Source organism: Mycobacterium sp. NPDC003323, assembly GCF_053589535.1.
Genome location: NZ_JBSFSB010000007.1, coordinates 1 through 56,445 on the forward strand (window position 1 = coordinate 1; position 56,445 = coordinate 56,445).

The 56,445-nt window shown below is 66.5% G+C and carries 55 protein-coding genes and 1 pseudogene (1 of these 56 only partly in view); 31 read left to right on the forward strand and 25 right to left on the reverse strand.

Annotation, left to right across the window (positions count from 1 at the left end; all coding sequences use genetic code 11):
- The 3 genes from ACWDUN_RS17205 to ACWDUN_RS17215 form a co-directional block, all read left to right on the forward strand.
- Positions 1 to 315 (forward strand): arsenic resistance protein (locus ACWDUN_RS17205; RefSeq protein WP_449930691.1); only part of this gene is annotated, 315 nt, incomplete at its 5' end.
- A 4-nt stretch (positions 316 to 319) separates the two neighbouring features.
- The gene (locus ACWDUN_RS17210) at positions 320 to 997 is read left to right on the forward strand and encodes an arsenate reductase/protein-tyrosine-phosphatase family protein (RefSeq protein WP_449930693.1); all 678 of its coding nucleotides are present in this window, start codon (positions 320 to 322) and stop codon (positions 995 to 997) included.
- A 3-nt stretch (positions 998 to 1,000) separates the two neighbouring features.
- Entirely contained in the window at positions 1,001 to 1,429 is a 429-nt protein-coding gene (locus tag ACWDUN_RS17215) for an arsenate-mycothiol transferase ArsC (protein ID WP_449930695.1), read from the forward strand.
- A 51-nt stretch (positions 1,430 to 1,480) separates the two neighbouring features.
- Here ACWDUN_RS17215 and ACWDUN_RS17220 read toward each other — a convergent pair whose 3' ends face one another.
- Genes ACWDUN_RS17220 through ACWDUN_RS17235 form a run of 4 tightly spaced genes read right to left on the reverse strand, consistent with a single transcriptional unit; the run spans position 1,481 to position 7,243 of the window.
- Positions 1,481 to 2,368, reverse strand: a complete 888-nt coding sequence (locus tag ACWDUN_RS17220; RefSeq protein WP_449930697.1) for a universal stress protein — start codon at positions 2,366 to 2,368, stop codon at positions 1,481 to 1,483.
- Between the two features lie 24 nt (positions 2,369 to 2,392).
- Positions 2,393 to 4,678: a phosphoenolpyruvate synthase gene (ppsA, locus tag ACWDUN_RS17225; RefSeq protein ID WP_449930699.1), complete on the reverse strand. Its 2,286-nt coding sequence runs from the start codon at positions 4,676 to 4,678 to the stop codon at positions 2,393 to 2,395.
- The gene (locus ACWDUN_RS17230) at positions 4,675 to 5,721 is read right to left on the reverse strand and encodes a zinc-dependent alcohol dehydrogenase family protein (RefSeq protein WP_449930701.1); all 1,047 of its coding nucleotides are present in this window, start codon (positions 5,719 to 5,721) and stop codon (positions 4,675 to 4,677) included. The genes ppsA and ACWDUN_RS17230 overlap by 4 nt, the downstream gene beginning before the upstream one ends.
- 34 nt (positions 5,722 to 5,755) lie before the next feature.
- Positions 5,756 to 7,243, reverse strand: a complete 1,488-nt coding sequence (locus tag ACWDUN_RS17235) for a bifunctional aminoglycoside phosphotransferase/ATP-binding protein (protein WP_449931137.1) — start codon at positions 7,241 to 7,243, stop codon at positions 5,756 to 5,758.
- Positions 7,244 to 7,454: 211 nt separating this feature from the next.
- On the opposite strand from ACWDUN_RS17235, the gene ACWDUN_RS17240 reads away from it, so the two are divergent.
- Complete coding sequence (locus ACWDUN_RS17240; RefSeq protein ID WP_449930703.1) at positions 7,455 to 8,432, forward strand: Acg family FMN-binding oxidoreductase; 978 nt, start codon at positions 7,455 to 7,457, stop codon at positions 8,430 to 8,432.
- A 114-nt stretch (positions 8,433 to 8,546) separates the two neighbouring features.
- Complete coding sequence (locus ACWDUN_RS17245) at positions 8,547 to 9,239, forward strand: SRPBCC family protein (RefSeq protein ID WP_449930704.1); 693 nt, start codon at positions 8,547 to 8,549, stop codon at positions 9,237 to 9,239.
- Between the two features lie 147 nt (positions 9,240 to 9,386).
- On the opposite strand, the gene ACWDUN_RS17250 is transcribed toward ACWDUN_RS17245, so the two are convergent.
- Positions 9,387 to 10,385: an Acg family FMN-binding oxidoreductase gene (locus tag ACWDUN_RS17250; protein WP_449930706.1), complete on the reverse strand. Its 999-nt coding sequence runs from the start codon at positions 10,383 to 10,385 to the stop codon at positions 9,387 to 9,389.
- Between the two features lie 68 nt (positions 10,386 to 10,453).
- Positions 10,454 to 11,047 carry a hypothetical protein gene (locus ACWDUN_RS17255; protein ID WP_449930708.1) on the reverse strand — a complete coding sequence of 198 codons (594 nt, stop codon included), beginning with the start codon at positions 11,045 to 11,047 and terminating at the stop codon, positions 10,454 to 10,456.
- 948 nt (positions 11,048 to 11,995) lie between these two features.
- Here ACWDUN_RS17255 and ACWDUN_RS17260 point away from each other — a divergent pair.
- On the forward strand, positions 11,996 to 12,859 hold the full coding sequence (locus ACWDUN_RS17260) for a universal stress protein (RefSeq protein ID WP_449930710.1): 864 nt from the start codon (positions 11,996 to 11,998) through the stop codon (positions 12,857 to 12,859).
- 7 nt (positions 12,860 to 12,866) lie between these two features.
- Here the strand turns inward: ACWDUN_RS17260 and ACWDUN_RS17265 are convergent, their stop codons facing one another.
- Together ACWDUN_RS17265 and ACWDUN_RS17270 are read right to left on the reverse strand one after the other, a co-directional pair.
- Positions 12,867 to 14,546, reverse strand: coding sequence for a GAF domain-containing protein (locus tag ACWDUN_RS17265; RefSeq protein ID WP_449931139.1), 1,680 nt, complete (start codon positions 14,544 to 14,546; stop codon positions 12,867 to 12,869).
- Positions 14,547 to 14,959: 413 nt separating this feature from the next.
- Complete coding sequence (locus ACWDUN_RS17270; RefSeq protein WP_449930712.1) at positions 14,960 to 15,409, reverse strand: pyridoxamine 5'-phosphate oxidase family protein; 450 nt, start codon at positions 15,407 to 15,409, stop codon at positions 14,960 to 14,962.
- A gap of 153 nt (positions 15,410 to 15,562) precedes the next feature.
- Between ACWDUN_RS17270 and arcD the strand changes: the two genes are divergently transcribed.
- Genes arcD through ACWDUN_RS17295 form a run of 5 tightly spaced genes read left to right on the forward strand, consistent with a single transcriptional unit; the run spans position 15,563 to position 21,126 of the window.
- The gene (arcD, locus tag ACWDUN_RS17275) at positions 15,563 to 17,041 is read left to right on the forward strand and encodes an arginine-ornithine antiporter (RefSeq protein ID WP_449930714.1); all 1,479 of its coding nucleotides are present in this window, start codon (positions 15,563 to 15,565) and stop codon (positions 17,039 to 17,041) included.
- Positions 17,038 to 18,294: an arginine deiminase gene (locus ACWDUN_RS17280; protein ID WP_449930716.1), complete on the forward strand. Its 1,257-nt coding sequence runs from the start codon at positions 17,038 to 17,040 to the stop codon at positions 18,292 to 18,294. The genes arcD and ACWDUN_RS17280 overlap by 4 nt, the downstream gene beginning before the upstream one ends.
- A gap of 17 nt (positions 18,295 to 18,311) precedes the next feature.
- The gene (locus ACWDUN_RS17285) at positions 18,312 to 19,316 is read left to right on the forward strand and encodes an ornithine carbamoyltransferase (protein ID WP_449930718.1); all 1,005 of its coding nucleotides are present in this window, start codon (positions 18,312 to 18,314) and stop codon (positions 19,314 to 19,316) included.
- Between the two features lie 5 nt (positions 19,317 to 19,321).
- Positions 19,322 to 20,248: a carbamate kinase gene (gene arcC / locus ACWDUN_RS17290; protein WP_449930720.1), complete on the forward strand. Its 927-nt coding sequence runs from the start codon at positions 19,322 to 19,324 to the stop codon at positions 20,246 to 20,248.
- Positions 20,245 to 21,126 (forward strand): GspH/FimT family pseudopilin, encoded by an 882-nt coding sequence (locus ACWDUN_RS17295; RefSeq protein ID WP_449930722.1) that lies wholly within the window; start codon positions 20,245 to 20,247, stop codon positions 21,124 to 21,126. Before arcC ends, ACWDUN_RS17295 begins: the two co-directional genes overlap by 4 nt.
- A gap of 10 nt (positions 21,127 to 21,136) precedes the next feature.
- Here ACWDUN_RS17295 and ACWDUN_RS17300 read toward each other — a convergent pair whose 3' ends face one another.
- The 6 genes and pseudogenes from ACWDUN_RS17300 to ACWDUN_RS17325 form a co-directional block, all read right to left on the reverse strand.
- A complete protein-coding gene (locus ACWDUN_RS17300; protein ID WP_449930724.1) occupies positions 21,137 to 21,721 on the reverse strand; it encodes an Rv1733c family protein in 585 nt (194 codons plus the stop codon).
- Between the two features lie 69 nt (positions 21,722 to 21,790).
- Positions 21,791 to 22,678 carry a universal stress protein gene (locus ACWDUN_RS17305; protein WP_449930726.1) on the reverse strand — a complete coding sequence of 296 codons (888 nt, stop codon included), beginning with the start codon at positions 22,676 to 22,678 and terminating at the stop codon, positions 21,791 to 21,793.
- A 112-nt stretch (positions 22,679 to 22,790) separates the two neighbouring features.
- Positions 22,791 to 23,582 (reverse strand): ribosome hibernation promotion factor, encoded by a 792-nt coding sequence (locus ACWDUN_RS17310; protein WP_449930728.1) that lies wholly within the window; start codon positions 23,580 to 23,582, stop codon positions 22,791 to 22,793.
- Positions 23,583 to 23,629: 47 nt separating this feature from the next.
- On the reverse strand, positions 23,630 to 25,186 hold the full coding sequence (locus ACWDUN_RS17315) for an HAD-IC family P-type ATPase (protein WP_449930730.1): 1,557 nt from the start codon (positions 25,184 to 25,186) through the stop codon (positions 23,630 to 23,632).
- Positions 25,187 to 25,204: 18 nt separating this feature from the next.
- On the reverse strand, positions 25,205 to 26,092 hold the full coding sequence (locus tag ACWDUN_RS17320) for an HAD-IC family P-type ATPase (protein ID WP_449930732.1): 888 nt from the start codon (positions 26,090 to 26,092) through the stop codon (positions 25,205 to 25,207).
- Positions 26,093 to 26,124: 32 nt separating this feature from the next.
- Positions 26,125 to 26,214 (reverse strand): annotated as a pseudogene (locus tag ACWDUN_RS17325) (hypothetical protein); the annotation flags it as partial.
- A gap of 114 nt (positions 26,215 to 26,328) precedes the next feature.
- Here ACWDUN_RS17325 and ACWDUN_RS17330 point away from each other — a divergent pair.
- Together ACWDUN_RS17330 and ACWDUN_RS17335 are read left to right on the forward strand one after the other, a co-directional pair.
- Positions 26,329 to 26,760 carry an Hsp20/alpha crystallin family protein gene (locus ACWDUN_RS17330; protein WP_449930734.1) on the forward strand — a complete coding sequence of 144 codons (432 nt, stop codon included), beginning with the start codon at positions 26,329 to 26,331 and terminating at the stop codon, positions 26,758 to 26,760.
- 75 nt (positions 26,761 to 26,835) lie between these two features.
- Entirely contained in the window at positions 26,836 to 27,552 is a 717-nt protein-coding gene (locus tag ACWDUN_RS17335; protein ID WP_449930736.1) for a hypothetical protein, read from the forward strand.
- Here ACWDUN_RS17335 and ACWDUN_RS17340 read toward each other — a convergent pair.
- Complete coding sequence (locus tag ACWDUN_RS17340) at positions 27,488 to 29,197, reverse strand: SulP family inorganic anion transporter (protein WP_449930738.1); 1,710 nt, start codon at positions 29,195 to 29,197, stop codon at positions 27,488 to 27,490. The two genes, ACWDUN_RS17335 and ACWDUN_RS17340, sit on opposite strands and share 65 nt — an antisense overlap.
- Before the next feature lie 178 nt (positions 29,198 to 29,375).
- Between ACWDUN_RS17340 and ACWDUN_RS17345 the strand changes: the two genes are divergently transcribed.
- Positions 29,376 to 30,257 carry a universal stress protein gene (locus ACWDUN_RS17345; RefSeq protein ID WP_449930740.1) on the forward strand — a complete coding sequence of 294 codons (882 nt, stop codon included), beginning with the start codon at positions 29,376 to 29,378 and terminating at the stop codon, positions 30,255 to 30,257.
- 6 nt (positions 30,258 to 30,263) lie between these two features.
- Here the strand turns inward: ACWDUN_RS17345 and ACWDUN_RS17350 are convergent, their stop codons facing one another.
- Positions 30,264 to 30,728 (reverse strand): SRPBCC family protein, encoded by a 465-nt coding sequence (locus tag ACWDUN_RS17350; protein WP_449930742.1) that lies wholly within the window; start codon positions 30,726 to 30,728, stop codon positions 30,264 to 30,266.
- Between the two features lie 90 nt (positions 30,729 to 30,818).
- Between ACWDUN_RS17350 and ACWDUN_RS17355 the strand changes: the two genes are divergently transcribed.
- The 9 genes from ACWDUN_RS17355 to mmsB all read left to right on the forward strand — a co-directional run bounded on the left by ACWDUN_RS17355 (position 30,819) and on the right by mmsB (position 41,264).
- Positions 30,819 to 32,510 (forward strand): FAD-dependent oxidoreductase, encoded by a 1,692-nt coding sequence (locus ACWDUN_RS17355; protein ID WP_449930744.1) that lies wholly within the window; start codon positions 30,819 to 30,821, stop codon positions 32,508 to 32,510.
- A gap of 12 nt (positions 32,511 to 32,522) precedes the next feature.
- Positions 32,523 to 34,007 (forward strand): ATP-binding protein, encoded by a 1,485-nt coding sequence (locus ACWDUN_RS17360; RefSeq protein ID WP_449931141.1) that lies wholly within the window; start codon positions 32,523 to 32,525, stop codon positions 34,005 to 34,007.
- Positions 34,008 to 34,052: 45 nt separating this feature from the next.
- Positions 34,053 to 34,898, forward strand: coding sequence for an LLM class F420-dependent oxidoreductase (locus tag ACWDUN_RS17365; protein ID WP_449930746.1), 846 nt, complete (start codon positions 34,053 to 34,055; stop codon positions 34,896 to 34,898).
- Positions 34,899 to 34,920: 22 nt separating this feature from the next.
- Entirely contained in the window at positions 34,921 to 35,769 is an 849-nt protein-coding gene (locus tag ACWDUN_RS17370) for an LLM class F420-dependent oxidoreductase (protein ID WP_449930747.1), read from the forward strand.
- Positions 35,770 to 35,989: 220 nt separating this feature from the next.
- Positions 35,990 to 36,985 carry a dTDP-glucose 4,6-dehydratase gene (rfbB, locus tag ACWDUN_RS17375; protein WP_449930749.1) on the forward strand — a complete coding sequence of 332 codons (996 nt, stop codon included), beginning with the start codon at positions 35,990 to 35,992 and terminating at the stop codon, positions 36,983 to 36,985.
- A complete protein-coding gene (locus tag ACWDUN_RS17380; protein WP_449930751.1) occupies positions 36,982 to 37,584 on the forward strand; it encodes a dTDP-4-dehydrorhamnose 3,5-epimerase family protein in 603 nt (200 codons plus the stop codon). The genes rfbB and ACWDUN_RS17380 overlap by 4 nt, the downstream gene beginning before the upstream one ends.
- A gap of 96 nt (positions 37,585 to 37,680) precedes the next feature.
- The gene (locus ACWDUN_RS17385; protein ID WP_449930753.1) at positions 37,681 to 39,201 is read left to right on the forward strand and encodes a CoA-acylating methylmalonate-semialdehyde dehydrogenase; all 1,521 of its coding nucleotides are present in this window, start codon (positions 37,681 to 37,683) and stop codon (positions 39,199 to 39,201) included.
- 7 nt (positions 39,202 to 39,208) lie between these two features.
- Complete coding sequence (locus ACWDUN_RS17390) at positions 39,209 to 40,369, forward strand: acyl-CoA dehydrogenase family protein (protein WP_449930755.1); 1,161 nt, start codon at positions 39,209 to 39,211, stop codon at positions 40,367 to 40,369.
- Positions 40,275 to 41,264 carry a 3-hydroxyisobutyrate dehydrogenase gene (mmsB, locus tag ACWDUN_RS17395; RefSeq protein WP_449931143.1) on the forward strand — a complete coding sequence of 330 codons (990 nt, stop codon included), beginning with the start codon at positions 40,275 to 40,277 and terminating at the stop codon, positions 41,262 to 41,264. Before ACWDUN_RS17390 ends, mmsB begins: the two co-directional genes overlap by 95 nt.
- Before the next feature lie 3 nt (positions 41,265 to 41,267).
- Here the strand turns inward: mmsB and ACWDUN_RS17400 are convergent, their stop codons facing one another.
- Positions 41,268 to 42,104, reverse strand: coding sequence for an HAD family hydrolase (locus ACWDUN_RS17400; protein ID WP_449930757.1), 837 nt, complete (start codon positions 42,102 to 42,104; stop codon positions 41,268 to 41,270).
- A gap of 105 nt (positions 42,105 to 42,209) precedes the next feature.
- Here ACWDUN_RS17400 and ACWDUN_RS17405 point away from each other — a divergent pair, with 105 nt between their 5' ends.
- Together ACWDUN_RS17405 and ACWDUN_RS17410 are read left to right on the forward strand one after the other, a co-directional pair.
- Positions 42,210 to 42,872 carry a response regulator gene (locus ACWDUN_RS17405; RefSeq protein WP_449930759.1) on the forward strand — a complete coding sequence of 221 codons (663 nt, stop codon included), beginning with the start codon at positions 42,210 to 42,212 and terminating at the stop codon, positions 42,870 to 42,872.
- Entirely contained in the window at positions 42,869 to 44,110 is a 1,242-nt protein-coding gene (locus ACWDUN_RS17410) for a GAF domain-containing sensor histidine kinase (protein ID WP_449930761.1), read from the forward strand. Before ACWDUN_RS17405 ends, ACWDUN_RS17410 begins: the two co-directional genes overlap by 4 nt.
- A 9-nt stretch (positions 44,111 to 44,119) precedes the next feature.
- On the opposite strand, the gene ACWDUN_RS17415 is transcribed toward ACWDUN_RS17410, so the two are convergent.
- The 3 genes from ACWDUN_RS17415 to ACWDUN_RS17425 form a co-directional block, all read right to left on the reverse strand.
- Entirely contained in the window at positions 44,120 to 44,623 is a 504-nt protein-coding gene (locus ACWDUN_RS17415) for a MarR family winged helix-turn-helix transcriptional regulator (protein WP_449930763.1), read from the reverse strand.
- An 85-nt stretch (positions 44,624 to 44,708) separates the two neighbouring features.
- Positions 44,709 to 45,419 carry an anti-sigma factor family protein gene (locus ACWDUN_RS17420; protein ID WP_449930765.1) on the reverse strand — a complete coding sequence of 237 codons (711 nt, stop codon included), beginning with the start codon at positions 45,417 to 45,419 and terminating at the stop codon, positions 44,709 to 44,711.
- Entirely contained in the window at positions 45,416 to 45,937 is a 522-nt protein-coding gene (locus ACWDUN_RS17425) for a sigma-70 family RNA polymerase sigma factor (RefSeq protein WP_449930767.1), read from the reverse strand. The genes ACWDUN_RS17420 and ACWDUN_RS17425 overlap by 4 nt, the downstream gene beginning before the upstream one ends.
- A gap of 167 nt (positions 45,938 to 46,104) precedes the next feature.
- Between ACWDUN_RS17425 and ACWDUN_RS17430 the strand changes: the two genes are divergently transcribed.
- Genes ACWDUN_RS17430 through ACWDUN_RS17440 form a run of 3 tightly spaced genes read left to right on the forward strand, consistent with a single transcriptional unit; the run spans position 46,105 to position 49,172 of the window.
- A complete protein-coding gene (locus ACWDUN_RS17430) occupies positions 46,105 to 46,920 on the forward strand; it encodes an alpha/beta fold hydrolase (protein WP_449930769.1) in 816 nt (271 codons plus the stop codon).
- Between the two features lie 28 nt (positions 46,921 to 46,948).
- Complete coding sequence (locus ACWDUN_RS17435) at positions 46,949 to 48,502, forward strand: GMC family oxidoreductase (protein ID WP_449930771.1); 1,554 nt, start codon at positions 46,949 to 46,951, stop codon at positions 48,500 to 48,502.
- A gap of 10 nt (positions 48,503 to 48,512) precedes the next feature.
- Positions 48,513 to 49,172 (forward strand): GntR family transcriptional regulator, encoded by a 660-nt coding sequence (locus tag ACWDUN_RS17440; RefSeq protein WP_449930773.1) that lies wholly within the window; start codon positions 48,513 to 48,515, stop codon positions 49,170 to 49,172.
- A gap of 3 nt (positions 49,173 to 49,175) precedes the next feature.
- Here ACWDUN_RS17440 and map read toward each other — a convergent pair whose 3' ends face one another.
- From map to secY, 3 genes are read right to left on the reverse strand one after another with little or no spacing between them, the layout of a single operon-like run.
- The gene (map, locus tag ACWDUN_RS17445) at positions 49,176 to 49,970 is read right to left on the reverse strand and encodes a type I methionyl aminopeptidase (RefSeq protein WP_449930775.1); all 795 of its coding nucleotides are present in this window, start codon (positions 49,968 to 49,970) and stop codon (positions 49,176 to 49,178) included.
- Positions 49,971 to 49,975: 5 nt separating this feature from the next.
- Positions 49,976 to 50,521, reverse strand: coding sequence for an adenylate kinase (locus ACWDUN_RS17450; RefSeq protein ID WP_449930777.1), 546 nt, complete (start codon positions 50,519 to 50,521; stop codon positions 49,976 to 49,978).
- A gap of 16 nt (positions 50,522 to 50,537) precedes the next feature.
- On the reverse strand, positions 50,538 to 51,866 hold the full coding sequence (gene secY, locus ACWDUN_RS17455) for a preprotein translocase subunit SecY (RefSeq protein WP_449930779.1): 1,329 nt from the start codon (positions 51,864 to 51,866) through the stop codon (positions 50,538 to 50,540).
- Positions 51,867 to 52,145: 279 nt separating this feature from the next.
- Between secY and ACWDUN_RS17460 the strand changes: the two genes are divergently transcribed.
- The 3 genes from ACWDUN_RS17460 to ACWDUN_RS17470 are packed head-to-tail and all read left to right on the forward strand — an operon-like array spanning position 52,146 to position 54,896.
- Entirely contained in the window at positions 52,146 to 53,069 is a 924-nt protein-coding gene (locus ACWDUN_RS17460) for a class I SAM-dependent methyltransferase (RefSeq protein WP_449930780.1), read from the forward strand.
- 2 nt (positions 53,070 to 53,071) lie between these two features.
- On the forward strand, positions 53,072 to 53,989 hold the full coding sequence (locus ACWDUN_RS17465; RefSeq protein WP_449930782.1) for a class I SAM-dependent methyltransferase: 918 nt from the start codon (positions 53,072 to 53,074) through the stop codon (positions 53,987 to 53,989).
- Positions 53,976 to 54,896: a class I SAM-dependent methyltransferase gene (locus ACWDUN_RS17470; protein WP_449930784.1), complete on the forward strand. Its 921-nt coding sequence runs from the start codon at positions 53,976 to 53,978 to the stop codon at positions 54,894 to 54,896. Before ACWDUN_RS17465 ends, ACWDUN_RS17470 begins: the two co-directional genes overlap by 14 nt.
- On the opposite strand, the gene ACWDUN_RS17475 is transcribed toward ACWDUN_RS17470, so the two are convergent.
- A complete protein-coding gene (locus tag ACWDUN_RS17475; protein WP_449930786.1) occupies positions 54,877 to 56,268 on the reverse strand; it encodes an MFS transporter in 1,392 nt (463 codons plus the stop codon). The two genes, ACWDUN_RS17470 and ACWDUN_RS17475, sit on opposite strands and share 20 nt — an antisense overlap.
- A gap of 92 nt (positions 56,269 to 56,360) precedes the next feature.
- A protein-coding gene (locus tag ACWDUN_RS17480) for an STAS domain-containing protein (protein ID WP_449930788.1) crosses the window boundary here: on the reverse strand, positions 56,361 to 56,445 show its end. 278 nt of this gene lie beyond the right edge of the window; 85 of the gene's 363 nt are visible here — the last part of the coding sequence; its start codon lies beyond the right edge, outside the window; the stop codon is at positions 56,361 to 56,363.

Here is a 56,445-nt window from a genome sequence, read left to right on the forward strand (position 1 = left end):
CTGGACGTCGTGCGCATCGCGCTGCCCCTGCTGGCCTACTTCGCCATCATGTGGGGCGGCGGATACCTGCTCGGCGCCGCGATCGGCCTGGGCTACCAGCGCACCACCACCCTGGCCTTCACCGCCGCGGGCAACAACTTCGAACTCGCCATCGCCGTGGCCATCGCCACCTACGGCGCCACCTCCGGACAAGCCCTGGCCGGCGTCGTCGGACCACTGATCGAAGTACCCGTCCTGGTGGCCCTGGTCTACGTCTCCCTGGCCCTGCGTAAACGATTCAACCCCCACCCCACCACGACGACACAGGAGTCGTAACGCCATGACCGACAGCCCTGCCACCCTGCGCCCGCATCGCGATCTGTCCATCGATCAACAGCACGCACTCAAAACCGCGGCCACCCGGTTGGAGCGGGACTTCGCCGACAGCTTCGGTGTCGAGACGATCGAACGATTTCTGCAGACCTCCTACGATCAGTTCGCCGGCCGCGCCACCATCCCGCATTTCCTACCGCTGCTCGCCGAGCGATTCGCCCGCCAGCGCCTGCATGCCCTGGCCCGTGTGGAAGGCAAGGTCAGCGATGGCAAACCCACCGTCCTGTTCCTGTGCACCCACAACGCCGGACGATCGCAGATGGCGCTCGGTTATTTCACCCACCTCGCCGGCGACGCCGCCGTGGCCTGGTCCGGCGGATCCGAGCCGGGAGACCGCATCAACCCATCCGCCGTCGCCGCCATGGCCGAAGTCGGCATAGACATCACCGGCGAATTCCCCAAGCCCTGGACCGATGAAATCGTTCAAGCCGCCGACGTGGTGATCACCATGGGCTGCGGCGATGCCTGCCCCATCTTCCCCGGCAAACGCTACGAGAACTGGGAACTGCCCGACCCCGCCGGCCAGGATGTCGATGCGGTACGGCCCATCCGCGACGATATCGAGAAGCGTGTCCGACACCTGCTCGGGGAACTCGATGTCGATGTCATCGGCCGGCAGAGCTGACCGGTGACCCGATCCGCAAGACCCTCGGTACTGTTCGTCTGCGTCAAGAACGGCGGCAAGTCACAGATGGCCGCCGGTCTCATGCGACAGATCGCCGGTGATGCCGTGGATGTCCATTCCGCCGGAACCATGCCAGGTGCGGCGGTCAACGATTCGTCGGCCCAAGCGCTGCAAGAGGTGGGCATCGACATCACCGGCGAGCAGCCCAAGGCGGTCGACTATCGACTCGCCCGCGCGGTCGACCTGGTAGTGACGTTGGGCCGAGAGGCGCACTTGGATCCGCTGCCCGACACCCCGGTACAGAACTGGGACACCGACGAACCGTCCGAACGCGGTATCGACGGCCTGGAACGCATGCGTCTGGTCCGCGACGATATCGCCGCCCGCGTGCGCCAGTTGCACAAGGCGCTCACGAGCCCCTCCGGTCACTGAGCGCAGACAGCGCCAGCGCAGCCGCGGCGTCGTCGCACCAGCCGCGTCGCGTCACTCGGCGTTCTGCTTGGGTGGGCACACCACCACCGGCACGGGTGAATGATGCAGCATGTTCAAGCTCGTCGAGCCCAGCACCGTCGCGGCAACCGGCCCGCGCCCGCGGCTTCCGACAATCACCATCTGAGCGTCCGAGAGCTGTTGGAGCAGGGCACGTCGCGGCCTGGCGGCATCGATCAGGACATCGACCGCGACGTCCGGATGCGACCGGCGGTACGGTTCAACGGCCCGATTCAAGGCATTCACCTGCTCCAACTCGATTGCTGCCCAATCGATCAAGAACGGAATCGACACTTCCCCGGCCGGTACGCGCATCGACCAGGCATGGACCGCCTGCACGGGGGCCTTGAGCGCAGTAGCCAATTCGAAGGCCAACGCGAGTGCGGTATCGCTGGATCCGTCCACCCCGACGACGATGGGTCGTGCGCTGGGTTTCAACGATTCGCCACGCCACGCGATCACCGGGCACGCCGTGTGGCCGCACAGATCGAGTGTCAGCGAACCGACCAGCAGCGCCACGCCGGGTGTCACCTCGTCACATCCGATGACCAGCAATCGCGCCTGTCGGCTCAGCGTCTTCAGCGCATCCTCGACGGGTTGATCGAGGGCGGTGGTGGTGATTTCCAGGCCCGGATGTGCATGGCGGACCGCCTCGGCCGCGGTCTTGAGGATGATCGGGGCAGCTTCGCGCTCGGCATCGGCGCTCGCCGCGGCCAACGCGCTCATCACGTCGCTGAACTGGTGACCGATATGGGGAGCGGCATGCACGATCTGCAGCGGCGATCCCAGCCTGTCGGCGAGAGCACCCGCCCAGCGGGCGGCATGTTGTGCGGCGATCGAGCCGTCCACACCGACGACGATCGGTGCTGTGCTGTCAGTCATTTCGGAAAGTTCCTCTCTCAGTGTTCACTGCTGGTTGATGGATTCGAGCAGCAGGCGCTGTTCGGCGGCGGCCACCGTGCGGCGGGTGGTCGATACCGCGTCGGGATTCACCGATATCGATGTGATACCGCTGCGCACAAGCTGTTCGGCGAAGACGGGGTTGACCGAAGGAGCCTGTCCGCACAGCGAGGAGGGCACTCCGAGGCTGCGTGCCGTGGTGATGATGCTGTCGATCGCATCCAGTACGGCGGCGTCGGACTCGTCGAAGACCTCCGCACAGATCTGTGAATCACGATCCACGCCGAGCATCAACTGCGTGAGATCGTTGCTGCCGATCGACACGCCGTCTACCCCCATCGCGATGTACTCGGGCAACCAGTGCACCACCGACGGCACCTCGGCCATGATCCAGCGTTGCAGGCCACGCTGTCTGCCCAGCCGGCTGGCGTCGATCGATTCGAGACACCGCTCCAGCTCCCACCGGGTACGTACAAATGGAATCATCAAATGCACGTTGGGGTATCGGTCGCGGACCTCGGCCAGTGCGGCCAATTCGACAGCGAACAACGCCGGATCCTTGATATATCGGTAGCAGCCTCGGTAGCCGATCATGGGATTCTGTTCGACCGGCTCGAAGTCCTGCCCACCGATGAGGTTGCGAAACTCGTTGCTGCGGAAGTCGGTGGCCCGATATATCACGGGACGCGGCGCAAAAGCCGCCGCGATGCGACCGATGGCGGCAGTCATCGCCGCGACGATCGCCTGCTGTTCACCACGTTCGATGAGTGCGCGGGGGTGGTGTCCGCCGAGTGCATCGGTGAGCATCAGTTCGGCTCGCAGCAGCCCCACACCGTCGACGTCGGTGGCGGCGACGGCCTCGGCATGCTGCGGCAGCGCCATGTTCACATAGATCCGGGTCGCAGTGACCGGGTTCGGCGATGACGTAAGGACGGTCCGCTGCGCCGCCTGCGACGGTGCGGGCTGCGCCGCGGCGAGGATCTGGCCGTGCGTGCCGTCGACGGTGACCATGGAGGCCGACCGCAGAACGCTGGTGGCCGAGCGAGCGCCGACGACACATGGGACCGACAGCTCACGCGCGACGATCGCGGCGTGACATGTCATGCCGCCGCTCTCGGTGACGAGTGCGCCGGCCCGGCGGATCGTGGGCAGCCAGTCCGGGTTCGTCATCGGTGCCACCAGGATCTCACCATCGCGCAGCTGATCACCGTCCTGCGGGTTCTGCAGTATGCGGACGCGCCCGGTGGCGGTACCGGGCGCGGCGGGCAGGCCACGTAGCAGCACCCCGGTGTCGGCCCGGACAGTGTCGGACCCGGTGGATTCGGCGCCAAGGGTCGTGATCGGTCTGGCCTGCACCAGCCACGGCGTGTCATTCTCGAAGGCCCACTCGATGTCCTGCGGCGCTCCATAGTGGCGTTCGGCCGTCGCTGCCAGCTCCGTGAGGGCGGTGAGGTCAGAATCCGACAGCACACGCGCGTTGCACTGTGCCGCCGGCAATTCGATCAGCTCATCGTGGCCACCGGCGCCGCGGACAATCTTGAACGGTTTGATCCCGATACAGACGTCGATCACCTGGCCAGAGGACTTGTCGATGACATAGGTGTCCGGCTGAACCTTGCCCGACACTACGACCTCGCCCTGCCCGAACGCGGCTTCGACGACGATGCGACTACGGTCGCCGGTACTCGGGTCGGCGGTGAACGCGACCCCCGCCCGGTCCGCGGCGATCATCCGCTGCACCACGACGGCCATCGCGGGATCGCGGATGAACCCGCGGCTCGCCCGATAGGTGAGGACGCGCGGTGTGAACAACGATGCCCAACAGGCCACCACGGCCGCCGCGAGTTCGGGTTCGCCGGTGACGTTGGTGATGGTCCGGTTCATGCCTGCGAACGATGCATCGCTGCCGTCTTCACCGGCCGCCGAGGATCGCACGGCCACCACTGGATCCGCGCCGAGCGCACGGTACGCCGACACCACCTCGCCGCGCAGATCGTCGGTCATGCCGGCACTCTGGACCAAGTGACGCATCCGCTGACACAGTTCGTCCAGACGGGCGGGGTTCGCCACGTTGCCGAGTGCTTCGCGATGAAGCGCGGCAAGGTCGGTGTCGACGCCGGCGAATCTCATCGAGTCGCGGTACGCGCGGCAGGACAGCGCGAAGCCCGGCGGCACCGGCAGGCCCGACGCGATCAGTTCACCGAGATTGGCGCCTTTACCACCGACACTATCGGCGTCGATCAACCGGATATCGGCCAGGCTGCGCACCGTCGAGGTCGCCAGGCTCGTCATCGCGGCACCGTCAACAAGACCTTCAGGGCGCCGGTCTCGCCCGGCCGGCTGAAGACGTCATAGGCGGTTTCGATGTCGTCGAGGTTGAACCGGTGGGTGATCATCCCCGCGGTGTCCAGTCGATCGCTCGCCAGCAGATCGATCAGTGTCGGAGTCGAGTAGGTGTCGACCAATCCGGTGGTGATGGTGAGATTCTTGATCCAGATTTCCTCAAGATGCAGGGTCGCCGGTGCGCCATGCACGCCGATGTTGGCGACGTGGCCGCCGGCCCGCACCAGCCGAACGGATTCCTCGAATGTGCCGGGTGTGCCCACCGCCTCCATCACGCAATCGGCCCCCAGACCGTCGGTCAGTTGATCGATCACCTCGCGCGCCGACTCCGTGCCCGGATTGACCACAACGTCGGCGCCGAACTTGCGTGCCGCTTCCAACCGAGAGTCCGCAATGTCGATGCACACAATGGTCCGCGGGCTGTACAGGCGGGCGGTGCGAATCGCGGCCAGACCGATCGGTCCGGCACCGACGATCGCCACCACATCTCCCGGCCGGACCGCTGCGTTGAGCACGCCCACCTCGTAAGACGTCGGCAGGATATCGGCGAGCATGACCATCTGTTCGTCACTCACACCCTCGGGCACCTTGTGCGTCGAGTTGTCGGCGAAGGGAACCCGTACGTACTCGGCCTGTGTGCCGTCGATGAGGTGCCCGAGTATCCATCCCCCGCCGCCGAGGCACTGCCCGTAGTGCGATTGACGGCAGAATCGGCACCGCCCGCAGGCGCTGATACAGGACACCAGAACGCGGTCGCCGGCGTTCAGGGTCTCGACCGCGGAGCCGACCGTCACCACGGTCCCCACGGCCTCGTGGCCCAGGATCCGACCCGGAGTCACCTCGGGCACATCGCCTTTCAAGATGTGCAGGTCGGTCCCGCATATCGTGACAGCGTCGACACGGACGATGACATCACCTGGATGCTGGATGCGTGGGTCGGGCACCTCATGCCACGACCGGCGGCCGGGCCCATGATAGACAAGAGCTTTCACGACATATCCCTTTCTGTTGGCGATCCACTGCCGGTCAGATGCCCGCACAACAGATCTGTCGCGCTTCGGCGACGCTCACGTGCAGCGGACGGCTGGTGTCGACCCGATGGGCCCCGACCCAGTCGTCGAGGTCCGGCGTCAACGGCGCGGCCATTTCGGTTGTGGCATCCGAGGACGTCGGACCGCGCCGAGCTATTCGTGACTTGGCCTCGTCGAGACTTGTCGTGCAGACAAATTCGACAACGGGCACCGTCAGGTCCTCGGCGATGGCGCGCGCCGCGGCGCGATGCCGCGCGCTGCGCCACGTTCCGTCCAGGATGACGGTGTCTCCGCCGGCCAACACCTGCTGCGCCCGTCGGCAGACTTCGTCGTAGACGCGGTCGACGTTGTCGCGGGTGTAGAGACCGGATTGCAGGCTGCCCGTGGATCCGCTGATCCGCCCACGCTCCTGCAGCTCTCGCCTGATGTCATCGGTCGACAACACCTGCGCGCCGATCTCGTCGGCCAACCTGCGCGACAAGGTCGACTTCCCGGTGCCTGGACCGCCCCCGACGATGATCAAGCGGACACTGCCCATACGCAGATGCTCAAGGGCGATCGTCAGGTGTCTGCGGGCATCATGGCCGGCCTCGGGATGCCCCTGCGACACCCGGATGCAGTCGACTTTTGCGCGCACCATGGCGCGATAGCCGATGTAGAAGTGAGCGAGCGCCGGTGAAGCATCATCTTCGGCGCGTCGGCGATACTGATCGAGAAAGTACGCGCCGAGGTCTCTTCGGCCCAGGAACTCCAGATCCATTGTCAAGAACGCGGCGTCGTCGATCCCATCGACGTATCGCAGTTCGTCATCGAACTCCAGGCAGTCGAGCAAGGCAGGACCCTCTGCGAGACAGTAGATATCGGCGGCCTGTAGGTCGCCATGACCGTCCACGATCCGCCGCGCATCGATGCGTTGGTCGAACACCGCCCGCCGATTGGTGACGAACTCGGCAAACAGGTCCGCCAACTCGGCGACCCCAGCGGCCGGCAGCACGTCGGTCGTATAACCGCGCAACTCGACGAGATTCTCCCGCCAGCGAGCGCTGACAGCATCTACGGTGGCACATGCGTCGACACGGTGGCCACGTTCGGCCGTCCGATGGAAGTCTGCGAGGCGCGCGGCGATGGCATCCAATTCCTCGTTCACGGATGTGCCGTCGGAGATCAGAGCGGCCAGGCAAAGCGCAGCGGGATGACGACGCATCACGATGATCGGTTCGTCGGCGCTGCCCGGCAACCCCACCACATGTGCGATGCCGAGATAGCTCGTCGGTGCCAGCCGCCGATTCAGGCTGAGCTCACGCCGGCAGACGTGTTCGCGAGCCTCTGCGGTGCCGAAATCCAGAAAATCGGTGACCACGGGCTTTTTCAGCTTGTATGCGCGGTCCCCGATGAGTAGGACGAGGCCGGTGTGGGTTTCATGGATGGCGGCAGGAGTTGCCGCATCGATGGTGTGGGGTGGGCGGTCGGACACAGCGCTCATGACCCAAATCGTGCGCCGCGGCGCAGGGTGCCGGAAGCTGCCGAGCGTCCTTGGCAGGCCGGCTTTGGTCCCTGCTCCGTAGGGTACAAAGGCACTCCCGATAGCACGGGCGACGATCGACGTCCATTGATGGGACCAAAGGCCCTTCCCGATCGGCGTTGAACCGGACATGGTCAGAGGCGAGACCGCGGTGTCACCGAGAGGACCGATCATGCCCCGGACCACGATGGAGAACCGGCTTCTGCAGCAGTCGCTGCAGTTGGCGTGCCGGGCGCCGTCCTTCCACAACAGTCAGCCGTGGCGGTGGGTCCTCACACCCGCCGGGCTTGATCTGCATCTGGACCCACGACAGCTCGTGGCATCCGATACTTCCGGCCGCCAGGCCCTGCTCAGCTGCGGGGCCGTTCTTGACCACTTCCGGGCAGCGTGTGCGGCCGTAGGGTGGATCGCCGACGCGGCTCGTTACCCGAATCCCAATGACCACAAGCACCTGGCATCGATCACGTTCAGTCCGATGAGTTTCGTGACCGAGGGTCACCGACGCCGCGCCGAGGCGATCCGCCGACGTCGGACCGATCGCCTTCCCTATGGTCCACCCGAGGATTGGGGTTCTTTCGAACCGGCGCTGCGTCGGGTTGTAGGCGAGACAGTGCTGATCGATGTCCTCGGCGCGCAGGCCCGCCCCGAATTGCAGAAGGCGGCCGCGCTCAGCGAGTCGGCGCGGCTGTACGACTCGACGTATCACGCCGATCTGCACTGGTGGACCTCGAGTCACGATGCAGCAGTAGGTATTCCGCACAGTTCGCTGAATTCTGCAGTCGAGGAGGACCGCGTCGGTATCGGCCGCCGCTTCCCCGTCACACATCATCACCAGACACCCGGCGCCGGCCTGCAGGCCGATGAGTCGCTGGTCGTCGTGCTGTCGACACACGATGACACGCGTCCGGACATCCTCCGGTGCGGCGAGGCGCTGTCGGCGGCACTGCTGTCGGCCACCATGGCCGGCTTGGCGACCTGCACCCTGACCCACCTGACCGAAGTCCCGTCCAGTTGTGAAGTGGTCCGGCGCCTGACCGGCCGCGAGCTACCGCAGGTCCTGATCAGGATGGGCTGTACCCCCGCCGACGCGCAGCCTCCGCCACCGACGCCGCGCAGACCGCTTTCCGAGATCCTGACCGTACCTCGCTGACGCGTGAGCGCACAGGCCGGCATGTGGGCAGTCCTGGGGTACCCGCCGAACTGGCGGCCACATCGCGGTCGGCCGCCAGTCGAGTAATGGACTTAAGGACCAGTGGCCCTATCGGTGAACGTCGCCGTCACGCATCTTTGCATCATGACGATGAAGGTGACACGCACGGCGGCGCTGGCCGCCCTGCTCTACGGTATGCGCCGGTATTGGCGCAATTGGGGAACCACCAAAGACGAATGCGCGATGAGGCTCCCCGGTGATGAGGTACTAAGCGCCCCCGTCGTGACATCGACCGAGGGAATGTGGATCGATCATCCGCCGGAGGAGATCTGGCCCTGGCTGGTGCGAATGAGCGGCAGCAGCGACGGTCTGTACACCTATGGCATCGCCGATGCGATGCCCGGCCGCACGCATTGCCCACCGGCCGCTTCGCCCGCAGCGCGGACGGAACTTGCTGTCGGGGACACCGTCACACTTGTGGCGTCGGGGGCCTTCGGACGTCGCGATGGTGTCGCTCTGCCAGTGCAGCAAGTGATCACCGGCGAGGCAATCGTCCTGCATGGCGGGCCTCCGGTCGTCCCCTGGGATGTCGTGTGGTCGATTCATCTGCTGCCGCGGTGGAATGACCGCTGCAGAGTGCTGGTGCGCACCCGTGTCGGGCTCAGGCACCCGGGTGAGGTGTTGTCGACAGCTCTACTCGGCCCGGCATTCTCCGTGCTGACAAGGCGGCTGCTGCTGACCATCAGTCGACTGTCCGGAAGTAAAGGCGCCACGTCGGGCGTACCGGTCGAGGTTGCCTCGACGTGACCGTGTCGCGGCCGGTCCTCGGCACGTGGGCCAGCCATTTGCTTGCCAGCACCTCGAATGCAGCGGAGACGACAGACGTGAGCCGCAATTAACTACGACTACATCGATTCCAGAGCAGTGGGATATTCGCTCGGTGCAACCACGGCCTCAACCACCGGCCAGCGGCGACCCGTCCAGCCTGCTCGCGACGTCCCGCAGCATCTGCCGCGGAGTCGCGGGCAACGGGTCGGCATTCACGGGTGCCCATCCCACCCGTACCAGCGCCTGCGGGAAATGACTGAGACCGAACACCGACATCTGCAGCGCATCCCGGGTTTCGACGATCTCCAGCGGCTCGGTGAAGATACAACTCGCCAATCCTGCAGAGGCTGCAGTCAGGACGATCTGGCTCATCGCCTCGCCGGCTCTCAGCCGGGATACGACATCGTCGGCTGCCGTTCCCACGGCGAGCACCACACCATGATCCGTCGCCGCATCGGTGCCGGGTGGCTGGGACAGCGCGGTGCCGGCGAATACGCGGCCAGGGACCGGCGCCATGGGATCCGGACTGGGCACATTTCTGGCCGGCACACCCGCAGTTGCGGCGTGCCGTCCGCTCCAGGTCGCCAATTCATCCCGATAACCCGCATCCTGAAGGTGTCGTCGACTCGATTCGGTCAATAGCGCACGGAAGCGATCGTCGACCTCGACACGTCTCATGGTGACACCGAGTCGCGCCGCACGGGCACCCATCATCATGATGTCCCCCGCGGGAACCGTCCAAGAACTGAAGGTCCGTCGATCTGTTCTGCGCAAGGGTATCGCCGCGGCGAGCGCCACATCTGCCTCGCTGGGCGGCGAAGGATGGAACTCGATCGACGCGAGATGATCGGGTTCGACAGGATTGGGCGAGCGATGCACCTTTGTCTGCCAACCCAACGCCGCCAACGCCACTACGCAGTGATTCAAGGCGATCCCACAGCTGACCACCATGTCCCGCCCATCTGGGTCTGTGTGCCGCAGTTTCAGCGATGAGTCCGCGAACAGATGCACGCTGTGCGGCGCGACCTTCCAGCGCCACGGCTGCGAGTTGTGCACGGACGGCGCGCGTGTCGCCAAAGACAAGGCTGTCCTCAACGTTTCGCTCTCGGGATAGTGAGCGGACATATCGCGAAAGTCCTTAGCTGCTCGTCGGTTGCGATGGAGGTGTCATCCGGCCCAGATGCGATAACGGGTTACCCGTCATCGAGACTCTTCGAAGTCGTGGCTGCGGTAAATGATTCGGCCAAGTATTCATTTGCTGTCGACATCGCCGCCTTGACCTGCCGGTCAGCCTGTTCGACATCGGACACAAACTCCGCGTCATAGTTGTTCAACGTCTGTTCGAGCACCGACAGGCACATGTGCGCCGCTGAGTGCGCATCCGCGGCGGCCGCACCCAGCTGGGCACCCAACTCCTGCTCGGGGCCGGGAAGGTGCGCGGGGACCTTGACGGCAGCCACGTCGTGCATGACCTGGCAAGCCGAAGCGAGCGCCGGAGCGTCTGCATGGCGCATTGCCCGCTGTACTTCATCGAGCACGGCTTGTAGGGCCGATACATCCGGGTGGGCTTCGTTCCACCAGTGGGCGAACGCGACACGCCTGCTCTGGTCCAGGCGCTCCGCATCATCGGCTTCGTTCGATCTGTCGGTGATCAGCACCACCGACAGGATGAGAAGGGCAAAGGTCACGGTGAAGGCCAAGCCGCCGACGAGGATGCGATGCCCCCGGCGGCGCCGTCGTTTCGACACTTCACTCGAAATAACGGTGGTGGGCGCGAAGTCGGTCATGATTGCCGTCCAGCAGGGACACGCTCATGAATGGCGGTCCGGATGTCGGCGACCGCGATTCTGAGCAGTCGATCCGCGAGATCAGCGGAAGCGTGTGCCACGGCAGGCCCATCGACGTCCATCACAGTCCTCCTACCCCTGATCATGTCCTTGACGCTAATTGACTGGACGATCGTCCGACTAGGGCCGAAAGTCGCTGACCCATGTCACTTCTGGAACGCGGGCGGGCGCTAGTGGACGAGATTCCGCTGCACGGCGGCTTGTATCGGCAGCGTCAGAATTCAGAACCGTGTCAGCATCGTGCGGTTTCCGCCGTGTCCGTCGGTGACCGCCCGGCGGTTGACCGGCGTGATGGAGTGCGTCCAACGGAACTTGGTGAGTGATCAGCTCTCTGACAGTGCCTCGATGACGCAGCATCTCCGATCCTGGATGGCGGGGCCCGGCGGTGCGCCACACCGAAGCCACCGTCGCCAGCGACGTGTCCGCCGTCTTGACTGGGTGTCGGATGGAGTCGAGAACAAGCCGTGTCCCACCACTCACCGAAGCACTCAGCAGTTGCGCCGCTCCGTTGAATCGCTCGACGACCGTGGCGAAATCCGGACGCCGGTCAAGGTGAATTTGCGCACGCATCTGCTGCCGCATGCTGTCCGACTCGCGCCGAGTCGCGTACCTCGTCGATCAGATCAGCGGAATCCGTTGCGGGAGTCGGCGATTCTTTGGTCTGCACCATGATTGGCCCTTTCGCGTGAGTTACTGCCAGACTCGCGCTATGGCCCGCGACCGGCGTCTCACAGCGGCGAAAGTCCCGACCTGCGCAGCCCAAAGACCCTGCGTGACAGACTGCCCTTGGACGCGCATGCGGATGACCTTCGGCACCATCCGTCGGATCCAGTGGCTCGTTACTGTCGGCAGACAGCCACCTTCTCTTGAAAAGTCAGGGGTGAAAACATGTCTGACGACTCTGTCAACCAGGTCATCGTCGGGATCGACGGCTCCGAACAAGCCGAACACGCCGCGCTCTGGGCGGTGGCCGAAGCGCGTCGTTGCGGCGGCATCTTGCGTCTGATCTATGTGATCCGAACGGATCTGTCGGGCATGTTGACAGCCGGCGAATATGACTCTGCCGTGGGTGTGGCCAAGCGCGCTCTGCTGGCTGCGCAGCGGCGCATCGAGGAACGGGACGCCTCGGTGACAGTCACGACGACCATCGCCCAAGGCTCGCCGGCAGGGGTACTGCGCGCCGAATCCACGAATGCGCGAATGATCTGTCTCGGCTGGACCGGTATGAACCGCACCGGAATTGTCCTGATGGGTTCGACGGCAACGACGGCCGCCCTCGAGGCGACATGTCCGGTGGCGATCATTCGAACGCACCAGCGCGACGACGCCCGGAAGCCGCAGTCACGCTGGGTGATCGTGCCCGTCGGCGCAGACTCACGCGATGAAGACACGGTGGTGACCGATGCCGTCAGTGAAGCCGAACAGCGAGGCTGGCCGATCTTGGCACTGTGGACCGATGCCGGAGCAGACCAGACCCGCGTCGAGGCGGTCAATCTCCTGGTATCAAAGTGGCGACAACGGTTTTCCGAGGTTCACATCTACCCCGTCGCAACTGAACGCGGACTGGCGCAGTTTTTGCACGCGAGCCCGGAACTCGGCGGACTCATCATGATCGACGGCGACTTGTGCCCGGACGTGGCATCAACCATCCGCGGCATCGGACACGCCACTGCCGCGGAGCTGGCCGTGGTGGTGGCGCGCCGGGCAACGAGTCTCCAACGCGCGCATCGACCGACGTCGACCACTGCATAGCCGGGTATCACGGCATCGGCGCACACCAACGGAGCAAAGTGCCTCCGGCGGCGATGGCCTCCACCACAAAGCTACCGCCGGCCTCGTCAGCGCGCTGACGAAGATTTGCCAAGCCACTTGTCGTGACATCGCCCGGAATACCGCGGCCGTCGTCACGGACCTCGACACACAACTCGTCGGCGGCACTGACGCTGACATCCAGCCTCGTCGCATCTGCATGCCGAACCGCGTTGCTGACGGCCTCGCGCACCACCGCCTCGGCATGATCGGCCAGCATCGGATCGACCGCGGACAGCGGGCCGGCGTACCTGACCGTGGTGTGCAGCTCAGCGCCGGCGAATGACGCGACCGCTTCGTCGAGTCGCTGCCGGAACGACGCGCGGCCGCTCTGTCTCGTGTGGAGATCGAAGATTGCGGTGCGGATCTCATGGATCACCTGCTGTAGATCATCGACACAGCTCGAGAGGCGTTGCTGGACCTCGGGCGCCCGCACCCGCGGGATCGTGCCCTGCACCGCGAGCCCGACCGCGAACAGCCGCTGGATGACGTGGTCATGCAGGTCGCGGGCGATCCGGTCGCGATCGGCCAGGACGTCGAGTTCGCGCAGCTGGTTCTGGCTGATCGCCAACTGCCAGGCCAGCGCCGCCTGCTCGACGAACGCGGCCATCGTGTCCAGCTCATCGTCGACAAAGGGCGGCGCCCCGGGCGACCGCAGCGCAATCAGCACTCCGGCCGTGACATCTCCGGCGCGAATCGGAAGGACGAGCGCGGGCCCGGTCGGCTTCTCGACGCCCGTCAACGACAGACCGTTCAATCGCCGCGCCGTCTGCATCGCGACGACCTCACCCACCGCAGTGCCGCCGGTGGACAGCGCGCGCAGCGGCACATCCATGTCCACGCCCGCGGTGGCCACTACCATCAACTCGTCGAGTTCGGCTTCGGGCTCATCGAGGTCGGCGCGCATGGCAACCAGGGTCGACTGCGCGCCGCTGAGTACGCGTGATCTGTCGGCCATCAGCTCGAAGGCCATCGACGGATCGACGCCGGAAAGCATCTCCGTACCGATATCGCGGGTCGCCTCGATCCAGGCTCGCTGGGTCTGAGACTGTTGGTACAGCCGCGCGTTCTCGATGGCGATACCTGCTGCCGCGGCGAGCGCCTGGACCAGCACCTCATCGTCATCCGTAAACGGCTGGCCACCTGCCTTCTCGGTCAGGTAAAGGTTGCCGAACACCTCGTCGCGGATGCGCACCGGCACCCCGAGGAAGGTTCGCATGGGCGGATGATTCGCCGGGAATCCCACCGAGTCGGGATGCAGCGAAATATTGTCCAGTCGAATCGGCTTTGGATCGTCGATGAGGACGCCCAACACGCCGCGTCCCTCTGGCAAATGCCCGATTTGCTCGCGGGTCGGTTCGTCAATGCCGTGGTAGATGAACTCGACGAGTTCATGCCCGTGGCCGCGGACGCCGAGAGCACCGTAGCGGGCGTTGACCATCTCGATGGCGGTGCGCACGATGGTCCGCAGCGTGTCATCGAGTTCCAGACCGGATGTCACGACGAGCATGGAATCAAGCAGACCGTCGAGCCGATCTCGGGTCTCGGCGATCTGTTCTACGCGATCCTGGACTTCCCGGAGAAGTTCACGCAACCGCAATTGGGACAGCGTCTCCCGCAACGGCCGCATGCCCATCTCGGATTCAGGTCCACCCCCGACCACGCCTCCATGGTGGCACCATTCGAGCGAAGCAGCGACAGATCAGCGCAGATTGTTTCCTTCTGGACGGACATTCGCCATCATCGCTGCCCAGTGAACTTCAAGCTGGTCCTGAGTAAGCGGTGAGGTGTCCAATGTCTGCAGCTTTGCTGTCGCCGCGGCTATGCCGTATCGCACCGATTCGGCCAGCGCCCACCCACGAATCAGCCCACAGTCACGCCGGCAACCATCGCGTCCCCGGTACTGACGGCGGTCACCGGTACGGTACGGTACCTGACGAACCGAGCGGAGGTGAGCACCCGGCCGGCCTCCCGGCGGTCCCGGAACACGCGCCTCGACGAGTCGTGTACTCCCGCTGTTGTCATCCCCGACTCCCGCTCTTGTCAACCAAGTACCGGATCTTCGGCAGGCATACCGAGCACCGGTCCGTTACTGAACCGAAATCGCCTGCCGGTCACACTGCGTGGCCGGATCCGCACGAAATGTTCCTTGTCCGAACCGGTCCATGGGACGAGTCCCGCGCGCTCGGCCTCGGCGAGGTCTTCGTCATCGCGGATCGAACGGGCCACCCCCGACACGATCACGCTCCAGCCCTCACTCGAACTGTGCCCATCCGCTTCGAACAACACATTGTTGTTGATCGCCGCACTGACCAACTTCGTGCCCTGTGCGGTGCGGAACAGAATCGTCCGATCCTGCACGGCGAAGTTGACGGGAAAGATCGCCGGATGTCCGTCGACACTGGTGACCAAGCGGCCCAAAGCGGTGTCGGCCAGCAAGTTCCAGCAATCTGGCGCAGACAGGATGGACATCGAGTGGCTGTCGTCGGTCATGGATCGACTGTAGGCAACACAGCGGTGCGGGTCTGAGGCACAAAGTCCTCAATCTGAGAAACCAAGGACTCCTGAGGTCACCCGGACACCGCCCTAACGTCGAATCCGCTCAGAGGCAACCGCTGCTGCGCCCAGCTACCCGGGGAGACAACGATGTCGCAGTCCGTACTTCCGAAACCGGCAGCACCGCGTCCCGATCGCGTCGGGCCCCGCCTCGGGCTTGCAGCCCTGACGGCGCTGGTGGTCGGCTCGATGATCGGTAGCGGTATCTTCGCGCTGCCATCGCAGATGGCAGGCAGCGCAGCTCCGGGGCCGCTCATCATCGGCTGGATCATCACCGGCGTCGGCATGCTGATGCTCGCGTTCGTGTTCCAGAATCTGGCACGTCGTCGACCCGACGTCGACGGTGGTGTATACGGCTATGCGCGAGCCGGTTTCGGCAACTACATCGGATTCACGTCCGCGTTCGGTTACTGGATGTCGGCGTGGGTGGGCAATGTCGCCTACCTGGTGCTGTTGTTCTCGACGCTGGGTTACTTCTTCCCCGGATTCGAAGGCGGCACCACCGCGCCGGCCATCATCGGCGCATCGCTGGTGCTCTGGGTGGTGCACGGCCTGACGCTACGCGGTGTGCAGACCGCGGCGATCGTCAATGTGGTGGTCACCGTCGCCAAGGTGGTGCCGATCGTCGTCTTCATCGCCATCGCCGCAGTCGGCTTCAAAGCCGGACTCTTCACATCCGACTTCTGGGGAACGGCGACCCGGATCGACGGTGCGCCGCTGGGAGACACCATGACTCAGGTCAAGAACATGATGCTGGTGACCGTCTGGGTGTTCATCGGCATCGAGGGCGCCGCGGTGTACTCCCAGCGAGCCACGGACCGCCGGACCGTCGGACGAGCCACGGTGCTCGGTTTCGGCGCCGTGCTGGCACTGCTGCTGCTGGTCAATTTGTTGTCCTACGGGCTGATGGCCCAAGCCGACCTTGCCGGCGTGCCAGATCCGTCGATGGCGGGTCTGCTGGCCGAGGAGGTCGGCAGCTGGGGTGCCGCGTTCATCTCGATCGGTCTGGTGGTCTCGCTGCTCGGCGCGTTGATCGCCTGGGTGATGTTGTGTGTGGAGATTCTGCGGTTACCGGCTTCGGACAGCGTGATGCCGAAGGCGTTGGCGAAGGAGAATGCGCACGGTGCACCCTCAACCGCGTTGTGGCTGACCAATCTGTGCGTGCAGGCGATGCTGTTGTGGACGCTGGCGAATGACAGCACCTACACGAATCTGATCTACCTGGCGACCTCGCTGATCCTACTGCCGTATCTATGGTCGGCGGCATATCAGGTGTTGCTGGCGGCACGCGGCAACAGCTACGAATCCGGCCGAGGTGGAACGCGGGATCTGATCGTCGGACTGATTGCGCTCGGCTACGCCGTGTGGCTGCTGTATGCCGGCGGCTGGCAGTATCTGTTGATGGCCGCGGTGTTCTATCTGGTCGGCACGGTGCTGTACATCTGGGCGCGCACCGAGAGCAGGCTGTCGGTCTTCACCAGATCGGAATTGGTGGTGGTCGGGGTGGTTGCCGCCACCTCCGTTGCCGCCATCGGCCTGCTGGTCACCGGCAACCTGGCCGTGCTGTGAACACGCGATCTCGACTCGGAGTCTGGTCGGAGGCCGGCAAGCTGCGCCGGGTCCTGGTGTGCGCGCCCGGACTCGCCCACCAGCGGCTCACCCCGGCCAACTGCGCCGAGCTGTTGTTCGATGACGTCATCTGGTTACAGCAGGCACGCCGTGACCATTTCGACTTCGTCGCCAAGATGGCCGACCACGACGTGGAGGTCCTCGAAATGCAGGACCTGCTCGCCGACGTGGTCGCGAAACCCGATGCGCGGCAGTGGATACTGGATCGTCGCGCCACCGATGACGTGATCGGTACCGGGATACGACACCAGATCAGGGAATGGCTGGACGAAATGCCGGCGCAGCGGCTCGCCGAACTACTGATCGGTGGCATCGCCTACGACGATGTCCCCGCCGAGGTCGGTGGCAGCTTCCTGACCGTGCTGCGGGAGGTGGATCCGAGCGGTTTCGTCCTGAGGCCACTACCCAACACCCAGTTCATGCGCGACAACTCATCGTGGGTGTTTCACGGCGTCACGTTGAATCCCATGTACTGGCCCGCCCGACGTCAGGAGACGCTGCTGACGACGGCGGTGTACAACTTTCATCCCGCCTTCGCCGACGAGAAGTTCGACATTTGGCTCGGTGACCCGGACAGCGCGGCCCGCGATCACGGATCCGCCACCCTCGAAGGCGGTGACGTCATGCCGGTCGGTAACGGCATCGTGGTCATCGGCATGGGTGAGCGGTCGTCACACCACGCGATCACTGCGCTGGCACGCAACTTGTTTCAGGCCGGCGCCGCCGAGCGGGTGATCGTTGCGAGTCTGCCGAAGGCTCGAGCGGCGATGCACCTGGACACGGTCTTCACGTTCTGTGACTACGACCTGGTCACGGCCTACGCCCCCATCGTGGATGCCATCGTGCCGTTCAGTCTGCGTCCCGATGACCGAGCTCCGTCGGGACTCGACATCCGCCCTGAACCCAAGCCGCTGATCCCGACCATCGGCGACGCGCTCGGCGTGACGTTCCGGGTCGTCGGTACGGCGGGTGACATTTTCGGGGTGCAGCGGGAACAGTGGGACGACGGCAACAACGTGGTCGCCCTTGAACCCGGCGTTGTGATCGGTTATGACCGCAATATCCTCACCAACACTGCGCTACGAAAGGCCGGCATCGAGGTGGTCACCATAACTGCCAGCGAACTCGGCCGCGGGCGCGGTGGCGGCCGTTGCATGACCTGCCCTATCTTGCGCGACCCGCTGTACACCTGAGACCCGAGGAACCCACCGTGGCAATCAACAACCGCAATCGCAGCGTGCTCAGCCTCGTTCATCACACCGACCGCGATCTGCATTATCTGCTGGATCTGTCCCGGGATCTCAAGCGGGCCAAGTATTCAGGTCTGGGCACCCGAACCTTGGCGGGCAAGAACATCGCGCTGATCTTCGAGAAGGCGTCGACGCGTACCCGGTGTGCCTTCGAAGTGGCCGCCTACGACGAAGGCGCCCATGTCACCTACATCGACCTGGCGTCATCACAGTTGGGCCGCAAGGAGTCGCTGAAAGGCACCGCGCGTGTTCTGGGCCGAATGTATGACGCGATCGAGTATCGCGGAGCCAGTCAGGCCTCCGTCGAGCTGCTCGCCGAATATGCGGGCGTGCCGGTGTTCAACGGCCTCACCGACGAGTTCCACCCCACCCAGATGCTCGCAGACATCATGACGATGGCCGATCACTGCCCGAAACCGTTGACCGACATCACGTTCGCATTTGTCGGCGACGGTCGCAACAACGTGGCCAACTCATTGCTACTCGTCGCCGCCAAACTCGGAATGGACGTCCGGATCGGCGCCCCGAAGCAGCTGTGGCCGAACACGGATCATGTGTCGATGTGTGAGGAGTTCGCGATGGACACCGGTGGGCAGATCATGATCACCGACAACCCCCGGGAAGCGGTCGGCGGAGCGGATTTCGTCTACACCGACGTATGGGTGTCGATGGGTGAACCCGCCGATACCTGGGCGAGTCGGGTCGATGCCCTGATACCGTTTCGCGTCGATGCCGAACTCCTTGTGGCAGCGAACAATCCGCGTGTCAAATTCATGCACTGCCTGCCGGCGCTGCACAACTGTGACACCGAGGTGGGCGCCGAGATCGCGGCCCGGTACCCGATGTTGCGCGATGGCGTCGAGGTCACCGACGAAGTGTTCGAGAGTCCGATGAACATCGCCTTCGATCAGGCCGAGAATCGGATGCACACCATCAAGGCCGTGCTCGTGTCGGCGTTGTCCTGACGCCGATGCGCATCGTGATCGCACTCGGCGGAAACGCCATCCTGCGTCGTGGCCAGCCGATGACGGCTGACGTACAGCGCGCCAACATCCGTTCTGCGACTGCATCGATCGCCACCGTGGCACCGGGCAATGAGCTCATCATCGCGCACGGCAACGGACCTCAGGTAGGACTGCTGGCACTGCAGGCCGCCGCCTATCACGCCGTCGCCCCGTACCCGCTCGACGTCCTGGATGCGCAGACCGAAGCGATGATCGGCTACGTCATAGAACAGGAACTGGGCAATCTGTTACCCGCCGAACAGGCGCTGGCCACCCTGCTGACCATGATCGAGGTCGACAGCGACGACCCCGCCTTCGCATCCCCCACCAAGCCCATCGGACCGATCTACGACCGTGACACCGCCGAGCGTCTTCGCCAGGCCACAGGATGGACGATCGCCGCCGATGGGGCGGACATGCGTCGTGTTGTGCCGAGCCCGCGGCCCAAACGCATCGCGGAGATCGCCGCGATCCGGGCTCTGGTCGATGCCGGGACCATCGTCATCTGCGCCGGCGGGGGCGGGATACCGACGATGCGCGACGAACACGGGCTCATGGTCGGGGTCGAAGCGGTCATCGACAAGGACCATGCCGCCGCATTGCTGGCCGAAGAACTCGACGCCGATCTGCTGGTGATCGCCACCGATGTCGACGGTGTCTACACCGACTGGGGCACCCCGCGCCGACAACGGTTGATGCGCGTCACACCGGACGACCTCGCCACGTTGACGTTCTCGGCCGGCTCAATGGGTCCCAAAGTGGACGCCGCATCGAGGTTCGTCCGAAACACCGGGCGCAACGCCGTGATCGGTGCACAGTCCGACATCGAGGAAATGGTGAGTGGTCGAGCCGGCACGACGGTCACCACATATCGAGACAGGGGCAGTGAATGATCTTTCCCAGGGGCAGTCTCGGAATCGTCGTCGGTATCGACGGATCGCCGGAATCACACGCCGCGCTACGTTGGGCGGCCGCAGAAGCGGTTCTGCGGCGTCGTCCCATCACGTTGATGCACGTTGTGTCGCCAATCATGGTGAGCTGGTCTATCGAAGCGGTGCTGTCGAATTATCAGGTCTGGCAGGAGGACAACGCCGACAACGTGATAGCGACAGCTCAGGAAACGGTCCGCGCTGCCACGCGGGGCGGTCCGGGACCGGAGGTGCGCGTCGAGCGCCGCCACGATGGTGTGCTGACCGAACTGACCGCGGCGTCGAGTCGGGCCGATCTGATCGTTGTCGGCAGCCGGGGGCTGGGACCCGTCGGCGGTGCCGTTCTGGGATCGGTGAGCCGCAATCTACTGCACCACGCGCGATGCCCCGTCATCGTCGTCAAGGATGGCGCGCCAAGAGAGACCGATCAAGGTCTACCGGTGTTGCTGGGCGTCGACGGATCGCCGGCATCCGAAGCGGCGATCGCATTCGCCTTCGACGAGGCGTCCCGCCGTGGCGTCGATCTGATCGCGTTGCACGCCTGGAGCGACGTCGCGGTGTTTCCGATCCGGGGAATCGACTGGCACAAGTACGAAAATCAGGGCCATGAGATCCTCGGGCAACGACTTGCGGGATGGCAGGAGCAGTACCCCGATGTCGCAGTGCGGCGTCGTATCGTATGCGACAAGCCGGCCCGATGGCTGATCGACGAGTCCAGGCAGACACAACTGGTGGTTGTGGGAAGCCGGGGACGCGGAGGGATTTCGAGCATGCTGCTGGGTTCGGTCAGTACTTCGGTCGCTGAGTCCGCGTCGGCTCCGGTGGCCGTGATCCGGCCCTAGCGCCTGCTTTTCAGAGAGAATTGGTGCGCCCACCGTCATCGGCAAGGTCGTGGAGTTCACGGTCCCACGCCCGTTGGCGCGCTCGATTCAGCCTGTTCTTGAGCAGCAGCCAGGCCGTGGCGGCCGGCCCGAGCACGGCGATCCACAGCCCGACTGCGGCTACGGCAGCTTGGACCACTGCGTCGGCACTCGAAGCCGGCCGCAGTGTCCGAGCGCCGTGCTCGTCGACCCACACGGTCAGGTGGTCTTTGGCAACCAGCCGTTCGGACCTGATGGTGTCTCGATGGATGACACCACTGAATTCCCAACGGATCTCGGTGACAAAGGGCGCGTCGTACAGCTGTGGTGATTCGCGGCTGTCCGACGAGACCGTCGCATTGACCTGCTGGCGGGTCTGGCGCTGGGTCGCGAACTCATGGGACAACCCGTCGTGCGCAGCGGTTCCTACTGCGGCGACAAAAGGGACCGCACCGATGACCAGCACCGCCATCAACACCGCTGCAGCGGCCTCGATACGATCAGAGCGGCGGATCAGTGGGTTGAGGCCCGCCACGCTTCGCCACCAGTATCCCAGTGCTCCCCAATTCGACTGCATGATATCTATTTTCGGTGTATCGATCTTGCGCCCAAGGGGCGAAGGTCCCGATGCAACGCGACTTCGGTCTCAGGATCGGCGGGCGATGATGACAGGGATGGACGCTGCCTGGGCCACCGCCCAGCTCACCGAGCCGAGCAGCATACCGGCGAAACCGCCGTGTCCGTGACTGCCCACGACGAGCAGCTGTGCGCCGCGGGATTGTTCGATCAGCGCGTGCGCGGGGTTGTCCTGTCCGACCACACGGCGAACGGTGACGTCGGGGTAGCGTTCGGTCCAGCCGGCGATCCGTTGCGCCAGTTCCTCATCCGCTTGTTCGACAAGGTCTGTGGCGGCGATATCGGAGTTGAAGTCCGCGCTGTTCATCCAGGTGTGCACGGCGACGAGTTCGACACCACGCCGCGAAGCCTCGTCGAATGCGATGGCGACGGCCAGTTCCGACGCCGGCATGGCATCGACCCCGACCACGACGGGACCGGTCGCCTCCGCAACAGCAGTCTCGTCGTGGATCACTGCCACCGGGCTGTGCGAATGATGTACCAGCGCCGAGCTGGTGGATCCCAGGAGCAGCCGTGCCAGACCACCGAGACCGCGTGACCCGACGACCATCATGTCGGCGTCTTTCGAGATATTGATCAGGGCAGGCATCCTCGGTCCGTTGCCGACGAGTGTCTTGATCTGCGAGTCGCGCAGCTGCGGCGCGGCAGTCTTGACATGTCGGCTGGCACGCTCGACGATCTCCTCGGCGAGCCGATCCCGTTCAGCCAGATACTCGGCCGAGATCGGAAGGTCGATCCACGGACCCACCTCGTCAGATGGCTTCACGTACACCAGGGTCAGAGGGACGTTGCGAAGGACCGCTTCGCGGGCAGCCCACCCCGCCGCGGTATCGGCGTTCGGTGAACCGTCGACCGCCGCGACGATGCCGTTCAGATTCGTGGTGAAGAGAAAAGTCATCGGATTCCCCCGTCTGATTTCGTTACCGCCTGTTGCGGATACGGTCCGACGTTAATGTCACCGACCGATGGATCAGGGGAGGCTTAGGTCCCCTGAGCAGGGCCGAAAGTCCCTATCCGGCGGGGGTGATCATCGCGAGATCACCGTCCATGCGGCGGTAGAGCACGCTCGCACGCCCTTCCGCTGCATCGATGTAGAACAGAAACGGCAACTTCAATAGCGCCAAGCGCTGGACCGCAGCGTCCTCGCGCAGACACGGCACCGGGTGTGGGCTGATGGTGACCAACTGTTTGAAGGGCGCCAGCTCACCGGCGATGTCCGGCGCAACGAGGGCCAGCCGCAGACCGGTCGGTCCACTGCGATACACCACAGCCGCTGCACCGCTACCGATCTCGTTGAACAGGTGGAAGTCATAGTCGAGCAGCTCCATCTCGACCACCGCCTCGTCGACAGTGCACGACGCCATGGCATAGGACTTGCGTCGGATGATGCGTGCCGACTCGGATGCCGATGGCGGTGCGGCCGGCGGCTCGGTCTCGTGGCGCCATGGCGGAGCGGCATTCGGCCCGCGCGATGGGTCCCAGAGCGTGCAGACATCCTCCAACCGGCGTCGCATGCGCGCCTCGAGTTTGTCGATCGCTTCGTGCACCGTTCCGGCACCGACCTGTGCCCGGACCGGACGACCGCGGACCTCGAAGTTGCCTTGCGCGATGACAGCGGATTCGCGATCCGAGTGGTTGTGCCGTGTCAGCCGGACCCGTCCGCGAGTGATCGGATGCCGGGTGAGCCGGCTGAGTGCGCCGATCTTCGCTCGTGCGTACTCCGGCGCATCGGCGTGCACGCCGGCTGAGGTGATATCGAGATCGACGGGCGGGGGAACGACGACATCTGCTTGCTTGCTCATGTCACTGTTCGTACACCCCGCACGATGCCGGAGATTAGGGCCGAAGGTCACCGACGTTGTCGGGCCCTAATCCGCTTATGGCAAGCGTCGGCGAGTAATACAGCCGGAATCGCCGACGCTGCGACGATGTACCCGGCGGTCGGTGGGGCCGCGTGGGACAGTACCTGCGCGACAGGTTCGACGTAGAGCAGCAGACCCAACAGCGCGATTTCGGCGGCGACCGCGCTGATCAACAGCGTGTTCCGCCCGGCAGCCAGCCTCCAGACAGGATCGGTCTCGCTGCGACAGGCAAAGGCGTTCGCAACCTGTCCGAACACGATGGCACTGAACGCAGCACCGGACGCCGCCCACAGTGTGGGCCCGGACGGGAACGGGTCGCCCATTCGCCATCCCGCCACGGCGAAGGACACTGTAAATGCCAGCAGGGCGACCAAAGCCTCGACGGGACCGAGGACGGCGAATGCACGAGCCATGACCGACCGGTCGAGGAGATGTCCCCGCACCGGTGGTCCATCCAGTGTCCTCCTGTCCGGTGGCTCGGCTCCCAGTGCAAGCGCTGGAAAGACGTCGGTACCGATGTCCAGCGCGAGGACCTGCAGGACACCGATCGCCAACGGGAAGTGCCCGGCGGTGAGTGCCCACACCACGAACGGCGCGAGTTCCGCCACATTGTCCGACAGATGGTAGGTCAGGAAGCGCCTGATGTTGATGAATGTCGATCGGCCCTCTTCGATTGCCGTCACGATCGTCTCGAAGTTGTCGTCGAGTAAGACGAGATCGGCCGCGGCACGCGCCACGTCCGTGCCTCCCTTGCCCATGGCGACGCCGATCGCTGCTTCCTGCAACGCCGGCGCATCATTGACGCCGTCACCGGTCATCGCAACCACATGCCCACGTCGCTGCAGCGCACGCGCAATTCGCAGTTTCGTCTCCGGATCGACCCGTGCGATCACGAGTCCGTCGCGGTCGAGGAACTCACCCAGGTCGTCCAGATCGGCAGGTAACTGCGCGGCGACGTATGGCGAGATCTCCGCTGCCAATCCGATCTCGCGTGCCAGGGCCGCCGCGGTGTCCGGATTGTCACCGGTTACCATCGCCACGCGGATGCCCGCGCGCCTGCAGGTATGCAGGACTTCGGCGACAGCAGGTCTGGGCGGATCTTCGAGTCCCACGAGGCCCAACAGGGTCAGACCGCATTCGGCTTCCTCTGCGGACACCGGCATGTCCGTGCCGTAATCGATGACACGGCAGGCGACCGCCAGCACTCGCAGACCGCGCGCTGTCATGCGCCGGAACTGTTCGGACGCTGCAGAGTCCGACGCACATAGCGATAGCACCGCTTCTGGTGCGCCCTTCACCAGAATGCGGCCATCGACCACCACGGACATCCTCCGCCGGTGTGCGTCGAAGGGGAACTTCAGGCGTACGGAGTCGTCGGTGGTGCGATCGCCGGCGGTCACTCGCCGCGCGAACACGTCCAGCGCGGCCTCCATCGGATCCCCGCGCGGCACCCATTCGCCATCGCGCAACTCGACGTGGCCGGGCGAACATCGTTGCGCGGCCAGTGCCAGACGGCGGATCGATGCATACGCGGCAGGTGCCACTGAGACCCGCGCGGTCGGCTAATAGCCGACGCCGTCGATAGTTGCGCAACCATCCGGAGTCCAGCACTGGACCACCGCCATCTCGTTACAGGTCAGGGTTCCGGTCTTGTCGGTGCAGATGTATGTGGTGGAACCGAGCGTTTGGACGGCTTCCAGATGCCGGACGAGTGCCTGCCGCTTGGCCATCCGTTGGGCGCCCATGGCCAACGACAGCGTCACCGTGGGCAGCAACCCCTCCGGAACCACAGCGACGGTGACCCCGACCGCGAACAGAAACCCATCCGCCGGCGGCATTCCCATCGAGACGGCAACGGTGAAGAACAACCCTCCGACAGTCAGAGCCACCGCGGCGATGACGCGCGACGCCCGAGTCAGTTCTCTGCGCAGTGGTGTCGGCATACCCGCATGCTCTGCGGTCAGTCCTACGATGCCTGCAAGCCGCGTCCGGCCGCCGGTGGCCGTGACGATGGCGTTTGCCTCGCCCTCGACGACGAAGCAGCCGGCATACAGGACGTCTCCGGTGACCGGATGCTCGGGAACGCTCTCCCCTGTCATCGCTGACGTATCGACTGCCAGTCCTGCGGCAGTACAGATCTGCCCGTCGGCCGATATCCGGTCGCCCTCTGTCAGCACCATCACATCGCCGACCACAAGTTGCTCTGCAGGGATGCTCAGCAGCGCGCCATCGCGCAACACGTTCGCGCGCCGCGGAAGCATCTGGCGGAGTTTCTCGGCGGCGTGCGCGGCCCGCTCTTCCTGTGCGAAGGCGAACAGTCCGTTCAAGATGACGACCGCCACGATCGCCACACCCAGTTGCGGCATGCCCGCGACAAAGGCCAAACCGCCGGCCGCCCAGAACAGGACGGCGAAGAAGTGCAGCATTTCTGCGCCAGCACCCGCCACCACGGTCGTGAGCGCTGCACCTTCACCTCATTGAGGCCGTGCTCAGCCAACAGCGCGGCGGCCCGCTCCGATGTCAGGCCTTGAGATTGCGTGGTGGGCACAAAGCCACATAAGCATGCAGCCACCCGGTCCTCGCCGGACGAACGGCCCCGATGACAAGGACTTCAGTCCCTATCCGCCGATTGCCGGCGGGTGGTCGGATCTGAATGCCATCAATGGCCACCACCGAGGAGGTAACCATGAGCAAAGTCGCAGTGCAGCAACACCACCGGTCGTCCTGGCCGGAGGTATCCGAGTTCTTCTCCGGGTTTCCGTCGTGGGCGAACCTGCGTCCGATCCTGGGAGGCCACCCCATCAAGGTCGAGGACAACGTCACCGACGGCCAGTACGAGCTGCGTGCCGAGATCCCGGGAGTCGAGCCGGACAAGGATGTCGACATCACGGTTCGCAACGGGATGCTGACGATCAAGGCCGAACGCAGCGAGCAGAAGGAGACCAACGGTCATTCCGAGTTCTCCTACGGCTCGTTCGTGCGGTCCGTGACGCTGCCGGCGGGTGCTGATGAGGACGGCATCAAGGCGCACTACGAGAAGGGCATCCTGAGCGTCGTGGTACCGCTCAAGGAACCCAAGAACCCCGAGAAGCACATCGCGGTGGAGCGCGGACGCTGAGTGCGGCGCTGCGGCTGCCGGGGCGGCCATCCGCCGCCCCGGACCGTCCGCAGAGTGATTACGACGGGAGGCACGATGGGAAAGCAGCGATCCGGATTGGCGGCATTGGCTGCCGCGGTCGGCGTTACGGCCCTGTACCGGGCGCACGTTCGGCCGTGGGTTCACAACTGGGGTGCCCGAGCGGACGAGATCAGTGCATGGCTGCCCGGCGATGAACTCGTACCGTCGGGCACCGTACGGACCACTCGTGGCGTGACCATCGATGCTTCGCCCGCTGACGTGTGGCCGTGGCTGGTGCAGATCGGTGAGGACCGTGGCGGCTTCTACAGCTACTCGCTCTTGGAGCGCGCCGCTGGCGCCGATGAGCACAACGCTCACGTCATCCATCCCGAGTGGCAACATCTGCGCGTGGGCGACACGATTTGGCGGGCCCGCCGGTACGGCCCGCAGGCCCGCCAGATCGTGGCCGCGGTGCAGGAACGATCGCACCTGGTCCTGGTATCCCCCGCTGACTACGAACGGATGAAACGCTCCGAGCCGGCCTCGGGGGCTTGGGTATTCGTCCTGCGACGAGAGATCGGCGGGACACGCCTGCTGGCGCGCGGCAGCGGCGGCGCCGTCGGACACTGGTGGTTCGACCTGCCACACTTCGTGATGGAACAGAAAATGTTGCGTGGTATAGCGCGGCGGTCCCGCTGGGGCGCCAAAGCGGTACCGGACAGAACGGTCAATAGTCCCCATCATCGGGATACGCACGGCGGTAGGCATCCACAGCGGTCGGCAAGGTCATGAAGATATGGTCGGCGCCGATGCCGTCGAGTAGATCAGCGGCGGCGAGTGCATCGCGGAGATCCTGTTTTACCCTGGCCATTGCGAACACGACACCGCGGCGGTCACAGTCTCGGCGCAGGTGATCCAGCGCGTCCAGCGCAGTGGCGTCGACCTCGACGTTGGACTCGGCATTCAGCACGAACCAACGCACCGGTCGCGCAGCGTTGTCCAAAGCGGCAAGTGCGCGTCGGCGAAAGTCCGCGGCATTGGCGAAAAACAATGGTGCGTCGTAGCGGTACACAAGCAGCCCCGGTATCACCGTGGCGTTGGGATAGTCATCGATATCGTGCATGCCGGCCACTCCGGGCACGAAACCCTGCACGCCGTCGTGCGCGTGTGCGAGTCGACGCAGCAGATCGGCGACCGACAGCGCGATCGCCACCAACACGCCGTAGAGCACTCCGAACGCCAGCACCGATACCGTCGTCGCCAGTGCGAGCAGCAGTTCACTTCGCCGGAAAGCGGCCAATCGCTTGAACTCCGCGACTTCCACCAGCTTGCCGGCCGCAAAGACCACCAACGCGCCCAGAGCCGCGGCCGGTATGGCGGCCATGACGTCTCCTCCGACCACGAGTACGACGGCAGTCACGACGAACACCACCACCGAGTACATCTGGGTACGCGCACCGGCGGCATGCGCCAGCGCCGTGCGGCTACCGCTCGAACTGATCGGAAATCCGCGAAACAGCGCGGCGACCAGATTGCAGACACCCAATGCGCGCAACTCCACCTGCGGTTGGACGTCATCAGCACCGGTCCGCGAGGCAAACGCCCTGGCGGTCAACACATTGTCCGAGAACGCGACCATCGCGATACCCATTGCGGGAACGATCAGGTCGCGTACAGCCTCGGCGGACACCATCGGCCAGATCGGCGGGGGCATTCCCGACGGGACGGCGCCCACGAGTTCGATGCCTTGCAAGGGATCCGCCAGAACGGCGGCAGCGGCGGCCGCCACCAGGATGCCGATCAGCGGTCCGGGCAGCCGAGGTGCCCACCGGTCCAAGAGCAGGATCAGTGCCAGCACGCTCAGACTGAGAACGACCGTGGGCCAGTGCAGTCGCGACAGCGCGGCACCGAAGGAGAGCAATTGATCGGGCACGGTTTGCCCCGACACCGACACTCCGGCCAGCCGCCCCAATTGGCTGGCCACCATCATCGCGGCGATCCCGGCCAGGTACCCGACGAGAACGGGGCGAGACAGCAGGTTAGCCAGGTAGCCCAGTCTGAGCAGCCCGGCGAGCAGACAGATGACACCCACCAGCAGTGCCAGCGTGGCGGCATACTGCGCATAGCGAGCTGAATCCGAGACACCGGCCGTGGACATCAGCACCGCGGCCGTCATCAGCGCCGTGGTCGATTCCGGGCCGACGGACAACTGTCGTGAAGAGCCCATGAGTGCGTAGATCAGCAACGGGGGCAACGCCGTCCACAGCCCGGCGGCCGGGGGGAGCCCGGCGAGGCTGGCATACGCGAGCGCCTGGGGAATCAGATAGGCCGCCACGGTGAGTCCACCGAGCACATCACCACGCAACGAGACTCGGCGGTAGCCGCGAAAGCCGGACAGGCCGGGCAGGGCACGGTCGAGCCACCCGACGTCGGCCATGGCCCTCCCCCGCCCTTCGCTCTCTTCTCGGCGAACGCTAACTCAACCGAGACCAACTCCGAAACCGACATACGTCCCCGGCAGAAGGTGACTTAAGCCTCCTGTCCGCCGTGCGGCGAGAAAATACCGTCACCTCAAGGCCGGCGCACGGGCCGGATCACCGATTCGAGGAGCTGAAATGCCGTCACATCGCGGGATAGTCGTCGGAGTGGACAGTTCGCCCGAGGCCCAGCGGGCCGTGGAATGGGCGGCTATAGAGGCCGTCATGCACGACGTTCCGCTGACTTTGGCCCACATCATGCCGAGCGCTCGCGCCCTCACCTGGTACGAGGTGTCTGTCGCCGACGAGTTGGACCGGCTGGCGGCCGAGCGCGGCCGCGAGACCCTGGACGCCGCAACGACTATCGCGGAGCGCGCGGTGACCGACCGCGGACCGCTGACGCTGCGCGAGCACATCGCTCAGGGCAACGCGGTGTCGACACTGACCGATCTGTCCAAGGACGCGCAGATGGTCGTCGTAGGAAGTCGAGGACTCGGCCGCGTCGGGCGGGCCGTTCTCGGATCGGTCAGTTCCGCTCTGATCCGGCATGCTCATTGCCCCGTCGCGGTGATCCATCCGGTCACCGACCCGCAAGTGCAGTCCGCGCAGGCGCCGGTAGTGGTGGGCATCGACGGGTCACCCGCGTCCGAGACCGCCGTGGCGGTGGCCTTCGACGAGGCCTCGCGACGCGGAGTGGAACTGGTCGCCGTGCATTCCTGGAGTGACCTGCAGGTGTACGCGTACCCCGGCGACGAGTGGACGATCTTCCAACCGCAGGCCGAAGCGGAGCTCTCCGAACGCCTGGCCGGATGGCAGGACCGCTATCCCGACGTATCCATCCGGCGTGTGGTGGTCCGCGACCACCCCGCGCATCAACTGCTCCTGCAGGCCGAGGAGGCGCAACTGGTGGTGGTCGGCAGCCACGGGCGCGGCGGGTTCGCCGGCATGCTGCTCGGCTCGGTGGGCTGCGCGGTCGCCGAGTCGGCGAACGCCCCGGTGATCGTCGCGCGGTCGTCGTGACCGGGACTACGCCTCGGCAGTCGCCTTGATCGCGGCCAACGTGGCCGGGATGCCGCTGTGCGCCAACTCCGAGCGCGCGGCGATCTGGTTGTCGGCGTCCGCGCCGAACTTCTCACCGAAGCCCTCGATGCCCTTGGGCAGGAAGCGCCAGTGCTGGGTCAGCGTCGTGCCGCCGTCGGCCGGTTCGAGGGTGAACCCCCAGCGCACCCAACCGTCGTTGACCTCCCAGGCGAATTCGCGGCCGGGTTCGGCGGCGACCACCTGACTGCGGGTCTCCCAGGTGCGTTCGGGCAGCTCGTTACGGCCGGTGAACCATGCTCCCGCGACCGCGCCGGCCGCCGGGTCATCCCACCAGCAGGCCTTGCAGACCGGGCTCCACTCCCCCATCCGGGTGATATCGGAGACCAGGGCGTAGGTAGCCGCCGGGTCCAGGGCGATATGGGTGGAATCGGAAAACTCGAGAGCCGTCACGAACGCCACTGTAGGCCGGACGGACCGGGGTTTCGCCGTCAGCGATCGGACCGGGATAAGAAGTGGACTGTCGGCGCATAATCATCAGTGATGTCTGACGCCGAGCGCCAACCCCGCAAACCCGTGATCCTCTCCGTCGATGATGATCCCGCCGTGTCCCGCGCCGTCGCGCGCGACCTGCGCCGCCATTACGGGGAGCGGTACCGCATCGTGCGCGCCGAATCCGGGCCGGACGCCCTGAACACCCTCCACGAACTGAAGCTGCGCGGGGACACGGTCGCGGTGTTCGTCGCCGACTACCGGATGCCGCAGATGAGCGGTATCGAATTCCTCGAACAGGCGATGGACCTGTACCCGATGGCCCGTCGTGTGCTGCTGACCGCGTACGCCGACACGACCGCGGCCATCGACGCCATCAACGTCGTGGACCTGGACCACTATCTGCTCAAGCCGTGGGATCCGCCGCAGGAGAAGCTCTACCCGGTGATCGACGGCCTGCTGGAGTCCTGGCACGCCGTCGGCGACCATGCCATCCCCTATACCAAGGTGATCGGACACCAATGGAACCCGCGATCCTGGGATGTGCGGCAGTTCCTGGCCCGCAACGGTTACCCGTTCAAGGCGTTCACCGCCGAGGAACCCAAGGGCCGCCAGTTGCTCGAGGCCGCGGGCCTGGACGGCAGGCAGCTGCCGGTGGTGATCACCGAGGACGGCAAGCCGATGGTCGAGCCCAGTGACACCGAGCTGGCCACCATGTTGGGCCTGTCGACCAACCCGTCGCTGGAGATGTACGACCTGGCGGTCATCGGCGGTGGTCCCGCGGGCCTGGCGGCCGCGGTGTACGGGGCATCCGAGGGCTTGAACACCGTCCTGATCGAGCGCGCGATGACCGGCGGTCAGGCCGGGCGCAGCTCGCGCATCGAGAACTATCTGGGGTTCGAGAACGGCATCTCCGGGATCGACCTGACCACCACGGCGCGGCGCCAGGCCGAGCGTTTCGGTGCCGAGGTCATCACCACCCGAGAAGCCATCAGCCTGCAGGCCGGTGACATCGGGACCGCGCGCACCATTTCGTTCGGCGATCACGGCACCATCGGCGCCCGGGCGGTCATCCTGGCCACCGGCGTGGAGTACCGCGAGCTGTCGGTCGGCGGCTGCGCGGGAACCGGCGACGGGAGCCTGGTCGGCAAGGGGGTGTACTACGGCGCCTCGGTGTCGGATGCGGCCGAGTGCAAGGACGAGGACATCTACATCGTCGGCGGCGCCAACTCGGCGGGACAGGCGGCGATGTTCATGTCCAAGACCGCCAAGAAGGTCACCATGCTGGTGCGCGGACCCTCACTGGAGGCGTCCATGTCCTACTACCTCATCCAGCAGATCGAGGCCAACGACAAGATCGAGGTCCGCACCTGTACCGAGGTCGTCGGCACCACCGCCGAGGACGATCACCTGGTCGGGCTGACCCTGGCCGACCGCAAGTCCGGGCAGACCTTCGATGTTGCCGCCGATCGGTTGTGCTGTTTCATCGGCGCGACACCGCGCACCGACTGGCTCGACGGTGTGGTGGCCCGAGACGACCGCGGTTTCATCCTGGCCGGACCGGATCTGCGCGATGTGTGCGGCTGGACGCTGGACCGTCCGCCGCATCACCTGGAAACAAGCGTGCCCGGTGTGTTTGTTGCAGGAGATGTGCGATCGGAATCCGCCAAGCGGGTTGCAGCGGCCGTCGGCGAGGGATCGATGGCAGTGATGTTCGTCCACCGGTATCTAGCGGAGGCCTGAGTCGTGACCGAAATGTGTGTGCGTGACGAGCTGCGGACCCTGTTCCTGTTCGAACACCTCTCCGACGATCAGCTCGACACGCTGTGCGAGGCCGGCACCATCGAGATGTTCCCGGCCGGGTCGATCGTGCAGGAGGGCGAACCGGCGACGTGCTTCTACGTCCTGATCGACGGTGAGCTGATCATGTCGAAGCGCTCCGGTGGCGTCGACATCCAGACCAATCGCACCTCCCAGCGCGGCGTCTACTTCGGCGCCTGGTCGGCCTACATTCCCGGCGAGGAGCAGATCTACCAGGCCTCGGTGCGCCTGGTCGTCGAATCGCGGGTGTTCGTGCTGCAGGCCAAGGCCTTCGCGGAGTTCATGCGGGCGCAGTTCCCGATGGCCGTGCACCTCATGGAGGGCTGGCTGGTCGGCGGGCGTCGGCAGAGCCAGATCATCGACCAGCGCGAGAAGCTGCTGGCCCTGGGCACCATCACCGCGGGCCTGACCCACCAGCTCAACAACCCGGCCGCGGCCACCGCACGCGCGGTGGCCGATCTGCGCGAGAGCGTCGGGCACATGCGGCACAAGCTCGCCATGGTCGCCGAGGCCAAGTTCAGTCCCGAATCGCTACGCGCCCTGGTCAACATCCAGGATCAGGTCGCCGAGCAGGTGGCCAAGAACAACGACCTCGAGCTGACCGCGCTGGAGGCCTCCGACCGTGAGGACGAACTCGGCGACTGGCTGGAGGACCACGGCATCGCGAGCGCCTGGGACTACGCACCCACCTTCGTCGAGGCCGGCCTGGACACCGACTGGCTGGAGCGGGTGTCGGCGCTGATCGACGACCTGGACTCCACCGCGTCACTGCAGGGCGCCATCGGGTGGCTGAAGTACACCATCGACAACGAGCTGCGGATGAACGAGATCGCCGAGGCCAGCAAGCGCATCTCGGCGCTGCTGGCCGGCGCCAAGCAGTACTCGCAGATGGACCGCGGCAGCTACGGCAGCGCCGATGTGCACGAGCTGCTGCGCAGTACCGTCATGATGTTCGGCGACAAGATCGGCGGCCCGGGCAAGGACCGGCCGGTCACCGTCGTCAAGTATCTCGACAAGACGCTGCCCGAATTGCATTGCTACCCGGGCGATCTGAACCAGGTGTGGACCAACATCATCGACAACGCGATCCAGGCGATGGGCGGCAGCGGGACGCTGACGCTGCGCACCTGCCGGGAGAACGACCAGATGATCCGCGTCGAGATCTGCGATGACGGCCCCGGTATCCCCGAGGACGTCATCGACCGCATCTTCAACCCGTTCTTCACCACCAAGCCGTTCGGGGAGGGCACCGGCCTGGGTCTGGACCTGGCCTGGCGCATCGTGGTGGAAAAGCACGGCGGCAACATCTCGGTGCAGTCGAAACCGGGCGACACCCGGTTCGCCGTGTGCCTGCCGGTGGTCGCCCCGGCGCCGGTCATCCCGACCCCGGGCGAGCTGTCGGCCGCGGGCACCGAGTAGAGACCGCGCGGAATAGCCGTCACCGGCCGCGAGGTTGACCCGACCATGACCAAACCCGATCTGGGCCGGTTCGGTGTCTTCGGCCACTACGCGCAGTGGCAGCAGCTCTCGACGCAGCAGCTCAGCGATATCGAGGCCCTCGGCTACGGCGCGATCTGGGCGGGCGGCTCACCGCCGGCCGAACTCGAATGGGTCGACCCGATCCTGGGCGCCACCGACACGCTGCAGCTCGCCACCGGCATCGTCAACATCTGGACCGCCGCCCCCGGGCCGGTCGCCGCGTCCTTCCACCGCATCGAGAAGGCCTATCCGGGACGGTTTCTGCTCGGCATCGGGGTCGGGCATCCCGAGGCGCACACCGAGTACAAGAAGCCCTACGACGCTCTGAACGAGTACCTGGACTCCCTCGATCAGCACGGTGTGCCGTCGAACCGTGTCGTGGTGGCGGCGCTGGGTCCGCAGGTGCTCAAGCTGTCGGCGCGGCGCAGTGCCGGCGCGCACCCGTATCTGACCACGCCCGAGCACACCGCTTCCGCGCGCGAGTTGATCGGACCGGACGCCTTCCTGGCGCCCGAGCACAAGGTGGTGCTGACCACCGATGCCGAACGGGCCCGCGAGGTCGGCCGCAAGGCGCTGGCGGTCTACCTGGACCTGGCGAACTACCTGAACAACTGGCGCCGGCTCGGCTTCACCGACGCCGATGTCGCCAAACCAGGAAGCGACGCGCTCGTCGACGCCGTCGTCGCGCACGGCAGCACCGAGGCCATCGCCGCGCGCCTGCGCGAACATCTGGCCGCCGGTGCCGATCATGTTCCGGTTCAGGTGCTGACGGGTACAGACACGCTGCTGCCCGCGCTCACCGAGCTGGCCGGGCAGCTGGGCCTGCACTGATACGAAAAGGACGGAAACCGCCATGACTGACGCCGTGAACCTCAAGCCCGACCTCGGCCGCTACGGGGTGTGGACCTTCGGCGTCCCGAAGCCGGATCAGGTCGTCGAGATCGAGAAGCTGGGCTACGGCGCAGTGTGGATCGGCGGGTCACCCAAGGGTGACCTGAACTATGTCGAGCCGCTGCTGGAGGCGACCGAGAACCTGCAGATCGCCACCGGCATCGTCAACGTCTGGCAGGCCGACGCCGCCGAGGTGGCCGCGGCGTACCACCGGGTGGAGGAGGCCCACCCGGGCCGCTTCCTGCTCGGTGTCGGCATCGGCCACCCCGAGCACACCGAGGAGTACCGCAAGCCCTACGACGTGCTGGTCGAGTACCTCGACGCGCTGGACGCCGCGCACGTGCCCACCAGCCGGCGGGTCATCGCGGCGCTGGGCCCGAAGGTGCTCAAGCTGGCCGCCCAGCGCAGCGCGGGCGCGCACCCCTACCTGACCACCCCCGAGCACACCGGGCAGGCCCGAAACCTGGTGGGCAACACGGTGTTTCTGGCACCGGAGCACAAGGTGGTGCTGAGCACCGATGTCGACGAGGCGCGGGAGGTGGGCCGCGGCTCGGTGGACTTCTACCTGAATCTGAGCAACTACCTGAACAACTGGCGCCGGCTCGGCTTCACCGAGGAGGACATCGCCAAGCCCGGCAGCGACCGGTTGATCGACGCGGTGGTCGCCCACGGCGGTGCCGAGGCCATTGCGGCGCGGCTGAATCAGCATCTGGACGCCGGGGCCGACCACGTCACCATCCAGGTGCTCGGGGGGTGGGACAAGCTGGTTCCGGCGCTGACCGAACTGGCCGGACCGCTCGGGCTCAAGTAACCGCCGACCGCGGGCGACGTGATTTCAGTGTCGCGGCGCGGACCGTCCGAACACTGAAGCTGTGTAGGTGATCGCGCCTCTTTACCTACACGGCTTCCGTCTCGTGGCGTGCGCGGCGTCCCGGCTGAAGTCAGGTAGATCCTGCCGCAGTCGACACGCCGCCCGGGCGTGCAAACGCCGACGCTCAGCGGCCGGTGCCGCCCGTCTAGAGTTGTCTCCCATGCGGTTGCTGGTCACCGGTGGCGCCGGGTTCATCGGAGCCAACTTCGTCCACCTCACGCTGCGCGAGCACCCCGACACCGAGATCACCGTGCTGGACGCGCTCACCTATGCGGGCAGCCGGGAATCGCTGGCACCGGTCGCCGATCGCATCCGGGTGGTGGAGGGCGACGTCACCGACGCCGCGCTCGTCACGGACCTGGTCGCGCAGACCGATGCGGTGGTGCACTTCGCTGCGGAAACCCATGTCGACAACGGGTTGGCCGATCCGACGCCCTTCGTGCAGTCCAATGTCGTGGGCACTTTCACCCTGCTGGAGGCGGTCCGCCGGCACGGCACCCGCCTGCACCACGTGTCCACCGACGAGGTGTACGGAGATCTGCCGCTCGACGGGGATCAGCGGTTCACCGCGGCCACCCCGTACAACCCGTCGAGTCCGTATTCGTCGACCAAGGCCGCGGCCGATCTGCTGGTGCGGGCGTGGGTGCGCTCCTACGGTGTGCGCGCCACGATCTCCAACTGCTCCAACAACTATGGGCCGTATCAGCACGTGGAGAAGTTCATCCCCCGCCAGATCACCAACATCCTGACCGGGCGGCGGGCCAAGCTGTACGGCACCGGCGCCAACGTGCGCGACTGGATCCATGTCGATGATCACAACGCGGCGGTATGGCGCATCCTGGCCGACGGCGAACCCGGACGGACCTACCTGATCGGCGCCGACGGCGAAAGCGACAACCTGTCCGTGCTGCGCACCCTGCTGAGGCTGATGGATCACGATGCCGACGATTTCGACCACGTCACCGACCGGGCGGGCCACGATTTGCGGTACGCGATCGACGCCGCCCCCCTGCGCGACGAGTTGGGCTGGGCGCCGGCGCACACCGATTTCGAGGCCGGCCTGCGCGCCACGATCGACTGGTATCGCGACAACGAATCATGGTGGGGCCCCTTGAAAGCCGACGTGGAAGCCCGATACGCCGAGCGTGGGCAGTGACGGCCCGGGAACTGGCGGTGCCCGGGGCCTGGGAGATCACCCCGACGGTGCACACCGATGGCCGCGGGGCGTTCTTCGAGTGGTTCACCGACCGGTCGTTCATCGAGATGACCGGGCACCGGTTCGAGATGCATCAGGCCAACTGCTCGGTGTCGGCGGCCGGGGTGCTGCGCGGGGTGCACTTCGCCCAACTGCCCCCGAGCCAGGCCAAGTATGTGACCTGCCTGCGCGGCGCGGTCTACGACGTCGTCGTCGACATCCGGGTCGGCTCCCCCACCTTCGGGCACTGGGACGGCGTGCTGCTCGACGACCGGCAGCGTCGCTCGGTCTACCTCTCCGAGGGTCTGGGCCACGCTTTCCTTGCGCTGGAAGATGATTCGACGGTGATGTACCTGTGCTCGGCGGGTTACGCGCCGCAGCGGGAATTCACCATCTCGCCGACCTCGCTGGGGATCGACTGGCCGCTGGAGCATCGGCTGATCCTGTCCGAGCGGGACGCGGGCGCCCCGACCCTGGCGCAGGCACTGGCCGACGGGCTGCTGCCGACGTGGGAGGACACCCAGGCGTTCGTCGAGCGGTTGCGCGCCCAGCTGCACTGACGGCGTCGGGAAACGACACGCCCTTGCGCCGACCCCGGCACTATTACTAGGATATGCAAGTATCTCGGATCACATCGCAATCTCTGGACGGATGTCATGACCTCTCAGATTCAGCATTTCATCGACGGTAAGCGCAGCGACCTCGCCTCCACCCGCACCGCCGATGTGCTCAACCCCAGCACCGGCGAGGTCCAGGCACAGGTCCTGCTGGCCAGCAAGGCCGATGTGGACACCGCGGTCGCCTCGGCCGTGCAGGCCCAACGCGAATGGGCCGCCTGGAACCCGCAGCGTCGCGCGCGGGTGATGATGAAGTTCATCGAACTGGTCAACGCCAACGTCGACGAACTGGCCGAATTGTTATCCCTGGAGCACGGCAAGACCGTCGCCGATTCCAAGGGCGACATCCAGCGCGGTATCGAGGTCATCGAATTCGCGATCGGCATCCCGCATCTGCTCAAGGGCGAGTTCACCGAGGGCGCCGGTGGCGGTATCGACGTCTACTCCATCCGCCAGCCGCTCGGCGTCGTCGCCGGGATCACCCCGTTCAACTTCCCCGCCATGATCCCGCTGTGGAAGGCCGGCCCCGCGCTGGCCTGCGGTAACGCCTTCATCCTCAAGCCCTCCGAGCGTGACCCCTCGGTGCCGGTGCGCCTGGCCGAGCTGTTCCTCGAAGCCGGACTGCCCGCAGGCGTGTTCCAGGTCGTGCACGGCGACAAGGAGGCCGTCGACGCCATCCTGACCCACCCCGACATCCAGGCCGTCGGCTTCGTCGGCTCCTCGGATATCGCGCAGTACATCTACTCCACGGCCGCGGCCAACGGGAAGCGCAGCCAGTGCTTCGGCGGCGCCAAGAACCACATGATCGTGATGCCCGACGCCGACCTCGACCAGGCCGTCGACGCCCTGATCGGCGCCGGCTACGGCAGCGCCGGTGAGCGCTGCATGGCCATCAGCGTGGCGGTCCCGGTCGGCGAGGAAACTGCCAACAGGCTCCGAAATCGACTGGTGGAACGCGTCAACCAGCTGCGGGTGGGCCACAGCCTGGACCCCAAGGCCGATTACGGGCCACTGGTCACCGGCGCGGCGCTGGAGCGGGTGCGCGACTACATCGGCCAGGGCGTGGAGGCCGGGGCCGAGCTGGTGGTCGACGGCCGCGAGCGCGCCACCGACGAGTTGAGCTTCGACGATCAGGACCTGTCGAAGGGGTTCTTCATCGGCCCCACCCTGTTCGACCATGTCACCACCGACATGTCGATCTACACCGACGAGATCTTCGGACCGGTGCTGTGCATCGTGCGCGCCGCCGATTACGAAGAGGCGCTGAGCCTGCCGACCAAGCACGAGTACGGCAACGGTGTCGCGATCTTCACCCGCGATGGTGACGCCGCCCGTGATTTCGTCTCCCGCGTGCAGGTCGGCATGGTGGGCGTCAACGTGCCGATCCCGGTGCCGGTGGCGTATCACACCTTCGGCGGCTGGAAGCGTTCGGGATTCGGCGATCTCAACCAGCACGGCCCGGCGTCGATCCAGTTCTACACGAAGGTCAAGACGGTCACCGAGCGCTGGCCGTCGGGCATCAAGGATGGCGCCGAGTTCGTCATCCCGACGATGCAGTAGCGCCGCCATGTTCGAACTCGACGACGACGAACGCGTGATCGCCGAGACGGCGTCCGCGTTCGCCGCCAAACGTCTTGCCCCCCTTGCCCTGGAATGGGACGAGACCAAGCACTTCCCCACCGATGTGCTGCGCGAGGCCGCCGAGCTGGGCATGGCGGCGATCTACTGCGGCGAGGATGTCGGCGGCAGCGGGCTGCGTCGCATCGACGCCGTACGGATCTTCGAGGAACTGGCGGCCGCCGACCCGGCGCTGGCCTCGTTCATCTCCATCCACAACATGTGCGCGTGGATGGTGGACACCTACGGCAACCGGGAACAACGCAAGACCTGGGTGCCCAAGCTCGCCACCATGGAGACCATCGCCAGCTACTGCCTGACCGAGCCGGGCGCCGGTTCGGACGCCTCGGCGTTGCGCACCAAGGCGGTGCGCGACGGCGACGAGTGGGTGCTCGACGGCGTCAAGCAGTTCATCTCCGGTGCCGGGGTGTCCGACATCTACCTGATCATGGCGCGCACCGGCGCCGAGGGACCGAAGGGCATCTCGGCTTTCCTCGTCGAGAAGGGCACGCCGGGACTGAGTTTCGGCGCCAACGAAGCCAAGATGGGCTGGAACACCCAACCCACCGCGCAGGTCATCATGGAGCAGGTGCGGGTTCCGGCCGACGCGCTGCTCGGCGGGCCCGAAGGTGAGGGCGCCGGCTTCGGCATCGCGATGAACGGGCTCAACGGGGGCCGCATCAACATCGCGGCCTGCTCGCTGGGCGGCGCGCGTACCGCGCACGAGAAGGCGGCCGGCTACGTGCGTGACCGGCAGGCCTTCGGTGGCGCGCTGATCGACGAGCCCACCATCCGGTTCGCCCTGGCCGATATGGCCACCGCCCTGGAGACGTCACGGATCATGTTGTGGCGGGCGGCATCCGCGCTCGACGCCGGCGCCCCGAACAAGGTCGAGCTGTGCGCGATGGCCAAGCGTTACGTCACCGACTCGTGTTTCGAGGTGGCCGATTCCGCCCTGCAGCTGCACGGCGGTTACGGCTATCTCAAGGAGTACGGGCTGGAGAAGATCGTCCGGGATCTGCGGGTACACCGAATCCTGGAGGGCACCAACGAAATCATGCGGGTGGTCATCGGCCGGGCGGAAGCCGCGCGGGCCCGGGCCGCCGGTTAGAAAGGGTGAGGCACTGAAGATGAGCACCGTCGCTTTCCTGGGGCTGGGCAACATGGGCGGACCGATGGCCGCCAACCTGGTGACCGGTGGACACACCGTGCACGGTTTCGACCCGGTCGCCGACCTGCGCGATGCCGCAGCGGCCAACGGCATCACCACCTTCGACACCGGAGCGGCAGCCGTCGCCGAGGCCGATGTGGTGATCACCTCGCTGCCCAACGGCGACATCGTCAAGGCCGTCTACGCCGAGGTACTCCCGGCCGCGAAGTCCGGTGCGCTGTTCATCGACACCTCGACGATCTCGGTCGACGACGCCCGCGAAATCCACCGCCGGGCGCTCGATGCCGGGTTCGCCCAGCTCGACGCCCCGGTTTCCGGCGGTATCAAGGGTGCGGCGGCGGGCACGCTGGCCTTCATGGTGGGCGGCGAGGAGGACGCCTTCGCCACGGCGCAACCCGTCCTGAATCCGATGGCGGGCAAGATCATCCACTGCGGCGGCGCCGGCGCCGGGCAGGCCGCGAAGGTGTGCAACAACATGGTGCTGGCGGTGCAGCAGATCGCCATCGGCGAGGCGTTCGTGCTGGCCGAGAAGCTCGGACTGGACAAGCAGAAGCTGTTCGACGTGATCACCGGGGCGACCGGGAACTGCTGGGCCGTGAGCACCAATTGCCCGGTGCCCGGGCCGGTTCCGACCTCACCGGCCAACAACGATTTCAAGCCCGGCTTCGCGACCGCGCTGATGAACAAGGACCTCGGTCTGGCGATGGCCGCGGTCGAATCCACCGGATCGAACGCACCGCTGGGCAGCCACGCCGCCCAGATCTACGCCGACTTCGCCAAGGAACACGCCGGCAAGGATTTCAGCGCCATCATCGAGCAGCTGCGCCAGGGGTAGCGCTCACGCGGCCGACGATTCGCCGCTGCGCGGCGCCGTACCCGGGGTGTGCGCATCCCACCACTGGGTGTGCAGCCGCCGGCACTGCGACAATCGCAACGCATCGGTGGGGCCGGCGTAATCGGTGCGCACCGCCGCCGCCGGACGCGGGCCGGACTGTTCGGCATCGGCGTCGATGAGGACGGTGGCCAGGCCGACGGCGTTGGCGGCACGCAGACCGCGCGCCGACCCGACCACGGCCAGCACCTCGTGCGGTGCGACGCCCAACTCGGCCAGCGCGTGCCGGAACAGGGCGGGCCCGGTGAGCGGCACCCCGATATCGTCGGCGGTCACCACCGCCTCCACCAGTCCGGCCCCGACGAGTTGATGCACCAGTGGCTGGGCCCACCGTCGCCGCCCGTCGGTGACGACGCTGATCGGCACGTCGGCGACGAAGGCGTCGGTCACCAGGTCGGCAAGACCGGCGCGCGGCGGCAGTCCGGCGTCCAGGATCATCTCGTCGAACATCATGTCCTTGGTCGCGCAGATCTCGTCGACCAGCAACTCGACCAGCACATCGCATTCGGTGCCGACACAGTGCTTGCGCAGTTCGGCGGCCACCCGCAGCCGCTCGTCCGGCAGTGCCAGCAGGCGGCGGTACCGCTGTTCACTCCAGTGCAGCGGCAGGTTCAGCGCGGCGAAGGCGGCGTTGAACACCGCGCGGTAGCCGTCGAAGCGCAGGTCGGCCAGCGCGTCGAGGTCGAAGATCACCGCACGCAGCGGATCGGTGTCAGGGAACCAGTACTGGGCCGTCGCTGCGCTCGGCTCGGTACACCCGGTCTTCTCGTCTGTCGCGGTCACCGGACAAGAGTGGCCCAGCTCACATTCGCGGCGCGTCCCCCGGAAGGGGGATTGGGCAGGCCAAGTTGGGCCGTGGCGTCCTCCGGCGGCTCTATGGTTGACGCCATGGCGCCGTCGGAACCGATGCGCCTTGTGCTGGTCGACGACCACGAGATGGTCATCGAGGGTCTCAAGGTGATGCTCACCGCGTTCGCGGACCGGGTCGAGGTGGTCGGCCAGGCCGTCGGCGCCGAGCGCGCCCTCGACGTCGTCGCCGACCTCGATCCCGACATCGTGCTGTGCGATGTGCGAATGCAGGGCCTGTCCGGGCTGGACCTGTGCCTGGCGCTGCGGGAACGCGATCCCGACCGCAAGGTCGTCATGCTGTCGGTCTACGAGGATGAGCAGTACCTGTTCCAGGCGCTGCGGGTGGGCGCCTCGGGCTACCTGCTCAAGAGCATCAGCAGCGACGAACTGGTCCGCCAGCTGGAACTGGCCCACCGAGGCCAGACCGCGATCGACCCGGGGATGGCCGCGCGCGCGGCCGATACCGCGGCCCGGTTGCAGCGCGACGAGTTCTGGCCCGGCGCCCGGCAGGGCCTGACCCAGCGGGAGAGCGAGATCCTGTCCTACGTGGTCAGCGGGCTGTCCAACCGTGGTATCGCCACCAAGCTGGTGATCGGTGATGAGACGGTCAAGACCCACCTGAGCTCCATCTACCGCAAGCTCGGCGTCAGCGACCGCACCGGCGCGGTGGCCACTGCGCTGCGCGAGGGCATCTACCAGTGACCGGCACCGCAGATCCCCCGGGACGCTCGGCCCCCACCCACCGCACGGTGTTGACCGCCGACCGCGAACTGGCGCTGTTGCGTGAGCTGATCGAGGCGACCTCCCGGGGGCCCGGTGTGGAGCCGCTGGCCGCGGCGGCCGCCCGGATGATCACCGATGCCACCGCCACCGACGTGTGTTTCGTGCACGTGCTCGACGACACCGAACGGTCGCTGACGCTGACCGGGGCGACGCCGCCCTTCGACAGTCAGGTCGGCAAGATCCGGCTGCCGCTGGGGCAGGGCATCTCCGGCTGGGTCGCCAGCAACCGCGAGCCGGTCGTCATCGAACACGACAAGGAGTCCGATCCCCGGTATCTGCCGTTCGAGTCGCTGCGCGGATCGGATTTCACCTCGATGGTGTCGGTGCCGATGCAGACCGATCCCGGCGGGCTGGTCGGGGTGCTCAACGTGCACACGGTGCGCCGTCGCGAGTTCACCGACCGCGATGTGGAACTGCTGCTGGTGATCGGGCGGCTGATCGCCGGGGCGCTGCACCAGGCCCGGCTGCACCGGCAGCTGGTGGCGCGCGAGCGGGCGCACGAGAACTTCGTCGAGCAGGTCATCGAGGCGCAGGAGCTGGAGCGCCGCCGACTGGCAGGCGATATCCACGACGGCATCTCGCAACGGTTGGTCACGCTGTCCTACTGGCTGGACGCGGCCAGCCGGGCGGTGGCCGCCGATCCCGCGGCCGCCGGTGATCAGCTGGGCAAGGCACGCGAGCTCGTGGACCTGACGCTGCAGGAGGCCCGCGCCGCGATCAGCGGGTTACGTCCGCCGGTGCTCGACGATCTCGGGTTGGCCGGCGGGCTGGCCAGCCTGGCCCGCTCCATCCCGCAGCTGGACCTGGAGGTCGAGCTGGCCGAGCAGCGGTTGCCCGACCACATCGAACTGGCGTTGTACCGGATCGCCCAGGAATGCCTGCAGAACGTCGTCAAACACGCCCAGGCCACCCGGGCCAAGCTCACCTTCAGCACCACCGCTGAGGCGGCGCGGCTCGAAATCACCGACGACGGAATAGGTTTCGACACTCTGGAACACCCGCTGGGCGGCGACGACATGGGTGGGTACGGCCTGCTGTCGATGGCCGAACGCGCCGAGATCGTGGGTGGGCGGCTGCACATCCGGTCCCGGCCGGGGTCGGGAACCACGGTCACCGCGAGTATTCCGCTGCCCAATTGCGCCGACACCACGGCCTGACCGCGGGCGTCAGAAGTCCCCGGAGTGCCTGCGCAGCGTCTCGATCGCGGCGGCCAGCGCGCGGGACTCGCTGTCGGAGATGCCGATATCGGCGAACACGTCCTTGTTGAGCGTCTCGGTGGCGTCCTCGACGGTCGACCGGCCGAGATCGGTCAACCGCACCAACGTGGTGCGGCCGTCGGTCGGGTGCGGCAACCGCTCGACCAGACCGTCGCTCTCCAGCCGCCGGATCGCGTGCGTGACGCTGGTGACGTGGACCTGCAGCCGGTCGGAGGCCTTGGTGATGGGCAGCTCCCCGTGGCTGCTGAAGGCCAACAGGCGCAGCAACTCGAACCGCGAGAAGCTCAGGTCGTAGGGGCGCAGCGCGGTCTCGACACGGGCCAGCAGAATCTGATGGGCCCGCATCACCGAGGTCACGGCGACCATCCCGTCGGCGACGTCACCCCACCCGGCACGCTCCCAGTTGTCGCGGGCCAGCGAGATCGGGTCACGTTTGCCGGGATGTAAGGGCATGTCTTTTCTTACCTTCTCACCGCGAGCAGACACAAAACTGCGCAATCGGGGCCGCAAATGTGCAGTTTTGTGTCTGCTCGGCGGGTCAGAGGCGCCGTTCCAGCAGCACCGTCCCGTCATCGGCCGAAACCAGTTGCACCGCGGCGATGTCACCATGCGGTATCGGGGTGTTACCGCTGGGCAGCGCGGTGGCACCGGACAGGCCCAGCCACGTCGCGACCTGGCTGCGGGTGCCGTCGCGGCCGACGACGACCATGCCCAGGTTCTGCGGCGGGGCATCGCGCCGGCCCCAGTCGCCATAGCTGCAGGCCATGTCGATGCGGGTGCCCCAGCTGTAGCCGGCCAGCGCGATGCTGGCGTTGATCGGGGTTTCGGACACCTTGCCCATCTCCATCATCGTCACCGGTGACGAACCTTGTTGCAGACCAAGGGTTTCCGGACGGATGACCACCACCAGCGCAACGGCGAGCAGGACCGCGGCCAGGCCGATCGCGGCGCCGGTCAGCCACCGCGACCGGCGGCGCCGCACCAGCAGCCGGGCGATCATCTCCTCGCGCAGCGCCGGCCGCAGCGGCGGTTCGCCGTCGAGCGATTCGACATCGGCGGGATCCAGCATGGCCAGCAGGACGGGGATACCGGTCAGCTCGCCGACGGCGGCACGGCAACGAGGGCAGCCTTCAAGGTGTGTCTCGAACTCGCGCCGTTCGTTCGGAGTCAGCGCGCCCAGCACGTAGCCGGCATCCCAGGTGGTGTAGCGGTCATCCGCACCCGAGGGGGGCGCCGCGGAATCGGTCATCGGGTCACCCCCATCTCCTGCAGATTGAGCCGCAACGCACGCACCGCGTAGTGCAATCGGGATTTCACGGTGCCCTCGGCGATGCCGAGTTCGGCGGCGATCTGCGCGGTGTTCCAGCCCTGGTAGTAAGCCCGCTGGATCACGGCGCGGTGATCGCGGGACAGCCCGGCCAGCGCGGTGCCGATCAACATGCGGTCCAACGCGGTGTCCACGTCGTCGCGGCCGGGGCCGGCATCATCGGCGAGGGCCTCCAGATCGGATGTGCCGGTTTCGTGGCGAGCACGCGCGCTGCGCCGTTCGTCGATGACGATGTTGCGGGCGACGGTGAACAACCACGCGCGGGCGGAACGCTCGGGATCGGCGCTGACCTCCGGATGTTTCCACGCGCGGACCAGCGTCTCCTGCACCACGTCCTCGGCGCGGGCAGCATCGCCGGTCAACCGCAGCGCATAGCGCCACAGTGGTCCGGCGTGCTCGTCGTACAGCGCCCGCATCATCGCGGCCTCCGGATCGTCCACTCCAACCTCCGCCCCGTGACACGACGTGGATGGTGGCCGAGTTCAACGTAGGAGATCCGGCCGCGTGCGGCGCCAAATCGCGTGACCGCTCGGCGTCGGGAACAAGATCGGGGCCCGAAGCGATATGCAATATATTGCATTTCTCAACCATCCCCCGAGAGGTCACCATGAACATCCGAGCCGGCATCATCTCCCTCACCGCCGCGGCAGCGGCGACAGCACTCGTCGCAGGCTGCACCGGCGCCGCCGCGCAACCGCCCGAGGGCCCGCCGCGCCCCACCGTGGTCCTGGTGCACGGCGCCTTCGCCGACTCCTCCAGTTGGAACGGCGTCGTCGATCGGCTCCAGGACGCCGGCTATCCGGTGATCGCCGCAGCCAATCCGTTGCGCGGACTACCCGGCGATGCCGCGTACGTGCGCAGCGTCCTGGATTACGTGGACGGACCGGTGGTGCTCGCCGGGCACTCCTACGGCGGATCGGTGATCAGCGAGGCCGCCGCCGGCGACACCGACGTCACGGCGCTGGTCTACATCGCGAGCTTCATCCTCGACACCGGGGAGAGCACGGCGGATCTGGCCGCGAAGTTCCCCGGCGCCGAACTCGGCCCAGCGCTGGACACGGTGCCCTATCCCCTGCCCGATGGCGCCGACGCCGACGAGCTCTACATCAAGCAGGACGAGTTCGCCGATGTCTTCGCCGCCGACGTGCCCGCCGATGTGGCCGCACTGATGGCCGCCACCCAACGACCCATCACCGCGGCGGCGCTCGCCGATCCGGCCACCAGGACGGCCTGGAAACAGATCCCGTCCTGGAACCTGATCACCACACAGGATCTGGCCATCCCGGCCGCATCGATGCGCTTCATGGGCGAGCGCGCCGACGCCCACAACGTCGAGATCGACGCCTCCCACGCCGTCACGGTCTCACGCCCCGACGCGGTGGCCGATCTGATCACCGCAGCCGCGGACGCGACGGCTCGCTGAACCCCCTCTACGACACGAAAGGCATGACATGTTCCAGTACGACTATGTCGTGGTCGGCGCCGGTTCGGCGGGCTGCGTCATCGCGTCCCGACTCACCGAGGATCCCGGCACCACCGTGCTACTGCTGGAGTCCGGACCGCCCGACACCCACCCCGCGATCGCCGAGCCGCCGGCGTGGCCGACGTTGTGGGGCAGCCCCGTCGACCACAGCTATGCCACGGTGCCGCAACCGGGCACCCAGGGCCTGGCGCACAACTGGCCGCGCGGAAACACCCTCGGCGGCAGCAGCAGCATCAACGCCATGGTCTTTCTGCGTGGCCACCCCGCCGACTTCGACCACTGGGCCGAATCCGGCTGTCGCGGTTGGGATCACGAATCGGTGCTGCCCTACTTCCGACGGATGGAGACGGTACCGGGAGGCCACACGTACCACCGTGGAACCGGCGGGCCCCTCACGCCCGCGCCGGTGGCCGGGGAGTCGGCCAACGTGTTGTCGCAGTTGTTCCTCGACGCCGCCGTGCAGGCGGGCTTCCCGCTGACCGACGACTTCAACGGCGCCAGCCCCGAGGGCGCCGGCTGGCATGACCTCTCGATCGCCGGCGGCAGCCGGCAGAGCACCGCGGCCGCCTACCTGCACCCGGTCCGGCACCGCCCGAACCTGACCGTCTCCACCTCGTCACGCGCGCAGCGGCTGCTGTTCGATGGAACACGGTGCATCGGTGTCGAATTCGTCACCGACGGACGATCGGTGACCGGCTACGCCCGTGCGGAGGTCATCCTCAGTGCCGGCGCGGTAGACACGCCGCGGCTGCTGCTGCTGTCCGGCGTCGGTCCGGCCGCCGAGCTGGAAGCTGCCGGCGTCACGGTCCGGCACGACCTACCCGGCGTCGGGCGCAACCTGCACGATCACCCGCTGTGCGGCGTCGTATACGAAGCGGCACAGCCGATTCCCGCCGGGAGGTCCAATCACGCCGAGACGTCCCTACTCTGGCGCAGCAGCGCCGAGCTACCCGGCCCGGACATGCAGTTGATGTTCATCCACGTCCCGTTTCACCCGCCGCATCTGGTGACGCCGCCGAACAGCTTCACCATCGGCGTCGCGGTCGTCCCCACGGCGCGCGGCAGCATCCGGCTGGCGGGCCCCGATCCGGCGACACCGCCGCTGATCGATCCGAACTATCTCGGTGCGGAGTCCGATGTGCGGCGGATGCTGCAGGGGGTGGCGGTGGCGCGGGAGCTCGCGGCGAGTACCGCCTTCGATGGATGGCGTGGCCGTGAGATCCTGCCCGGCCCCGATGTCACCGATGAGGCGGCGTTGCGGCAGCACCTCGCCCGCGCCACCGGTACCTACTACCACCCGGTGGGCAGCGCCGCGATGGGCACCGGTCCCGACGCGGTCGTCGACCCGGACCTCGCGGTGCACGGGCTGGAAGGTCTGCGGGTGGCGGACGCCTCGGTCATGCCGAGGGTCGTGTCGGTCAACACCAACGCGGCCACCATCATGATCGGCGAGAAGGCGGCGGATCTGATCCGGTACGGCCGCGGCACCGCCGACACCGGTGAGCGGCGGCGCCCGGCATAGGATCGCTGGCATGCCGGTACCGGGTGAACAGGGCAAACACAAGAGGTCGCTGCTGCGTGAGCAGGCCTACCTGTCACTGCGGGACGCCATCGTCAACGGCACGCTGGCACCCGGGGAGAAGCTGCGGGATCCCGAGCTGGAGCGCTGGCTCGGGATCAGCCGCACCCCGATCCGGGAGGCCATCGCCCGGCTGGAATCGGCCGGCCTGGTACAGACGATGCCGGGCCGGTCGACCGTCGTCTCGACCATCGAACGCAAGGCCGCGCTCGATGCGCAGGCCGTCGCGGCCGCGATGCACGCGCTGGCCGTCCGGCTCGCGGTGCCGCTGATGAGCGGCGATGACATCGCCGCCATGGTCGCGGCCAATGAACGGTTCGCCGAGGCGCTCACCGCCGGGGACGCGGCCGCGGCGATGCGCGCCGACGCCTGTTTCCACGATGTCGCGGTGCAGGCGAGTCAGAACCACGCCATCGAAGTGGCCCTCGAATCGGTGACGCCCGTGCTGAGAAGACTGGAGTATCAGCGGTTCTCGTCACTGTCGGGTCGCCAGTCCATCGATCAGCACGAGCGGATCATCGAGCTGTGCCGGCGGGGAGACGCAGACGGGGCGGCCGCGGCGGCCCAACAGAACTGGGAAACCCTCACCCTGCTCGACGACGCCGAGGACTGATCGCTACAGCGTCAGGATGCGCGGTCCGTCGTCGGTGACGGCGACGGTGTGTTCCCAGTGCGCGGCGCGGGAGCCGTCGGTGGTGACGACGGTCCAGTCGTCGTCGAGGATCTTGGTGTTGGCGGTGCCCAGGGTCAGCATCGGTTCGATCGCCAGCACGGATCCGACCTCCAGGTACGGTCCGCGGCCGGGTGATCCCTCATTGGGCAGGAACGGGTCCATGTGCATCTCGCGACCGATGGCGTGCCCGCCGTAGCCGGCCACGATGCCGTACCTGCGGTCATCGCGCGCCTCGGCGGCATGCGTGCCGGTCTCGATGGCGTGCGAGACGTCGGTCAACCGGTTGCCCGGGACCATCGCCGCGATGCCGGCCTCCATGGAGAAGCGGGTGGCCGCCGACAGCCTCTCGTCGGCCTCGATCAGTGTGCCGACGCCGAAGGTGACCGCCGAGTCACCGTGCCAGTCGTCGAGGATCGCACCGCAGTCGATGGACACCAGATCACCGTCGGCCAGGATTTCGGTGTCCGACGGGATGCCGTGCACCACCCGGTCGTTGACCGAGGCGCAGACCGTGGCCGGGAAGCCGTGGTAACCGAGGAAGGACGGGACCCCACCGCCGTCGCGGATCACCGATTCGGCGATGCGGTCCAGCTCACCGGTGGAGACACCGGGCGCGGCGGCCTGCTGCACGGCCCGCAGCGCCGCCGCGACCAGCGCGCCGGCCGCGGCCATGGCGTCCAGTTCACCCGGGCTGCGTCGGGGGACGACCTTGCGTCGCAGACCCGGAACGGAGATCACGGCAGTTACTTACCCAGGGCGGTCAGCGCCCGGGCGAACACCTCGTCGAGCGTGCCGACGGCGTCGACGGTCTTGAGTTCGTCGGCGTAGTAGTCCAGCAGCGGCGCGGTCTCGTCACGGTAGACCTTGAAGCGGTTGCGGATGACGTCCTCGGTGTCATCGGCGCGGCCGCGGCCCTTCAGCCGCGACACCAGCTCCTCTTCGGGGACGCGGAACTCGACGACGGCGTCGAGCTTCAGACCGCGCTTGGCCAGCATCTCCTTGAGCGCCTCGGCCTGCTCCACCGACCGCGGGAAGCCGTCGAGGATGAAGCCGGCGGCGGCGTCGTCGTGGTCGATGCGGTCGTCGACGAGCGCGTTGGTCAGCGTTGCCGGCACCAGGTCACCGGCGTCCAGGTACTTCTTTGCCTCCACACCGAGCGGCGTGCCATTGCTGATGTTGTGGCGGAACAGATCGCCGGTGGAGATCTGCGGGATGCCGAGCTGCGCAGCGAGCTTCTCCGCCTGGGTTCCTTTTCCGGCGCCGGGAGGACCGAGCAACACAATTCTCACTTGCAGAACCCTTCTCTCACTTCAAAAAGCCTTCGTAGTTGCGCTGCATCAGCTGGCTCTCGATCTGCTTCACGGTGTCCAGACCCACGCCGATCATGATCAGCACCGCGACACCGCCGAACGGCAGGTTCTGGAGGGTGGCACCGCCGCTGCCGGCCTGCAGGAACACATTGGGGAGCACGGCGATGGCACCCAGATAGATCGAGCCCGGCAGCGTGATCCGGCTCAGCACGTAGCGCAGGTAATCGGCGGTCGGCTTGCCCGGGCGGATACCGGGGATGAAACCGCCGAACTTCTTCATCTCGTCGGCGCGCTCTTCGGGGTTGAACGTGATCGACACATAGAAGTAGGTGAAGAAGACGATCAGGCCGAAGTAAACCGCGATATGCGTGACGCTGGTCGGGTTGGACAGGTGGTTGGCGACGAACGAACTCCACCACCCGGTGCCCGGGTTGGCCCGGCCGCTGTCGATGAGCTGGGTGATCAGCTGCGGGATGTAGATCAGCGAGGACGCGAAGATCACCGGGATGACGCCGGCCTGGTTGACCTTCAGCGGCAGGTAGGTCGAGGTGCCGCCGTACATGCGCCGGCCCACCATGCGCTTGGCGTACTGCACGGGGATGCGGCGCTGACCCTGCTCGACGAACACCACGCCGACCAGGATGGCCAGGGCGCCGATGCAGACGAAGGTGAACACCAGGCCGCCGCGGGCGTCCAGGATCATCTTGCCCTCGGACGGGATGCGGGCGGCGATGCCGGCGAAGATCAGCAGCGACATGCCGTTGCCGATGCCACGCTCGGTGACCAGCTCACCCATCCACATGACCAGCGCGGCACCGGCGGTCATGACCAGCACGATGACGACCAGGCCCCAGATCGAGGAGTCGTCGATGATCTCCAGCGAGCAGCCCTGCAGCAGGGCGCCGTTGGCGGCCATCGCCACGATGCTGGTGGCCTGCAGGATCGCCAGGGCGATCGACAGGTACCGGGTGTACTGCGTCATCTTGGCCTGGCCGGCCTGACCTTCTTTACGCAGCTGTTCGAAGCGTGGGATCACCACCGTGAGCAGCTGCACGATGATGCTGGCGGTGATGTAGGGCATGACGCCGACCGCGAAGATCGACAACTGCAGCAGCGCGCCACCGGAGAACAGGTTGATCAGCGAGTAGATCTGCGCCGAGTCACCGCCGCTGACCTGCTCGATGCACTGCTGCACGTTGGGGTAGTTGACCCCGGGCGACGGAACCGCCGCGCCGACGCGGTACAGCACGACCAACCCGAGGGTGAAAAGGATCTTCTTTCGAAGGTCGGCAGTCCGCAGCGACGAGATGAAAGCCGAAAGCACTCTTCCTCCTGCGCAGCCGGCTTCATGTACGCGGCGTGCCGATGGGGCTGGGTGGTACCAGCGTCTGGTTAAAGTCTCGCGCCGCCTACCAGCGGGTTCACCACGGGATCAGGGGCGCGTCAAACAGTCTACGAGAGTAACAGCTGTCCCCTGCACTGCCCTTATCGACAGTGCTGCCCTCACCGGGCGGTCAGCGCCACTCAGCGGGTACTCAGGTTGGGCACGTACAGTCGAACATGTTCGTTACATCGCCTAATTAAATTTGCAAGGAGCAAGGTCATGGCACGCACCGATGGAGATACCTGGGACCTGGCCTCCAGCGTGGGCGCCACCGCCACCATGGTGGCCGCGGCCCGCGCGATGGCCTCGGCGGCCCCTTCCCCCGTGATCGACGACCCGTTCGCCGCGCCCCTGGTGCGCGCGGTCGGCGTGGAGTTCTTCACCAAACTCGTCGACGGACAGATCGGCGAGGCCGAGCTCGGCGACGATCCGCAGATGAACATCGCCCGGTTCGCCAACGGCATGGCCGCGCGTACCCGCTTCTTCGACGACTTCTACGCCGACGCCGTGGGCGCCGGTGTCCGGCAGGCCGTCATCCTGGCCGCCGGTCTCGACGCCCGCGCCTACCGGCTCACCTGGCCGGCCGGCACCGTGGTGTTCGAGGTGGACCAGCCCGAGGTGATCGAGTTCAAGACCCGCACCCTGGCCGATCTCGGCGCCGAGCCGACCGCCGACCGCCGCACCGTGGCCGTCGATCTGCGCGACGACTGGGTCGCCGCATTGCGCGCGGCCGGTTTCGACCCGTCGGCCCCCACCGCGTGGATCGCCGAGGGCCTGTTCGGCTACCTGCCCCCGGAGGCGCAGGACCGCCTGCTGGAGGTCATCACCGAGAACAGCGCGCCCGGCAGCCGGATCGCCGCCGAGGCCGTGCCGGGCATCGCCGAGATCGACCAGGAGCAGGCCCGCGAGCGCATGCAGGCCGTCCGGGATCAGTGGGCCGACCACGGGTTCGATCTCGACTTCAGCGAGCTGGTCTATCTGGGTGACCGCACCGACGCCGCGACCCACCTGGTCGATCTCGGGTGGGACACCTCGGCCGTCCCGACCAACGGTCTGCTGGAACGGTACGGACTGCCTACGCTCGATCAGGATGCGCAGTTCGGTCAGCCGTCCTACATCACCGCGCTCAAGCAGAAGGGCTGACGATGGCACGCACCGAAGGTGACACCTGGGATCTGGCCAGCAGCGTCGGTGCCACCGCCACATCGGTGGCCGCCTCCCGGGCGCTGGCCAGCCTGGGTCCGCAGCCGCTGATCGACGATCCCTACGCGGCCACCCTGGTCGAGGCCGTCGGCCTGCCCCATTTCATCCGGGTCGCACGCGGTGAACTCGGCGACGAGACCGACCCACTGTTCGGCGCCCAGCAGATGCGCGAGCACATCGCCGTGCGCACCCGGTTCTTCGACCGGTTCTTCGAGCGCGCGACGGCCGACGGCGTCCGGCAGGCCGTCATCCTGGCCTCGGGGTTGGACACCCGCGCCTATCGGCTCGGGTGGGCCGACGGCACGGTCGTGTTCGAGATCGACCAGCCGGCCGTCATCGATTTCAAGTCGCGGGTGCTCGCCGACTCCGGCGCCGACCTGTCCGTCGACCGGCGCGCCATCGGTATCGATCTGCGCGACGATTGGCCGACCGCGCTGCGGGAGGCGGGCTTCGACCCGTCGGCGCCGACGGCGTGGATCGCCGAGGGACTGCTGATCTATCTACCACCCGAGGCGCAGGACCGCCTGCTCGACAACATCACCGCGCTCAGTGCGGCCGGCAGCATGCTGGCCACCGAACACATGGACACCCGGGCGCTGACCGGCGACTGGGCCAAGGAACTGACCGAACGCGGACGCCGGTACGGCAGCGATATCGACCTCAACGCGCTGTTCTACAACGGCCCGCGTACCCCCGCCGCCGATCATCTGTCCTCAGCGGGCTGGCAGATCAGCATCCTGTCCAACGCGCAGGCATACGCCGCCGAGGGTTTCGAGCGGCCCGATGACCACTTGACGGCCATGGTCGGTGATTCCGGCTATCTGAGCGCGACACTGGAGAACGCACATGGCGCGAACTGAGGGCGACAGCTGGGATCTGGCCTCCAGCGTGGGTGCTACGGCGACCATGGTGGCCGCCGGACGGGCCATCGCGAGCCGCGACGAGAACGCATTGATCGACGATCCCTTCGCCGCGCCGCTGGTGCGGGCCGTCGGCATCCCGGCCTTCAGCATGATGGTCGACGGCACCCTGGATCTGGCGGCGATCGCCGAGATGGCTCCCGAGGGAGCCGCCGAGGTCAAGTCGAACATCGACGAGATGGCGGTGCGGACGAAGTTCTTCGACGACTACTTCGTGGCATCGGGTGAGCAGGGTGTTCGGCAGGCGGTCATCCTGGCCGCCGGTCTGGACGCGCGCGCCTATCGGCTGCCGTGGATCGACGGCACCGTGGTCTACGAGGTGGACCAGCCCGAGGTGATCGAGTTCAAGACCCGCACCCTGGCCGATCTCGGCGCCGAACCGACGGCCCAGCGACGCACCGTGCCGGTCGATCTGCGCGACGACTGGCCGGCGGCCATGCGTGCGGCCGGACTCGATCCGGATCAGCCGACGGCGTGGTGCGCCGAGGGCTTGCTGATCTATCTGCCGCAGGAGGCCCAGGACCGGCTGTTCGACAACATCCACGCCCTGAGCGCGCCCGGCAGCACCGTCGCCACCGAATTCGTCCCGGGGATGAAGGATTTCGATCCGGAGAAGGTCCGCGCCGCCGCCGAGACCTTCCAGAAGTTGGGGCTGGAGATGGACATGCCATCGCTGATCTATCACGGCGAACGCACCTCCGCCGCGGACTATCTCGGCGCGAAGGGTTGGCAGATGACCGGTGTGCCGCGTACCGACCTGTTCACGCGGTACGGACTGGCCGCCCCCGAGTTCGGCGATCGCGATGTGCTCGGTGAGATCGTCTACATCAGCGGCCGCTTGAGCTGACCGCGTACTCCAGCGGCGGCGGCGCATCGGCGGTGCCGGGCGTTTCGGTGCCGCCGATCGGGCACCGGGCGGTCTCCGGCATGCCGATCAGGGCGACGGCTCCGATGACGCACGCCAGCATCATGTAGAAGGCGGGGACCAGGCCGTTACCGGTCTCGCCGATCAGCCACTCGTTCAGTGCCGGCGCGGTACCGCCGAACAGCGATGTGGACACGTTGTAGGCGATGGCAAAGCCGGCGAACCGCACCTGGGTGGGGAACATCGCCGGGAACGTCGCCGAAATCGTGGCCAACTGCGGCACATACAACAGGCCCAATACCGCGAAACCGATGATGGCCCCGGCCATCCCGGTGCCCATCAAAAGGAACATCGGCACGCCGGCGACGAACAAACCGGTCACGGAGAACCACCACAGGGGCTTACGGCCGAACCGATCCGAGAGCATGCCCGCCAGCGGCAGGAAGACCATCATGGCGAGCATGCCGATGATGGGCACGATGAGCGCGTGGTTGGAGGTCAGCCCGATCGTGCCCTCCAGATACGTCGGCATGTAGCTCAGCAGCGTGTAGTTGACGACGTTCAGGGCCACCACCAGCCCGCCCAGGCGCACGATCGGGCGCCAGTACTGCGTCACCAGGTGCTTGAACTGGGTCGAGGTTTCGTCCTCGGTCTCGGCGGACTCGTCGAGTTCCTGGAACACCGGGGTTTCCTCCAGCCGAGAGCGCAGATAAACCCCGACCAGACCGAGCGGTGCAGCGACCAAGAACGGCAGTCGCCAACCCCAGGACTCCATCTGGGTATCGTTCAGAACCAGCGAACAACTGAGCATCAGGATTGCACCGAGCGAGAACCCGGCCAGCGTCCCGAACTCCAAGAAACTGCCGAAGAATCCGCGCCGGCGCGACGGTGCGTACTCCGCCATGAACGTGGCTGCGCCACCGTACTCACCGCCGGTGGAGAAGCCCTGGATCATGCGCAGCGCCACCAGCAGTACCGGAGCCCACATACCGATCGCGGCGTACGACGGCACCAGCCCCACGCCCAGGGTCGCACCCGCCATCAGCAGGATCGTCAATGCCAGCACCCTTTTGCGTCCGATGCGGTCACCCAGCGGTCCCCAGACCAGACCGCCGAGTGGCCGGACCAGGAAGGACACTGCGAAAGTCATCAGGGCAAGCAGTGTTGCGCTTCCGGTATCACCGGGGAATATCGCCGCCGAAATGTAGGTCACGCCGTAGGCGTAGATGCCGTAGTCGAACCACTCGGTCGCGTTGCCGATCGATGACGCGGCAACCGCTCGTCTCACGACGTGTGGCGGGGCCTCCGGATTTCCTCGCCTGACGGTTCCGGACTCGCCCTCTGCGGTTGCCACTAACTCGCTCCTGTTCCCAGACTGGCCGTACTACCTGTCGCGCAGGGCGCAGCAAACCGCGCCTACAGGGGCGTGCCCGATGTCGCTGCGGTCTAAACCTGCCCGCCGGAAACGGCATCGACCGCCTCGTCGAGGTTGGCGAACAGACCCACCAGGTCGGCGATACCGACCAGCTTC

Excerpts from the sequence above, each read along its gene's own strand:
- ACWDUN_RS17405 (WP_449930759.1), top strand. The coding sequence starts at position 42,210 with ATGGCGCCGTCGGAACCGATGCGCCTTGTGCTGGTCGACGACCACGAG.
- ACWDUN_RS17420 (WP_449930765.1), bottom strand. The coding sequence starts at position 45,419 with ATGACCGATTCCGCGGCGCCCCCCTCGGGTGCGGATGACCGCTACACC.
- ACWDUN_RS17370 (WP_449930747.1), top strand. The coding sequence starts at position 34,921 with ATGACTGACGCCGTGAACCTCAAGCCCGACCTCGGCCGCTACGGGGTG.
- arcD (WP_449930714.1), top strand. The coding sequence starts at position 15,563 with ATGTCGCAGTCCGTACTTCCGAAACCGGCAGCACCGCGTCCCGATCGC.
- ACWDUN_RS17415 (WP_449930763.1), bottom strand. The coding sequence starts at position 44,623 with ATGCCCTTACATCCCGGCAAACGTGACCCGATCTCGCTGGCCCGCGAC.
- ACWDUN_RS17310 (WP_449930728.1), bottom strand. The coding sequence starts at position 23,582 with ATGAGCAAGCAAGCAGATGTCGTCGTTCCCCCGCCCGTCGATCTCGAT.
- ACWDUN_RS17385 (WP_449930753.1), top strand. The coding sequence starts at position 37,681 with ATGACCTCTCAGATTCAGCATTTCATCGACGGTAAGCGCAGCGACCTC.
- ACWDUN_RS17470 (WP_449930784.1), top strand. The coding sequence starts at position 53,976 with ATGGCGCGAACTGAGGGCGACAGCTGGGATCTGGCCTCCAGCGTGGGT.
- ACWDUN_RS17345 (WP_449930740.1), top strand. The coding sequence starts at position 29,376 with ATGCCGTCACATCGCGGGATAGTCGTCGGAGTGGACAGTTCGCCCGAG.
- ACWDUN_RS17435 (WP_449930771.1), top strand. The coding sequence starts at position 46,949 with ATGTTCCAGTACGACTATGTCGTGGTCGGCGCCGGTTCGGCGGGCTGC.
- ACWDUN_RS17430 (WP_449930769.1), top strand. The coding sequence starts at position 46,105 with ATGAACATCCGAGCCGGCATCATCTCCCTCACCGCCGCGGCAGCGGCG.
- ACWDUN_RS17260 (WP_449930710.1), top strand. The coding sequence starts at position 11,996 with ATGTCTGACGACTCTGTCAACCAGGTCATCGTCGGGATCGACGGCTCC.
- ACWDUN_RS17265 (WP_449931139.1), bottom strand. The coding sequence starts at position 14,546 with ATGCGGCCGTTGCGGGAGACGCTGTCCCAATTGCGGTTGCGTGAACTT.
- ACWDUN_RS17330 (WP_449930734.1), top strand. The coding sequence starts at position 26,329 with ATGAGCAAAGTCGCAGTGCAGCAACACCACCGGTCGTCCTGGCCGGAG.
- ACWDUN_RS17460 (WP_449930780.1), top strand. The coding sequence starts at position 52,146 with ATGGCACGCACCGATGGAGATACCTGGGACCTGGCCTCCAGCGTGGGC.
- ACWDUN_RS17240 (WP_449930703.1), top strand. The coding sequence starts at position 7,455 with ATGCCCCGGACCACGATGGAGAACCGGCTTCTGCAGCAGTCGCTGCAG.
- ACWDUN_RS17390 (WP_449930755.1), top strand. The coding sequence starts at position 39,209 with ATGTTCGAACTCGACGACGACGAACGCGTGATCGCCGAGACGGCGTCC.
- ACWDUN_RS17440 (WP_449930773.1), top strand. The coding sequence starts at position 48,513 with ATGCCGGTACCGGGTGAACAGGGCAAACACAAGAGGTCGCTGCTGCGT.
- ACWDUN_RS17270 (WP_449930712.1), bottom strand. The coding sequence starts at position 15,409 with ATGACCGACGACAGCCACTCGATGTCCATCCTGTCTGCGCCAGATTGC.
- ACWDUN_RS17255 (WP_449930708.1), bottom strand. The coding sequence starts at position 11,047 with ATGACCGACTTCGCGCCCACCACCGTTATTTCGAGTGAAGTGTCGAAA.
- ppsA (WP_449930699.1), bottom strand. The coding sequence starts at position 4,678 with ATGACGAGCCTGGCGACCTCGACGGTGCGCAGCCTGGCCGATATCCGG.
- ACWDUN_RS17335 (WP_449930736.1), top strand. The coding sequence starts at position 26,836 with ATGGGAAAGCAGCGATCCGGATTGGCGGCATTGGCTGCCGCGGTCGGC.
- ACWDUN_RS17340 (WP_449930738.1), bottom strand. The coding sequence starts at position 29,197 with ATGGCCGACGTCGGGTGGCTCGACCGTGCCCTGCCCGGCCTGTCCGGC.
- ACWDUN_RS17295 (WP_449930722.1), top strand. The coding sequence starts at position 20,245 with ATGATCTTTCCCAGGGGCAGTCTCGGAATCGTCGTCGGTATCGACGGA.
- arcC (WP_449930720.1), top strand. The coding sequence starts at position 19,322 with ATGCGCATCGTGATCGCACTCGGCGGAAACGCCATCCTGCGTCGTGGC.
- ACWDUN_RS17365 (WP_449930746.1), top strand. The coding sequence starts at position 34,053 with ATGACCAAACCCGATCTGGGCCGGTTCGGTGTCTTCGGCCACTACGCG.
- rfbB (WP_449930749.1), top strand. The coding sequence starts at position 35,990 with ATGCGGTTGCTGGTCACCGGTGGCGCCGGGTTCATCGGAGCCAACTTC.
- ACWDUN_RS17220 (WP_449930697.1), bottom strand. The coding sequence starts at position 2,368 with ATGACTGACAGCACAGCACCGATCGTCGTCGGTGTGGACGGCTCGATC.
- ACWDUN_RS17300 (WP_449930724.1), bottom strand. The coding sequence starts at position 21,721 with ATGCAGTCGAATTGGGGAGCACTGGGATACTGGTGGCGAAGCGTGGCG.
- ACWDUN_RS17305 (WP_449930726.1), bottom strand. The coding sequence starts at position 22,678 with ATGACTTTTCTCTTCACCACGAATCTGAACGGCATCGTCGCGGCGGTC.
- ACWDUN_RS17465 (WP_449930782.1), top strand. The coding sequence starts at position 53,072 with ATGGCACGCACCGAAGGTGACACCTGGGATCTGGCCAGCAGCGTCGGT.
- ACWDUN_RS17210 (WP_449930693.1), top strand. The coding sequence starts at position 320 with ATGACCGACAGCCCTGCCACCCTGCGCCCGCATCGCGATCTGTCCATC.
- ACWDUN_RS17250 (WP_449930706.1), bottom strand. The coding sequence starts at position 10,385 with ATGTCCGCTCACTATCCCGAGAGCGAAACGTTGAGGACAGCCTTGTCT.
- ACWDUN_RS17235 (WP_449931137.1), bottom strand. The coding sequence starts at position 7,243 with ATGAGCGCTGTGTCCGACCGCCCACCCCACACCATCGATGCGGCAACT.
- ACWDUN_RS17355 (WP_449930744.1), top strand. The coding sequence starts at position 30,819 with ATGTCTGACGCCGAGCGCCAACCCCGCAAACCCGTGATCCTCTCCGTC.
- ACWDUN_RS17360 (WP_449931141.1), top strand. The coding sequence starts at position 32,523 with ATGTGTGTGCGTGACGAGCTGCGGACCCTGTTCCTGTTCGAACACCTC.